The sequence below is a fragment of the Bradyrhizobium sp. MI1.11 genome (assembly GCF_055811255.1).
The window spans coordinates 1-47,578 of sequence record NZ_JBVVPM010000060.1; the positions used below are offsets into that span (position 1 = coordinate 1).

At 64.3% G+C, this 47,578-nt stretch carries 48 protein-coding genes and 1 pseudogene; 26 read left to right on the plus strand and 23 right to left on the minus strand.

Annotated features, from left to right (window positions below):
• Positions 1-108: 108 nt before the first annotated feature.
• Together AC0L30_RS35610 and AC0L30_RS35615 are read right to left on the minus strand one after the other, a co-directional pair.
• Complete coding sequence (locus AC0L30_RS35610; protein WP_007602437.1) at positions 109-519, minus strand: DUF2000 family protein; 411 nt, start codon at positions 517-519, stop codon at positions 109-111.
• 63 nt (positions 520-582) lie between these two features.
• Positions 583-972 carry a DUF4189 domain-containing protein gene (locus AC0L30_RS35615; protein ID WP_473406293.1) on the minus strand — a complete coding sequence of 130 codons (390 nt, stop codon included), beginning with the start codon at positions 970-972 and terminating at the stop codon, positions 583-585.
• Positions 973-1,149: 177 nt separating this feature from the next.
• On the opposite strand from AC0L30_RS35615, the gene AC0L30_RS35620 reads away from it, so the two are divergent.
• On the plus strand, positions 1,150-1,641 hold the full coding sequence (locus AC0L30_RS35620) for an avidin/streptavidin family protein (protein ID WP_007602433.1): 492 nt from the start codon (positions 1,150-1,152) through the stop codon (positions 1,639-1,641).
• Between the two features lie 51 nt (positions 1,642-1,692).
• Here the strand turns inward: AC0L30_RS35620 and AC0L30_RS35625 are convergent, their stop codons facing one another.
• The 8 genes from AC0L30_RS35625 to AC0L30_RS35660 form a co-directional block, all read right to left on the minus strand.
• Complete coding sequence (locus tag AC0L30_RS35625; protein WP_354128098.1) at positions 1,693-3,297, minus strand: molybdopterin-binding/glycosyltransferase family 2 protein; 1,605 nt, start codon at positions 3,295-3,297, stop codon at positions 1,693-1,695.
• Positions 3,294-3,995 (minus strand): XdhC family protein, encoded by a 702-nt coding sequence (locus tag AC0L30_RS35630; RefSeq protein ID WP_219684945.1) that lies wholly within the window; start codon positions 3,993-3,995, stop codon positions 3,294-3,296. The genes AC0L30_RS35625 and AC0L30_RS35630 overlap by 4 nt, the downstream gene beginning before the upstream one ends.
• Positions 3,996-3,997: 2 nt before the next feature.
• Positions 3,998-4,321 carry an XdhC family protein gene (locus AC0L30_RS35635; RefSeq protein WP_007602422.1) on the minus strand — a complete coding sequence of 108 codons (324 nt, stop codon included), beginning with the start codon at positions 4,319-4,321 and terminating at the stop codon, positions 3,998-4,000.
• 9 nt (positions 4,322-4,330) lie between these two features.
• Positions 4,331-5,533 carry a vWA domain-containing protein gene (locus tag AC0L30_RS35640; protein ID WP_007602421.1) on the minus strand — a complete coding sequence of 401 codons (1,203 nt, stop codon included), beginning with the start codon at positions 5,531-5,533 and terminating at the stop codon, positions 4,331-4,333.
• Between the two features lie 122 nt (positions 5,534-5,655).
• Entirely contained in the window at positions 5,656-6,576 is a 921-nt protein-coding gene (locus AC0L30_RS35645; RefSeq protein WP_219684944.1) for an AAA family ATPase, read from the minus strand.
• Between the two features lie 61 nt (positions 6,577-6,637).
• On the minus strand, positions 6,638-7,444 hold the full coding sequence (locus AC0L30_RS35650) for an FAD binding domain-containing protein (protein ID WP_007602419.1): 807 nt from the start codon (positions 7,442-7,444) through the stop codon (positions 6,638-6,640).
• A gap of 33 nt (positions 7,445-7,477) precedes the next feature.
• Positions 7,478-7,963, minus strand: coding sequence for a (2Fe-2S)-binding protein (locus AC0L30_RS35655; protein WP_007602418.1), 486 nt, complete (start codon positions 7,961-7,963; stop codon positions 7,478-7,480).
• Between the two features lie 164 nt (positions 7,964-8,127).
• Positions 8,128-8,574 carry an SRPBCC family protein gene (locus tag AC0L30_RS35660; protein WP_007602417.1) on the minus strand — a complete coding sequence of 149 codons (447 nt, stop codon included), beginning with the start codon at positions 8,572-8,574 and terminating at the stop codon, positions 8,128-8,130.
• Positions 8,575-8,753: 179 nt separating this feature from the next.
• Here AC0L30_RS35660 and AC0L30_RS35665 point away from each other — a divergent pair, with 179 nt between their 5' ends.
• The 3 genes from AC0L30_RS35665 to AC0L30_RS35675 all read left to right on the plus strand — a co-directional run bounded on the left by AC0L30_RS35665 (position 8,754) and on the right by AC0L30_RS35675 (position 11,423).
• Positions 8,754-10,109 carry a 3-carboxy-cis,cis-muconate cycloisomerase gene (locus tag AC0L30_RS35665; RefSeq protein WP_007602416.1) on the plus strand — a complete coding sequence of 452 codons (1,356 nt, stop codon included), beginning with the start codon at positions 8,754-8,756 and terminating at the stop codon, positions 10,107-10,109.
• A gap of 35 nt (positions 10,110-10,144) precedes the next feature.
• Positions 10,145-10,927, plus strand: a complete 783-nt coding sequence (pcaD, locus tag AC0L30_RS35670; RefSeq protein ID WP_473406294.1) for a 3-oxoadipate enol-lactonase — start codon at positions 10,145-10,147, stop codon at positions 10,925-10,927.
• Between the two features lie 103 nt (positions 10,928-11,030).
• Positions 11,031-11,423: a carboxymuconolactone decarboxylase family protein gene (locus AC0L30_RS35675; RefSeq protein WP_007602414.1), complete on the plus strand. Its 393-nt coding sequence runs from the start codon at positions 11,031-11,033 to the stop codon at positions 11,421-11,423.
• On the opposite strand, the gene AC0L30_RS35680 is transcribed toward AC0L30_RS35675, so the two are convergent.
• The gene (locus AC0L30_RS35680; RefSeq protein WP_007602413.1) at positions 11,385-11,921 is read right to left on the minus strand and encodes a hypothetical protein; all 537 of its coding nucleotides are present in this window, start codon (positions 11,919-11,921) and stop codon (positions 11,385-11,387) included. The two genes, AC0L30_RS35675 and AC0L30_RS35680, sit on opposite strands and share 39 nt — an antisense overlap.
• Positions 11,922-12,265: 344 nt before the next feature.
• Between AC0L30_RS35680 and AC0L30_RS35685 the strand changes: the two genes are divergently transcribed.
• The 5 genes from AC0L30_RS35685 (at position 12,266) to AC0L30_RS35705 (ending at position 17,359) form a co-directional block, all read left to right on the plus strand.
• Positions 12,266-13,183 (plus strand): ABC transporter permease subunit, encoded by a 918-nt coding sequence (locus AC0L30_RS35685; RefSeq protein WP_007602412.1) that lies wholly within the window; start codon positions 12,266-12,268, stop codon positions 13,181-13,183.
• A gap of 11 nt (positions 13,184-13,194) precedes the next feature.
• Positions 13,195-14,514: a high-affinity branched-chain amino acid ABC transporter permease LivM gene (gene livM / locus AC0L30_RS35690; protein WP_219684958.1), complete on the plus strand. Its 1,320-nt coding sequence runs from the start codon at positions 13,195-13,197 to the stop codon at positions 14,512-14,514.
• Entirely contained in the window at positions 14,511-15,344 is an 834-nt protein-coding gene (locus AC0L30_RS35695; protein WP_007602409.1) for an ABC transporter ATP-binding protein, read from the plus strand. Before livM ends, AC0L30_RS35695 begins: the two co-directional genes overlap by 4 nt.
• Positions 15,341-16,081 (plus strand): ABC transporter ATP-binding protein, encoded by a 741-nt coding sequence (locus AC0L30_RS35700; protein WP_007602407.1) that lies wholly within the window; start codon positions 15,341-15,343, stop codon positions 16,079-16,081. Before AC0L30_RS35695 ends, AC0L30_RS35700 begins: the two co-directional genes overlap by 4 nt.
• Positions 16,082-16,240: 159 nt before the next feature.
• A complete protein-coding gene (locus AC0L30_RS35705) occupies positions 16,241-17,359 on the plus strand; it encodes a branched-chain amino acid ABC transporter substrate-binding protein (RefSeq protein ID WP_007602405.1) in 1,119 nt (372 codons plus the stop codon).
• 76 nt (positions 17,360-17,435) lie between these two features.
• Here AC0L30_RS35705 and AC0L30_RS35710 read toward each other — a convergent pair whose 3' ends face one another.
• Positions 17,436-17,828 (minus strand): response regulator, encoded by a 393-nt coding sequence (locus tag AC0L30_RS35710; protein WP_473406295.1) that lies wholly within the window; start codon positions 17,826-17,828, stop codon positions 17,436-17,438.
• 239 nt (positions 17,829-18,067) lie between these two features.
• On the opposite strand from AC0L30_RS35710, the gene AC0L30_RS35715 reads away from it, so the two are divergent.
• Genes AC0L30_RS35715 through AC0L30_RS35725 form a run of 3 tightly spaced genes read left to right on the plus strand, consistent with a single transcriptional unit; the run spans position 18,068 to position 22,194 of the window.
• Entirely contained in the window at positions 18,068-20,878 is a 2,811-nt protein-coding gene (locus AC0L30_RS35715) for a PAS domain S-box protein (protein WP_007602391.1), read from the plus strand.
• Between the two features lie 58 nt (positions 20,879-20,936).
• A complete protein-coding gene (locus AC0L30_RS35720; RefSeq protein WP_354128095.1) occupies positions 20,937-21,932 on the plus strand; it encodes a P1 family peptidase in 996 nt (331 codons plus the stop codon).
• Positions 21,933-21,981: 49 nt separating this feature from the next.
• On the plus strand, positions 21,982-22,194 hold the full coding sequence (locus AC0L30_RS35725) for a KTSC domain-containing protein (RefSeq protein WP_354128094.1): 213 nt from the start codon (positions 21,982-21,984) through the stop codon (positions 22,192-22,194).
• A gap of 12 nt (positions 22,195-22,206) precedes the next feature.
• Here the strand turns inward: AC0L30_RS35725 and AC0L30_RS35730 are convergent, their stop codons facing one another.
• On the minus strand, positions 22,207-23,001 hold the full coding sequence (locus AC0L30_RS35730) for an EF-hand domain-containing protein (protein ID WP_354128093.1): 795 nt from the start codon (positions 22,999-23,001) through the stop codon (positions 22,207-22,209).
• A gap of 254 nt (positions 23,002-23,255) precedes the next feature.
• On the opposite strand from AC0L30_RS35730, the gene rpe reads away from it, so the two are divergent.
• The 4 genes from rpe to AC0L30_RS35750 all read left to right on the plus strand — a co-directional run bounded on the left by rpe (position 23,256) and on the right by AC0L30_RS35750 (position 24,642).
• Complete coding sequence (gene rpe / locus AC0L30_RS35735; protein WP_354128092.1) at positions 23,256-23,957, plus strand: ribulose-phosphate 3-epimerase; 702 nt, start codon at positions 23,256-23,258, stop codon at positions 23,955-23,957.
• A 150-nt stretch (positions 23,958-24,107) separates the two neighbouring features.
• Positions 24,108-24,248, plus strand: a complete 141-nt coding sequence (locus AC0L30_RS35740; RefSeq protein WP_354128091.1) for a hypothetical protein — start codon at positions 24,108-24,110, stop codon at positions 24,246-24,248.
• A 4-nt stretch (positions 24,249-24,252) separates the two neighbouring features.
• Positions 24,253-24,429, plus strand: coding sequence for a hypothetical protein (locus AC0L30_RS35745; RefSeq protein ID WP_219684962.1), 177 nt, complete (start codon positions 24,253-24,255; stop codon positions 24,427-24,429).
• Between the two features lie 21 nt (positions 24,430-24,450).
• Entirely contained in the window at positions 24,451-24,642 is a 192-nt protein-coding gene (locus AC0L30_RS35750) for a hypothetical protein (protein ID WP_007602380.1), read from the plus strand.
• A 24-nt stretch (positions 24,643-24,666) separates the two neighbouring features.
• On the opposite strand, the gene AC0L30_RS35755 is transcribed toward AC0L30_RS35750, so the two are convergent.
• The 5 genes from AC0L30_RS35755 to AC0L30_RS35775 all read right to left on the minus strand — a co-directional run bounded on the left by AC0L30_RS35755 (position 24,667) and on the right by AC0L30_RS35775 (position 29,024).
• Entirely contained in the window at positions 24,667-26,091 is a 1,425-nt protein-coding gene (locus tag AC0L30_RS35755) for a bifunctional serine/threonine-protein kinase/universal stress protein (RefSeq protein ID WP_219684963.1), read from the minus strand.
• 6 nt (positions 26,092-26,097) lie between these two features.
• Positions 26,098-26,838, minus strand: a complete 741-nt coding sequence (locus tag AC0L30_RS35760; RefSeq protein WP_354128090.1) for a metallophosphoesterase family protein — start codon at positions 26,836-26,838, stop codon at positions 26,098-26,100.
• A gap of 116 nt (positions 26,839-26,954) precedes the next feature.
• Complete coding sequence (locus AC0L30_RS35765; RefSeq protein ID WP_354128089.1) at positions 26,955-27,560, minus strand: hypothetical protein; 606 nt, start codon at positions 27,558-27,560, stop codon at positions 26,955-26,957.
• Positions 27,553-28,239, minus strand: coding sequence for a hypothetical protein (locus tag AC0L30_RS35770; RefSeq protein ID WP_354128088.1), 687 nt, complete (start codon positions 28,237-28,239; stop codon positions 27,553-27,555). The genes AC0L30_RS35765 and AC0L30_RS35770 overlap by 8 nt, the downstream gene beginning before the upstream one ends.
• On the minus strand, positions 28,236-29,024 hold the full coding sequence (locus AC0L30_RS35775) for a MotA/TolQ/ExbB proton channel family protein (RefSeq protein ID WP_007602359.1): 789 nt from the start codon (positions 29,022-29,024) through the stop codon (positions 28,236-28,238). Before AC0L30_RS35775 ends, AC0L30_RS35770 begins: the two co-directional genes overlap by 4 nt.
• A gap of 179 nt (positions 29,025-29,203) precedes the next feature.
• Between AC0L30_RS35775 and AC0L30_RS35780 the strand changes: the two genes are divergently transcribed.
• The 6 genes and pseudogenes from AC0L30_RS35780 (at position 29,204) to AC0L30_RS35805 (ending at position 34,489) form a co-directional block, all read left to right on the plus strand.
• Positions 29,204-30,574, plus strand: coding sequence for a sensor histidine kinase (locus tag AC0L30_RS35780; protein WP_354128087.1), 1,371 nt, complete (start codon positions 29,204-29,206; stop codon positions 30,572-30,574).
• Between the two features lie 7 nt (positions 30,575-30,581).
• On the plus strand, positions 30,582-31,232 hold the full coding sequence (locus AC0L30_RS35785; protein WP_007602355.1) for a response regulator: 651 nt from the start codon (positions 30,582-30,584) through the stop codon (positions 31,230-31,232).
• Between the two features lie 239 nt (positions 31,233-31,471).
• Positions 31,472-32,509, plus strand: coding sequence for an MBL fold metallo-hydrolase (locus AC0L30_RS35790; RefSeq protein WP_007602353.1), 1,038 nt, complete (start codon positions 31,472-31,474; stop codon positions 32,507-32,509).
• Positions 32,510-32,611: 102 nt separating this feature from the next.
• Positions 32,612-32,908 carry a hypothetical protein gene (locus tag AC0L30_RS35795; protein WP_007602351.1) on the plus strand — a complete coding sequence of 99 codons (297 nt, stop codon included), beginning with the start codon at positions 32,612-32,614 and terminating at the stop codon, positions 32,906-32,908.
• A gap of 86 nt (positions 32,909-32,994) precedes the next feature.
• Positions 32,995-33,111, plus strand: a pseudogene (locus AC0L30_RS35800) (DNA-binding response regulator); the annotation flags it as partial.
• Positions 33,112-33,292: 181 nt separating this feature from the next.
• Entirely contained in the window at positions 33,293-34,489 is a 1,197-nt protein-coding gene (locus AC0L30_RS35805) for a calcium-binding protein (protein ID WP_219684968.1), read from the plus strand.
• A gap of 132 nt (positions 34,490-34,621) precedes the next feature.
• Here AC0L30_RS35805 and AC0L30_RS35810 read toward each other — a convergent pair whose 3' ends face one another.
• On the minus strand, positions 34,622-35,209 hold the full coding sequence (locus tag AC0L30_RS35810; RefSeq protein WP_007602348.1) for a TetR/AcrR family transcriptional regulator: 588 nt from the start codon (positions 35,207-35,209) through the stop codon (positions 34,622-34,624).
• 578 nt (positions 35,210-35,787) lie between these two features.
• Between AC0L30_RS35810 and purB the strand changes: the two genes are divergently transcribed.
• The gene (purB, locus tag AC0L30_RS35815; protein ID WP_007602341.1) at positions 35,788-37,095 is read left to right on the plus strand and encodes an adenylosuccinate lyase; all 1,308 of its coding nucleotides are present in this window, start codon (positions 35,788-35,790) and stop codon (positions 37,093-37,095) included.
• Between the two features lie 107 nt (positions 37,096-37,202).
• Positions 37,203-38,375 (plus strand): M20 aminoacylase family protein, encoded by a 1,173-nt coding sequence (locus tag AC0L30_RS35820; protein WP_354128086.1) that lies wholly within the window; start codon positions 37,203-37,205, stop codon positions 38,373-38,375.
• A gap of 154 nt (positions 38,376-38,529) precedes the next feature.
• Here the strand turns inward: AC0L30_RS35820 and AC0L30_RS35825 are convergent, their stop codons facing one another.
• The 3 genes from AC0L30_RS35825 to AC0L30_RS35835 form a co-directional block, all read right to left on the minus strand.
• Positions 38,530-40,365, minus strand: coding sequence for a caspase family protein (locus tag AC0L30_RS35825; protein ID WP_354128117.1), 1,836 nt, complete (start codon positions 40,363-40,365; stop codon positions 38,530-38,532).
• A gap of 25 nt (positions 40,366-40,390) precedes the next feature.
• Positions 40,391-42,214 carry a caspase family protein gene (locus AC0L30_RS35830; protein ID WP_376707535.1) on the minus strand — a complete coding sequence of 608 codons (1,824 nt, stop codon included), beginning with the start codon at positions 42,212-42,214 and terminating at the stop codon, positions 40,391-40,393.
• A 193-nt stretch (positions 42,215-42,407) separates the two neighbouring features.
• Positions 42,408-44,312 carry an acyl-CoA synthetase gene (locus AC0L30_RS35835; RefSeq protein WP_354128085.1) on the minus strand — a complete coding sequence of 635 codons (1,905 nt, stop codon included), beginning with the start codon at positions 44,310-44,312 and terminating at the stop codon, positions 42,408-42,410.
• A 271-nt stretch (positions 44,313-44,583) separates the two neighbouring features.
• On the opposite strand from AC0L30_RS35835, the gene AC0L30_RS35840 reads away from it, so the two are divergent.
• Both AC0L30_RS35840 and AC0L30_RS35845 read left to right on the plus strand, forming a co-directional pair.
• The gene (locus tag AC0L30_RS35840; protein WP_354128084.1) at positions 44,584-45,678 is read left to right on the plus strand and encodes a SecDF P1 head subdomain-containing protein; all 1,095 of its coding nucleotides are present in this window, start codon (positions 44,584-44,586) and stop codon (positions 45,676-45,678) included.
• A gap of 274 nt (positions 45,679-45,952) precedes the next feature.
• Positions 45,953-46,759, plus strand: coding sequence for a Crp/Fnr family transcriptional regulator (locus AC0L30_RS35845; RefSeq protein ID WP_219684973.1), 807 nt, complete (start codon positions 45,953-45,955; stop codon positions 46,757-46,759).
• A gap of 16 nt (positions 46,760-46,775) precedes the next feature.
• Here the strand turns inward: AC0L30_RS35845 and AC0L30_RS35850 are convergent, their stop codons facing one another.
• The gene (locus AC0L30_RS35850; protein WP_473255776.1) at positions 46,776-47,417 is read right to left on the minus strand and encodes a glutathione S-transferase family protein; all 642 of its coding nucleotides are present in this window, start codon (positions 47,415-47,417) and stop codon (positions 46,776-46,778) included.
• Positions 47,418-47,578 lie beyond the last annotated feature (161 nt).

The window sequence follows — 47,578 nt, forward strand, 5'->3', positions numbered from 1 at the left end:
CCGATATGCCATCCCCAGATCCTCTTCAGATGTCTCTTAGAGAATCGCAGATTCGCGATTTACGCAAAGCCCTCGCAAGCGGGAGAGGTGAAACAACAAGCACCCGCCTCAACTATGAAACCTCAGCCCATCGACGATCTTGTCGATCACCTTGCGCTCGGCGCGCACGGCGAGACCGACGAGGTTGAGATCGGTCCGCGCCACCGCCCTCACCGCTTCGCGGTTGGCAGCATCGTGCGTGGTCTTAAACATGTCCTCGGTATAGACCGCCGGCTTGACGCTGCGCGTCAGCGCCCGATCGAGCGCACGCGTCAATGCGGGACCGTCGGCGCCATAGATCAGGATCGGCTGACCGATCAGCGCGTGATATTTCGTACCCGACGCGTCCTCATAGGGCTCGCCGATGCATTCCGGAAAGGCCGCGGCAATGCCGCTGGTAAGGAAGGCCGCGACGTTGAGCTTCTGCCAGGCCTGAAGATCGGTGCGGATCACGACGGCGATCTTGGTATCGAACTGCATGCAACTCCTCGACTGTCATTCCGGATTCGACGCTACGCACCATCGGAATGACGGCAACAGGAATCAACCCTTCGCGTCGCAGGCCCAGGCGCGGATCACGCATTCCTTGCCGCCGTATTTGTAGCATTCGCGCGTGGCGGCATTGAGCGTGGCCGAGATCTTCGGCTTGACGGCATAGCCATAGGCGCCGCAGGGATTGGAAAGATCGACCGACATCGCGGCGCAGGCGCGCTTCATCGTCACGGTCGTGCAATCGCCCTTGCACTGCTTCTGCGCCGCCGCACGCGCATCGTGCTCGGCGCCATAATCAAAGGCCTGGCCATAGGCGCCGCACTTGCCGACCGCAAATGCTCCGGCGGCGTGCGCATCCGTGATATGGCGAGCGCCCGCGACGTAGACGGACAGCGCAAAGAAAAACATCGCGCAACGGCGCGCGACGACGTTCGAAGCCATGAAAAACCCCTCCCCCCAAGGCAGGCGAAGGCGACTCTAAGCGTCGGTCGTTTCCACTTGGTGAACGCGTGGTTGAAAAGCCGCGCCGGAATAGCGGCATGAATATGCACTTTATAGTTGTGTTTTTCAATCGCGTTATTTAAGGTCGTGAAGCTCAGAGAGCCGGAGGAAGCGACCATGCGCCACATCAATGCAATGCTGTTCGGAATGCTCGCGTCGGCCTGTCTCGTCGGACCCTTGCCCGCATATGCGCAGTCGGTGAACTGGACCTGGACCAACCAGTATGGCTCGACCCTGGCCATCACCAACGTCAACACGACGACAGGTGCCATCACGGGGACCTATACCAACAATGCTGCGAACAGCTGCGACGAAGGCAAGCCGCAAGGCGTGACGGGTTGGCTGGCCTACGGTAGCACTGGCACCGCGATCAGTTTCTCGGTGAACTTCCTTGGCTGCGGATCGACCACCGTGTGGACCGGACAATTGAACAATTCATCGGGATTCCAGGGATTGTGGTATCTGTCCATCGCAGAAGCCGTCGCGTGGAACGGCATCAGCGCGGGCGCCGACACGTTTACGTTCAACACCGGCGACAAGACCCTGTTGACGAAGAGCGGTGTCGAGCTGAAGGCCGGGGTCGAGAAGCTATCGAATACGAAGAAGTAGGCGAGCCGCGGACATCGGCGCTGTGCGCCTTTGCCCACTTCTACGGCAGCGTCAGCCCCGCCGTGCCGCTTCCAATGCCTGCGGCGTGTCGATGTCGAGAAAGGCGCTCTCGCCGTCGACCGGCACTTCGGCGACCGCCTCGGTGTGCTTCGCGATCAGGTGACGCGCGCCGACATCGCCGTCGAGCGTCATCAACTCCTTGAAGAAGCGGCGCGACCACAGCACGGGATTGCCGCGGCGGCCCTCGCTGACGGGCACGACGATGAGATTGCCGCGGTCGGGTGCGAACGCGTCGATGAGACGGTCGATCAGACCGGCATCGATCAGCGGCATGTCGCCGAGGCAGACCACAGCGCCGTCGCAAGCTTCGGGAACGGCCGCGATGCCCGCCTTGACCGAGCTTGCGATGCCGCCGGCGAAATCCGGATTCTTGACGATACGCACCTTCAGACCTTGCAAGGCTTGCTCGATCAGCTCGGTCTGATGGCCGGTGACGACGATGACCTCCGATGCTTTCGAGGCCAGCGCCTGCTCGGTCGCAATCCGCACCAGCTTCTTGCCGTCGAGCTCGGCCAGTAGCTTGTTCGGCCCACCCATCCGGGTCGAACGGCCCGCTGCGAGCACGATGACCGCGACGTGGTTGTTGCCCTCGATCTCCGGTTTTGCGCGCGGCTGCGGGCGCGTGACGATCTCCATGAGGAGGCCACCGACGCCCATGCCCATCAGCTCGGACCGCGTCACCTTGATGCCGGCCAGCAGCCGCATCAGTACCCAATCGAACCCGTTCTCGACCGGCGAGCGCGCGCAGCCGGGCGCGCCCAGCACCGGCACGGTGCCGGCCCGGGCAATCAGCAGCAGATTGCCGGGATCGACCGGCATGCCGAAATGCTCGATCTCGCCGCCGATTTCGGTCACGGCCGCAGGGATCACGTCGCGGCGGTCGGCGATCGCAGATGCCCCGAACACGATCACGAGCTCGGCGCCAAGTCCCAGTAATTCCTTGATCGCAGCCGAAAGCGCCTGCTCCTCATGCGGGACCCGCCGCTCGGCGATGATGCCGGCGCCGGCCGGCGCCAGCCGCTCGGCGGTGACGCGCAACGTCTTGTCGATCACCTTGGAGGACAGGCCGGGCAGCAGCGTCGAGACCACGCCGACACGCTTGATGACGTAAGGCGCGATCTTCAGAACGTCGCGACCCGCGGCCTTTACCGCGGCATCACGCAAGTTTCCTTCGACGCCGAACGGGATGATCTTGACGGTGCCGACCATCTCGCCCTCGACCACCGGCTTGAAGGCCGAGAGCGTGGCAAAGGTAATGGCCTCGTCGATATTGTTGATGCGATCCACCGCGGCGCGATCGATCACCAGCACGCCCGGGCGCGCGGCGAACAGATTGGCGCGACCGGTGAAGGCCCGCTCGACATGAATGCCATCACCACCGACGGCGAGCGCGATGCTGGCAGCCGCGATGTCCTCGGAGACATCGCCCTCCTCCATCCGCACCACCACGATTTCCTGGATGCCGGCGCGCTCCAGCGCCTCGACCTCGGTGGGCCCGATCGTCGTGCCCTTCTTCAGCACCAGCGGTCCCTGGCGCAGGGTGTGGACGGTCACCCCGCCGATCGCATCCCTGGGGCTCGCTGGGCCGAACTTCATGCGGCTTCTTCTTTTTCCTTGGGCGGCAGCCGAAGCACCGCCGTGATCTCGGCCATGATCGACACCGCGATCTCGGACGGCGAGACCGCGCCGATCGCAAGCCCGATCGGCGCGTGGATGCGCGCGATGTCGCTCTCCTTGGCGCCCTGCGCCCGCAGCCGGTCGCCGCGCTTGGCGTGCGTCTTTCGCGAGCCGAGTGCGCCGATATAGAAGCAGTTGCGCTCGAAGGCGTGCAGCAACGCGGGGTCGTCGATCTTGGGATCGTGCGTCACCGCGACGAATGCCGTGTAGGCATCCACATTGAGCGGCGGCAGCGCCGTGTCGGGCCATTCCGCGACCAGTGGAACGTCGGGGAAGCGCTCGGGGCTCGCAAAGGCCGTGCGCGGATCGACCACGGTGACGTCGTAGCCGAGCGAGCGCGCCAGCGGTGCCAGGGCCTGGCTGATATGGACGGCGCCGACGATGACGAGCTTCGCGGTCGGGGCATAGACGTTGAGGAAGAGCTTCTTGCCGCCGGCTTCGACGCTGGCGCTTTTGCCCATGCGAAGCTGCTTGTCGAGTTCGGCGCGCAGGGGATCCTTACTGAAGTCCTCGGCCTTCACCAGGCGCTGCTCGCCGCTTTCGGTGTCGGTCACCAGGATCACCGGGCGGCGGGCGGCGCGCTCGGCATTGAGTTCGTGCAGGATTGCGAGCTTCACGGCTAGCCGACTTTCTCGACGAAGACGCGGATGGTGCCGCCGCAGGACAGCCCGACATTCCAGGCAGTCTCGTCGGCAACGCCAAACTCCAGCATCCTGGGCTTGCCGCTCTGGATCACATCCATGGCCTCGGTGACCACGGCGCCCTCGACGCAGCCGCCGGAGACGGACCCCAGGAACGTGCCCTCGTCATTGATGACGAGGCTCGAGCCCGCCGGACGCGGTGCCGAGCCCCAGGTCTCCACCACGGTGGCGAGCGCGACGCCACGACCGGCCTTCTGCCAGTCCTCCGCCGCCTTCAGAATATCCTCGTCGCGATCGAGCATGGCTACCTCTCAGGCTGCGGAGCGGATCAGGCTGCGGTGATGCGGCGGCAGCGGCCCGGAGAGTGTGATGATCAGCTCCTGGATCGAGCTCAAATTATGTACCGGACGGAATTCGTCAACGTGCGGGAGCATCATTTTGATGCCCTGCGCCTTGGCCTCGAAGCCGCCGAACCGCAGCAGCGGGTTGAGCCAGATCAGCCGCCGGCAGGAGCGGTGCAGCCGGTCCATCTCGAAGGCCAGCTTGGAATCGGCCTCCCGCTCGAGCCCGTCGGAGATCAGCAGCACGATGGCGCCCTGGCTCAGCACGCGCCGGGCCCACAATTTGTTGAAATTGTGCAGGGACGCCGAGATCCGGGTGCCGCCGGCCCAGTCCTCGACGGAGGCCGAGCAGCTCGCCAGCGCCTCGTCGGGGTCGCGCTGGCGCAGCGCCCGGGTCACGTTGGTGAGGCGAGTGCCGAACAGGAACACCGAGACACGTTTTCGCGCGTCCCCTATGGCATGCAGGAAATGCAGGAACAGTCGGGTGTACTCGCTCATCGAGCCCGAGATGTCGAGCAGCGCCACGATCGGCGCCGGTTTCTCGATCCGCCCGAGGCGATGGATGTCGATGATGTCGCCGCCAGTGCGCAACGAGGCACGCAGCGTGCGGCGGAGATCGAGGCGCAGGCCGCGGGGATCGGGCCGGTGCCGACGCGTCAGAAGCTCGGCCTGCGGCAACCGCATCCGCTCGACGGCGCGGAGCGCTTCGGTGATCTCGGCCGCGCTCATCTGCGCAAAATCCTTTTTCTGAAGGATTTCCTTGTCCGAAACCGACAGGCGCAAATCCTGCTCCTGGTGCTGTGGCGTCTCCGTCATGCGCGGCTGCGACATCGCTTCCTGCACACGGCGCGAGCCTGCCTGGGGCTTCTTCTTGGCCTGCTCCGGCAACGGCACCGAATCCAGCATGTGCTTCCACTCTTCCGAGGCGCGGAAGAATAGGTTGAAGGCCTGCTTGAAAATCAGCGCATGCTCGTGGCGCTTGACGAAGATCGCCTCAAGCGTGGTGAAGACGTCGGCGCGGTTGCCGATGTCGATCACCTCAAGCGCGCTCATGGCATCGATGACCGCACCCGGCCCGACCGGCATGCCGGCCGAACGCAGCGCGCGGGCGAAGCCCACGATGTTGTCGGCGAACTGCTCGGTCTGCTCAGGCGCCAGGTGATTGATGGCCATAGTCTGCTGTCTCTGCCGTCATTCCGGGGCACGCGAAGCGTGAACCCGGAATCCATTTATCCATAATCCCCGCCGCACAATGGATTCCGGGCTCGCAACTTCGTCGCACCCGGAATGACAAGTTAGTCGCTCGTCGCTTCCTTCAGCACCTTCTGCAAGGTGTCGCCCTGCATCCGCGTGATGTCGTCCTGGTATTTGAGCAGCGCGCCCAGCGTGTCGCCGACCACTTGCGGGGTCAGCGAGCGGGCGTCGAGCTCCGACAGTGCGGTGGCCCAGTCGATGGTCTCGGCGACGCCCGGCGATTTGTAGAAATCCTGATTGCGTAGTGCCTGGACGAAGCGCACGACCTGCTGCGACAATTTTGCGGAGATGCCCGGCACGCGCGACTTGACGATCGCGAGCTCGCGATCGGCGTCGGGATAATCGACCCAGTGATAGAGACAGCGCCGCTTCAGCGCGTCGTGGATCTCGCGGGTGCGGTTGGAGGTGATGATGACAATCGGCGGGCTCGGCGCCTTCACGGTGCCGAATTCGGGAATCGTCACCTGGAAGTCGCTGAGGATTTCGAGCAGATACGCCTCGAACGCCTCGTCGGCGCGGTCGAGCTCGTCGATCAGAAGGACCGGCGGCCCGGCGACGTCAGGCTCAAGCGCCTGGAGCAGCGGTCGCTTGATCATGTAGCGATCGGCGAAGATGTCGGACGACAATTGATCGCGATCGGTGTCGCCGGCGGCCTCGGCCATCCGGATCGCGATCATCTGCGCGGCGCTATTCCACTCGTAGACCGCCGAGGAGACGTCGAGGCCTTCGTAACACTGCAGGCGGATCAGCTTCCGCCCCAGTGCCGCCGACAGCACTTTTGCGATCTCGGTCTTGCCGACGCCGGCCTCGCCTTCCAGAAACAGCGGCCGACCCATGCGCAGCGACAGATAGGTCACCGTGGCCAGCGATCGCTCGGCGAGATAGCCGCGCGACGTCAGGAGTTCGAGCATCGAATCGACCGATGCCGGCAAGGCACCGGACGTGTTGGCCACTGAGGTCATGAAAAAGCCAGTCTCGCTACGCCCTCACCGGGACAAGTTTGGGCCGAGGCGTGAGGATCACTCACTCCTTGGCGTTGGCGGCGTCGAGGGCACGCCGCGTCAGCACGCCGATGAGGTGCGCGCGGTATTCGGCGCTGCCATGGATGTCGCTGTTGAGGCCGTCCGCCGGCACCTCGATGCCGTCAAGCGCTTTCGCGGCGAAGCGCTTTTTCAGGGCTTCCTCGAACGCGGTGACACGGAACACGCCTTCGGAGCCGGCGCCGGTGACCGCGACGCGCACGTCGGAGGGACGCCGCGCCACGAACACGCCGACCAGCGCGTAACGCGAGGCCTGGTTGCGGAACTTGATATAGGCCGCCTTCTTCGGCAGCGGGAACATCACCTTGGTGATGATCTCGTCGGCTTCGAGCGCCGTCGTGAACAGGCCTTGGAAATACTCCTCTGCCTTGAGGCGGCGCTTGTTGGTGACGATGGTGGCGCCCAGCGCCAACACGGCAGCCGGATAGTCGGCAGTCGGATCGTTGTTGGCGAGCGAGCCGCCGATCGTGCCCTTGTGGCGCACGGCGGGATCGCCGATCTGGCCGGCAAGGTTCGCGAGCGCCGGGATCGCCTCGCCGACGATAGCCGAGGTTGCGACCTCGGCATGCCTGGCGGTGGCACCGATCACGAGCGCGCGGCCCTTCATCTCGATCGTGTTGAGCCCATCGATATGGGAGAGGTCGACCAGATGCGGCGGGCTGGCGAGGCGCTGCTTCATGACGGGAATCAGCGTGTGGCCGCCGGCGATCACCTTGGCGTCTTCGTTCTTCACCAGGAGGTTGGCGGCCTGCCGAACTGTCCCGGGGCGATGGTATTTGAAGTCGTACATCTGAATGTCCTGATCGCAGAGTGCGCGCGCGGTTTACGCGAGATCGGATTTCGCCATCGCCTTGGCGCCGGCGGAGATCGAGGTGACGATGTTCTGGTAGCCGGTGCAGCGGCAGAGATTGCCTTCCAGCTCCTCGCGGATGGTGTGGTCGTCGAGCTCGTTGCCCTTGCGATGGACGATGTCGATCGCGGTCATGATCATGCCGGGCGTGCAGAAGCCGCACTGCAGTCCATGGTGTTCGCGGAAGGCCTCCTGCATCGGATGCAGCGGCGCGCCGTCGGCGGCCAACCCCTCGATCGTCTTGACCTCGTGGCCATCGGCCATCACGGCGAGCGTGGTGCAGGACTTCACGGCCTTGCCGTCCAGATGCACGACGCAGGCGCCGCACTGCGAGGTGTCGCAGCCGACATGGGTGCCGGTGAGCCGCAGATTCTCGCGCAGGAACTGCACCAGCAGGGTGCGGGGATCGACGTTGGCCGTGACAGGATTGCCGTTCACGATGAGGGAGATTTTTGCCATAAGCACTCTCTATCAGCGCCCCGACGGGTCCCGTCGAAGCGGTTCTTATAATTATTCCGACCCATCATATGGGCCAATATGCCCCGGGGCAACATCACCGGGAATGCAAGGCGCCATGACAAAACGCGATATGCCGGAAGGCGCAATGCTTGAGGCATCGGCCCTCAGCCCTGTACCGCCTTGGCGAAGTTCGCGAAAAATTCGTCGGCCAGTTTCTTGGCGGCGCCGTTGATCAGGCGCTGGCCGAGCTGCGCCAACTTGCCGCCGATCTGCGCCTCGACCTCGTAGGACAAAAGCGTACCGCCGTCCTTCTCCGCAAGCTTGACCACGGCGCCTCCCTTGGCGAACCCAGCCACCCCGCCCTCGCCTTCGCCGGAGATCTTGTAGCCGTTCGGCGGATCGAGATCGGACAGCGTGACCTTGCCCTTGAAGCGCGCCGACACCGGGCCGACCTTCATTTTCGCCGTCGCACGAAAGCCGCCATCCTCGGTCTTCTCCAGCTCCTCGCAGCCGGGGATGCAGGCCTTTAGCACCTCGGCATCGTTGAGCTTGGCCCACACGGCCTCGCGCGGCGCCGCAAGCTGGACTTCGCCGTTCATCGTCATGGCCATTGGGTGCCTCCCGGGATGGATCGCGCAACTAAACTATAAGGCAGCTCAAGTACCGCACGGAGGCGGCAAAAGAAAGGGTGGCCTCGGTCACGTGCAATGCATATTCGCAACTGCAAAAAGCTTGCGCCGCCGGTTTGGGATTGGCACAGGCGGGCCATGGTGGTTAGGTCCCGCACAATATGAGCACATCCCTCTCCCCCCTGCTCGCGCCGATGCTGTCGAGCGTGGCCATGCGTACGGTCTGCGACGACCGGTCGACCCTCCAGAACATGCTCGATTTCGAGGCAGCACTGGCCCGAGCCGAGGCGGCTACGGGTGTGATTCCCACGTCCGCGGTGGGCCCGATCGAAACCGCGTGCAAGGCCGATGTCTTTGACATGGCCGCGCTGGCCGAGGCCGCCACTCGATCCGGCAATCTCGCGATCCCCCTGGTCAAGATTCTGACCGCCAATGTCGGCAGGGCCGACGCAGAGGCCGCCCGCTACGTGCATTGGGGCGCGACCAGCCAGGACGTCATCGACACCGCGACCATGCTCACGCTTCGCGCCGGCATCGATGCATTGGACGCCGATCTCAGCCGCGCCATCAAGGGCTTTGCCGCACTGGCGCGGGCCCACCGCAACACGGCAATGGTGGCGCGAACCTGGCTCCAGCACGCCCTGCCGATGCCGTTCGGCCTGAAGGCCGCCGAATATGCCGCAAGCCTCGCCCGCGCCCGCTGCCGCCTCAGGCGGCTCTCCCGCGAGGGCCTCGCACTGCAATTCGGCGGTGCGGCCGGCACGCTTGCAGCCCTTGGCGACAAGGGGCTTGTCGTTTCCGAACGGCTAGCGCAAGAGCTGAACCTGCCGCTGCCCGAAGCCCCCTGGCACACCCACCGCGACCGCATCGCGGAAGTCGCATCAGCCTTTGCGATTCTCGCCGGCAGCTGCGGCAAGATTGCGCGCGACGTCTCGCTGCTGATGCAGACCGACGTTGCCGAGGCGTTCGAGCCGGCAGGGGAAGGCCGCGGCGGCTCCTCGACCATGCCGCACAAGCGCAACCCGGTCGCGGCCGCAAGTGCGCTCGGCTGCGCAACCATGGCGCCGCAGCTCGCCGCGACGATTTTCGCGGCCCAGGTGCAGGACCATGAGCGCAGCGCTGGCCCGTGGCACGCGGAATGGCCGACGCTGCCGCAATTGATGCTGGTCACCTCCGGTGCCCTCGCAGCCATAGTCGACATCGCGGAAGGACTCGATGTCGATGCAGCGCGCATGCGCAGCAATCTCGATGCGACCCACGGCCTGATCATGGCGGAAGCGGTCACCTTCGCCCTGGCCGAGACGATCGGCAAGAGCGATGCGCATCATCTCGTCGAAGCCGCGAGCAAGCGCGCGGTCGTCGAGAAGAAGCATCTGCGCGAGGTGCTCGCAGCCGATTCGCAGGTCACTGCGCATCTTTCGCCGGAAAAAATTGCGGCGTTGTTCGAGCCGATGGCCTATCAAGGCGCTTCCCAAGCCCTGATCGACCGTCTGCTCGACAGCCTCGAACGCGAATAAAACAGTCCTGAGCGCAAATAAACGGAGACGCCCGCATGCCCATGATCGATGCCGACGGTTGCCTGATCAACGTCTCCGTCGAGGGCCGCGACGGCGGGCCGACGCTGATGCTGTCAAACTCGCTCGGCTGCATGCTGCAGATGTGGGAGCCGCAGATGAAGGCACTGACGCAGATATTCCGCGTCATCCGCTACGACCGCCGCGGCCACGGCAAGTCCAACGTTCCGCCTGGCCCCTATACGATGGAGCGCTTCGGCCGCGACGTGCTGGCCATCCTCGACGACCTCAATATCGAGAAAGTGCACTGGTGCGGCCTGTCGATGGGCGGCATGGTCGGGCAATGGCTGGGCGCGAACGCGCCGGAGCGCTTCGGCAAGCTCATCCTCGCCAACACCTCCTGCTACTATGCCGAGCCAACCAAATGGCTCGAGCGCATCGACGCCGTGAAGAAGGGCGGCATCGCTTCCGTCGCCGATGCCGTTATCGCCGGCTGGCTCACCCAGGATTTCCGCGAGCGCGCGCCCGACATCACCGCCAGGATGAAGGCGATGCTGCTGGCCTCGCCGGTCGAAGGCTATCTCGCCTGCTGCGAGGCGCTGTCGACGCTCGACCAGCGCGCGCTGCTGCCGAAGATCAAGAGCCCGACACTGGTGATCGCCGGCCGCCACGACATGGCGACGCCGATTTCGGCGGGTGAATTGATCCGCTCAAGCATTCCCGGCGCGAGCATGACCATCATCGACGCCGCCCACATTTCCAATGTCGAGCAGCCGCACGCGTTCACCGACGCGGTGGTGGGCTTTTTGACGCAACGTTAGTCACAACCGTGATTGCGAGCGCAGCGAAGCAATCCAGAAATCCCTCCGCGGTGACAGACTGGATTGCTTCGCTACCTCGCAATGACGGAGAGGAGGATAGAGAATGGACGACCAGAAACGCCGCGATGCCGGCATGAACGTGCGCCGAAAAGTGCTGGGCAATGCCTGGGTCGACAAGTCGATCGCGGGTCGCAATGCATTCAACACCGATTTCCAGGACATGATCACCCGCTACGCCTGGGGCGAGACCTGGACGCGGCCGCATTTCGACGAGCGCACGCGGCGGGTGCTGGTGATCGGCACCATGGTTGCGCTTGGCCAATGGGACGAATTCCGCCTGCATGTGCGCGCGGCCCTCGCCGAGGGCGGCTTCACGCCCGACGACATCAAGGAAATCCTGCTGCAGCAGGCGATCTATTGCGGCGTGCCGGCGGCGAACCACGCCGTCAAGGAAGCCTCAGCGATTGTGCAGGAGCTCGGCCTGCTCAAGACCTAGCGGCGGAGTGGCCTCTACGGTCTTCTGAACGATCTTGGGCGCCGCCTCGGGCCGTTCGATCACCACCACGATGGCGGCACCGAGCAAGAGCAGGAGCTCGGTGGCGTGCAGCCGCAGCGCGGCCATCTCGCCGACCTTCGAAGCCATGATCATGCTCGCAAACGAGATCAGGCTGCCGATCGCAAGCGCAATGCCGAGCGCTTCGTCGCTACCCCCGTTCTTGCGGATGCGGGGAATGCAGAGCAGCGCAAGGTAGATCGCAAAGAACGCCACCACCGTCAGTCGCCCCAGTGCCAGCAGCCAGGCGGCGCGCACCGTGTCCATCCCCGCCATCTGGAGATGGTCGCTGAGGAAAAGCGCCACTGCGACGCTCGGCCGCTCATAGAGGCCGTGCACCGGCGCCACCATGATGTTGAAGGCGACGAGGGTCCAGGCCGGGATGAAATAGGCCGCCAGAAGTGCGCCGTTGACCGAACCGATCCGCCAGTTTCCGAACATGCCGCTTCCCGCTTCGTTTGGTCCGCGCCTTCGATGGAAGGCTTTGCCGGGAGCTAACTCGCATCAGACTGTGGTGGCAATTTAAACCCTTTGTTTACCTTAACTGGCACCCACAGGCTTGCAATTGGGGCACCGGGGGAACCGGTTCCGCCCATTGCGGGGGGAACCAGAGCGCCAAATGATCTCTGTAAAAGCCTTGATGCAGAGGCGGGGCCGGTTGCAGCCGCCAGTTCCCTCCTGTTACAAAACGAGAATGCTTAAGGGCTGCCGGGGCCCGAGAAGAAACCAGCACTCTCTCTCGAAGAGCTCCCTTTGAGCCGCGTCAGATTTGGGTACGGCAGCCTATGGATTATTTCGCCCAGCAGCTCATCAACGGCCTCGTGCTCGGCTCGATCTACGGGCTGATCGCGATCGGCTACACGATGGTCTACGGCATCGTCGGCATGATCAACTTCGCCCATGGCGATGTCTTCATGATCGGCGGCTTCATCGCGCTGATCACCTTCCTGCTCCTGGTCTCGACCGGCCTGACTGCGGTCCCGGTGATCCTCTTGATCGTGATTCTGGTCTCGATGGCGGTCACCGCCCTGTATGGCTGGACCATCGAGCGCATCGCCTACCGTCCGCTGCGCCACTCCTTCCGCCTCGCGCCGATGCTGTCGGCGATCGGCATGTCGTTCGTGCTGACCAACTATTCGCAGGTGGCGCAAGGCGCGCGGGTAAAGCCAGTGCCGCCAGTGATCACCGGCGGCTATACGCTGCACGAGAGCGCCGATGGCTTCGTCATCCAGCTCTCCAACATCCAGATCGTGGTGGTCATCACCACCATCGTGCTGCTGGCGATCTTCACCTGGCTGGTGTCGCGCACCCGGCTCGGGCGCGACATGCGCGCCTGCGAGCAGGACCAGACCATGGCGGCGCTGCTCGGCGTCAACGTCGACCGAACCATCTCCATGACTTTCGTGATCGGCGCTGCGCTCGCCGCAGTGGCCGGCCTGATGTACCTGCTCTATTACGGCTTGGTCGATTTCTTCATGGGCTTCGTCGCCGGCATCAAGGCGTTCACCGCGGCCGTACTCGGCGGCATCGGCTCGCTGCCCGGCGCCATGCTCGGGGGGCTGGCGATCGGGCTGATCGAGACGTTCTGGTCGGCCTATTTCTCGGTCGAATACAAGGACGTCGCCGCGTTCTCGATCCTGATCGTCGTGCTGATCTTCATGCCGACCGGCCTGCTCGGCCGCCCCGAAGTCGAAAAAGTCTGACGGTCGCGCGCGTGAAAACTCCCTCGATCAATACGGCCAAAACTGCATCGGGCATCCCCGCTCTCCTGAAGACCGCCTGCGTCAACGCGCTGATCGCGCTGGTGCTGTTCTCGCTGATGGTCGGCGTCCGCACCGAAGCTGGTTCCGACGGCCAGCTCACCTATTGGACGCGCTTCGGCGATGTAGCCTCCCTCGTTGCCGCGGTATTCGGCGGTTCGATCGTGCTCGAGCTGCTCAAGCAATGGATCGGTCCAACGGGCGCCGAGAAGCTGGTGCCGCCGGCGGTGCAGAGCGGAATGTCGTTCCTCGGCCGCTATCTCGCACCGGCGCTCCTGATCTTCACGCTGCTGGTGCCCGTGATCTTCTATGACCAGCGCTACATCCTCGATCTCGCCATCCTCGTGCTCACCTATGTGATGCTTGGCTGGGGGCTGAACGTCGTGGTCGGGCTGGCCGGCCTGCTCGATCTCGGCTACGTCGCCTTCTATGCGGTCGGCGCCTATTCTTACGCGCTGCTCGCGACCAATTTCGGCTGGTCATTCTGGATCTGCCTGCCTCTAGCGGGCGTCCTCGCCGCATTCTGGGGCGTGCTGCTCGGCTTCCCCGTGCTGCGCCTGCGCGGCGACTATCTCGCCATCGTGACGCTCGCCTTCGGCGAGATCATCCGCCTCGTCATCATCAATTGGCAGGATCTGACAGGCGGGCCCAACGGCGTCTCCAGCATTCCCCGCCCCTCCTTCTTCGGTATCCCCCTCGACAACAGCGACAACGGGCTCGCCGCCAGGCTCGGCATCGAATATTCGCCGACCCACCGCATCGTCTTCCTGTTCTACCTGATCCTGGCGCTCGCGCTGCTCACCAACTGGGTGACGATCCGGCTGCGCCGCCTGCCGATCGGCCGCGCCTGGGAAGCCCTGCGCGAGGACGAGGTCGCCTGCCGTGCGCTCGGCATCAACACCACGACCACCAAGCTCACGGCATTCGCGACCGGTGCGATGTTCGGCGGCTTTGCCGGCGCGTTCTTCGCGACCCGCCAGGGCTTCATCAGCCCCGAATCCTTCACCTTCCAGGAATCGGCGCTGGTGCTCGCCATCGTCGTGCTCGGCGGCATGGGCTCGCAGCTTGGCGTGGCGCTCTCCGCACTCGCCATGATCGGCGGTTTCGAGCTGTTCCGCAGCCTCGAGAGCTACCGCATGCTGGTGTTCGGCATGGCCATGGTGCTGATCATGATCTGGCGGCCGCGCGGCCTGATCGGCCATCGCGCACCGACCGTGTACCTGACCAAGGCCCACGCGATCTCATCCGACCTCGTCAAGGAGGGGCACGGATGAGCCGCGACCAGATTCTCGAGGTCGACCGGCTCACCATGCGCTTCGGCGGCATCGTCGCAGTCCAGGACCTGTCGTTTGCTGCAGAGCGGAACAAGATCACCGCGCTGATCGGACCCAACGGTGCCGGTAAGACGACGGTCTTCAACTGCATCACCGGGTTCTACAAGCCGAGCGGCGGCGCCATCCGCCTCAGCCATGACGACGGCAAGGTGATCGCGCTGGAACGGCTGAACGATTTCCGCATCGCCAAGCAGGCCAAGGTCGCCCGCACCTTCCAGAATATCCGCCTGTTTCCCGGCATGACCGCGCTGGAAAACCTGATGGTGGCGCAGCACAACGCGCTGATGCGCGCCTCCGGCTTCACCTTGCTCGGGCTCATTGGCGCGCCCGTCTACCGCGGCGCCGAGAAACGCGCGATCGATCTCGCCACCGACTGGCTCAAGCGGGTCAATTTGCTCGATCGCGCCGACGATGCCGCCGGTAATTTTGCCTATGGCGACCAGCGACGGCTCGAGATCGCACGCGCGATGTGCACCGAACCCGCGCTCTTGTGCCTGGACGAACCCGCCGCCGGGCTCAATGCGCGCGAGAGTGCCGCCCTGAGCGAACTGCTGCTGTCGATCCGCAACGAGCTCGGCACCTCGATCCTGCTGATCGAGCACGACATGTCTGTGGTGATGGAGATCTCCGACCACATCGTGGTGATGGACCACGGTGTGAAGATCTCTGAAGGCTCCCCGCGCGAGGTTCGCGACGATCCAAAGGTGATCGCCGCTTATCTCGGCACCGATGAGGAAGAGGCGGTGGCCGTGATGGAGAGCGGGTCGTGACATCGCCCACTGCCCTGCTCGCGGTCCACGGCCTTCGCGCCTCCTACGGCAAGATCGAGGCGCTGAAAGGCGTCGACCTCGATATCAATGCCGGCGAGATCGTGGCGCTGATCGGCGCCAATGGTGCCGGCAAATCGACACTAATGATGACGATCTTCGGCAAGCCGCGCGCCCGCGCCGGCCAGATCCTGTACGAAGGCCGTGACATCACCGAAGTGCCCACCCACGAGATCGCGCATTTGCGCATCGCGCAATCGCCGGAAGGCCGCCGCATCTTCCCGCGCATGAGCGTGGCGGAAAATCTCCAGATGGGGGCGGACGCCACCGAATGCACCGACGCGGAACGCGAGACGACGCTACAACGCGTGTTCACGCTGTTTCCGCGGCTGAAGGAACGCTACGGCCAGCGTGGCGGAACCCTGTCCGGCGGCGAGCAGCAGATGCTGGCCATCGGCCGCGCCTTGATGAGCCGTCCTCGCCTGCTCCTGCTCGACGAGCCCTCGCTCGGTCTGGCGCCGCTGATCGCGCGCCAGATTTTCGATGCGATCCGCACCCTGAACCGGCAGGATGGCCTGACCGTGCTGATCGTCGAGCAGAACGCCAACCATGCGCTCAAGCTCGCCCATCGCGGCTATGTCATGGTCAATGGCCTGATCACGCTGGCCGGGACCGGCGCCGAGTTGTTGCAGCGCCCCGAGATTCGCGCCGCCTACCTGGAAGGCGGCCGGCACGGTTGAGGCCGCCCAAGGCGAACCCGTGCTGCCGAATGTGGCGAGATATCTCTGCCCATGCCCGTATTTTGCCGGTGACTTCTCCTCGAATTCATTCAAGAATGGCGCCGGTTTGAACCGGGTATGCCCGGTAACTTCCACAGGCGACCACCCTCGAGGTATCTCATGAAATCACTGAAGCTCATCGGTCTGGCATTCGGCGCATCGATCGCGCTGTCGAGCGCAGCATTCGCGCAGGATGTCACCGTCGCAGTCGCAGGTCCGATGACCGGCGGCGAGTCCGCTTTCGGCCGCCAGATGAAGAACGGCGCCGAGATGGCCGTAGCCGACATCAACGCCGCCGGCGGTCTCAATGGCAAGAAGCTCGCGCTGTCCGTCGAGGACGACGCCTGCGATCCGAAGCAGGCGCGCTCGATCGCCGAGAAGATCGCCGGCGCGAAGATCCCCTTCGTGGCCGGGCATTATTGCTCGTCGTCGTCGATCCCGGCGTCGGAAGCCTATGCCGACGGCAACGTGCTCCAGATTACTCCCGCCTCCACCAATCCGAAGTTCACCGATAGCGGACTGTGGAACGTGGCGCGCGTCTGCGGCCGCGACGACCAGCAGGGCCTGGTCGCCGCCCAGTACATCGCCAAGAACTACAAGGGCAAGAACATCGCCATCCTCAACGACAAGACCACCTACGGCAAGGGTCTTGCGGACGAGACCAAGAAGGCGCTCAACAAGGCGGGCGTCACCGAGAAGATGTACGAGTCCTACAATAAGGGCGACAAGGACTTCAACGCGATCGTCTCGCGACTGAAGCGCGACAACATCGATCTCGTCTATGTCGGGGGCTACCATCAGGAGAGCGGCCTGATCTTGCGCCAGATGCGCGACCAGGGCCTCAAGACCGTGCTGATGGCCGGCGACGCGCTCGCTGACAAGGAATACGCCTCCATCACCGGCCCGGCCGGCGAAGGCACGCTGTTCACCTTCGGCCCCGATCCGCGCAACAAGCCGACCGCGAAGAAGATCGTCGAGGCCTTCAAGGCCAAGAACATCGATCCCGAGGGCTACACGCTCTACACCTACGCGGCGATGCAGGTCTGGTCGCAGGCGGCCAAGAAGGCCGGCACCACAGATGCCAAGAAGGTCATGGCGGCCATCAAGGCCGGCAAGTGGGACACCGTGATCGGGCCGATCGAGTATGACGCCAAGGGCGACATCAAGCAGCTCGACTACGTCGTCTACAAATGGGACGCCAAGGGCGGCTACGCCGCGATCAGCGGCAACGGCACCTAAGCACGGTTGCCGGGGCCTGAAGGCCTCATCAAATCATCATCGCGCCCCGGCTTGCCCCGGGGCGTTTCTTCCTGCGTCAGGAACAGACGGCTGCGGGCAGCGCGCCGTCCGCCGCGACTTGGGCCTTCCTTAGCGCTTGAAGAAGATCGTTCGGCCGAAACGGCTTTTGCAGGCAGACCACGTTGGCAAGGTGAGGCGATTGTTCCATGAAATCCAGCGCCGTCATCCCCGACACGGCAACGACCGGGAGGGTCGATGCAAGCTCGCGCAGGGTCGCGATGACCTCGACGCCGCTGGTATCGCCGAGGAAAATGTCCACGATTGCCGCATCGAAGCGGGCGTCGGTGAAGGCTTTTACCCCGGCTGCGCCGCTATCGGCCTCAACGACGTCGTAACGGTTGACGCGCAGCACGATCGCGACCATCGCCCGGACGTCCTTCTGGTCGTCGATGATGAGAACGCGGGGCATAGGAACAACTCCCGGATCGTGAAATCAAAATGCCTGATTCAAACCTGGAACCCGTAGCAGCGGGAGAGCATTATAGCACCGTCCAGTAAAGCGCATCTTACCCGATCCCCCGTGCGCGTTCCCCCTAAAATTAAGTAAGCTGTAACCTTCGGTTGAGTCGCGGTGGGTTTTGTCATGATGCGTGCCCAGAACTAGCTACCATGGACAGAAACTGATTAAGCCAAATGAGATTGGCAAAAATGCTCAAGACCGATCTGCGAGAGCTGCACGTGTCCGCGCCGACCGATCGGAACACATTCCTTTCGACGCTGCCGGCGACCCCGAAAGACCGCACCGCAGCATTGACGATCGTGGGCGTCTCCTCGATCCTGTTCGCAATGGCCGTGCCCTTCGCAGGTATCCCGCTGCTGCCTGTGCCAGCCTTCGTCGCGAGCTATCAATCCGCTCTCGTCGTCGCGGACATCGTGACGGCGGTCCTGCTGTTGTCGCAGTTTGCGGTGCTCAGGACCCGCGCGCTGCTCGTGCTCGCGGCCGGCTATCTGTTCACCGCCGCCGCCGCCGTGGTCCACGCCCTCACCTTCCCCGGACTCTTTTCGCCGACCGGGTTGCTGGGGGCCAACCAGCAGACCACGGTCTGGCTCTACATGATCTGGCACGGCGGCTTCCCACTCTGTGTGCTGGCCTATGCCTGGCTGAAGGAGGCCGAGGGCGGCGCCAGGATCGCGGGCTCGGCAAGCAAGGCGATCTACGCCAGCGTGGTCGGCGTCGTCGCGGTCATGATCGTCTTGACCTGGGCCGTCATTGCCCAGCACGACCTGCTTCCGGTCCTGCTGCGCGATGGCCGTTACACGCAGATCATGATCGGCGTGGTGTCCTTTGTCTGGTCCTTGAGTTTCGCCGCGCTGGTCTCGCTGTGGTTCCGCCGTCCGCATTCGGTCATCGATGTCTGGCTCATGGTGGTGATGTGCGCATGGCTGTTCGACATCGCGCTGTCGGCGATCGTCAACGTCGCGCGCTTCGATCTCGGCTTCTACGCCGGTCGTGTCTACGGCCTTTGCGCGGCGACCTTCGTGCTTGCGGTGCTCCTGATCGAAAATGTCCGCCTCCAGGCGCACACGCTGGGCCTCGTCGGCAGGCTGCGCCAGCAGTCGGCATTGGATCGCGATTACTACGGCAAGCGCCTTGCCCTGTACGGCGCCGTCGTCGAATCCGCCAATGATGCCATCATCACGAAGACGCTCGACGGTGTCATCACGGGCTGGAACAAGGCCGCCGAACATCTGTTCGGCTATGCCGCCGCGGAGGCCATCGGGCAGCCCATCGACATCATCGTGCCGGAGGACCGCAAGGCCGAGGTCAGGGGTATCCTGAACCGGGTCGGCGGCAACGAAACGATCGCCCAGCACGAGACGGTCCGCATCCGCAAGGACGGCCGGCGCGTCGATGTCGTCCTCAATGTTTCTCCGCTCAAAACAGCCAGCGGAGAGATCATCGGCGCCTCCAAGATCGCCCACGACATCACGGAAGAGAAGCAGGCACGAGAAAAACTGCGCCGCGAGGTCGAGGAGCGGGAGCGGATCTTCGAGACCTCACAGGACCTGATCCTGGTCACCGACGGTTTTGGCAATTTCATCCAGGTCAGCCCGAGCGTGAAGACCATTCTCGGCTTGAATCCGGAAGACATGATCGGGCACAGCGCCACCGAGTTCATTCATCCCGATGACCTCCAGAAGACGCGCGACGAGATGCGCGCGGCGCGGCGTGGCGCGGTCAAGCGCAGCTTCGAGGCACGCTACTACCATTACGACGGTCACGAGGTCACGCTGAACTGGATGGGCACCTGGTCCGAGCCGGTCAAGCGCCATTTCTTCATCGGCCGCGACCTCACCGAGAAGCAGGCAGCCGAGGCGCAGTTCAGGCACGTCCAGAAGATGGATTCCATCGGTCAACTGACCGGCGGTGTCGCGCACGACTTCAACAATGTGCTGACCGTCATCACCGGCACCATCGGAATTTTGGCGGACGCGGTCGCTGACCGTCCCGAGCTCGCCGCCATCACCAAGCTGATCGACGACGCCGCCGAGCGCGGCGCGCAACTGACCAAGCATCTGCTCGCCTTCGCCCGCAAGCAGCCGCTCCAGCCGCGCGAAATCGACGTCAACGCATTGACGCTCGAGGCCGCAAAGCTCCTGCATCCCACGCTTGGCGAGCAGATCACCATCATGCCGCAGCTCACCGAAGATGCGTGGCCGGCACTTATCGACCCGGGTCAGCTTTCCACCGCGATCCTCAATCTCGCGCTGAACGCGCGCGATGCCATGCCCGACGGCGGCACGCTGGTGCTGGAGACCCGCAACATCTTCCTCGACGACGGCTATGCCAGCATGAATCCCGACGTGGTGGCCGGCAATTACGTCATGATCGCCGTCAGCGATACCGGCTCCGGAATCCCGCCGGAGTTGATGGACCGGGTGTTCGATCCCTTCTTCACCACGAAGGAGGTCGGCAAGGGCACCGGCCTCGGGCTCAGCATGGTGTTCGGCTTCGTCAAGCAGTCCGGCGGACACATCAAGATCTACAGCGAGGAAGGCCACGGCACGAGCGTGAAGATCTACCTGCCGCGCTCGAGCGGCGTGCAGGAGACCGAATTCGAGGCGCTCCAGAACGCACCCGTCACCGGCGGCCGCGAAAAGATCCTGATCGTCGAGGACGACGCGCTGGTACGGCAATATGTCGTGACTCAGATCAAGAGCCTCGGCTATACCGCCCTCGAAGCCGCCAACGCGGCCGAGGCCCTCGTCATCATCGACGCCGACAAGAACATCGACCTGCTGTTCACGGACGTCATCATGCCCGGCAACATGAACGGCCGCCAGCTCGCCGACGAGGCGGCTCGCCGCCGCCCCGACCTGAAGACGCTGTTCACCTCGGGCTACACCGAGAACGCTATCGTCCATCACGGGCGGCTCGATTCCGGCGTGCTGCTGCTGGCGAAGCCCTACCGCAAGTCCGAACTCGCCAAGATGCTGCGGACCGCGCTCGCGGGTTGAGCCTGCGGCATCCCTGCGATATCGCTGAAGCGAGCGCCTTTCAGCCTTCGGAGCCGCCTTGAAAAACCTTCTCACCGATATCGCCGGCGTCCGCGTCGGCCATGCCGAGGATGCGAAAATCGCCACTGGCACGACCGCAATCATCTTCGACGCCCCCGCGGTTGCGGCCATCGATGTTCGCGGCGGCGGACCCGGCACGCGCGAAGACGCGTTGCTCGACCTCGCCAGCACCGTCGATCGCGTTGACGCGATTGCGCTGTCCGGCGGCTCCGCCTTTGGAATCGACGCCGGCGGCGGCATCCAGGCCTGGCTCGCCGAACAAGGCCGCGGCCTTCGGATTCGCGAAGCGGTGATTCCGATCGTGCCGGGCGCGATCGTTTTCGACCTGCTCAACGGTGGCGACAAGGCCTGGGGACGCTTCGCGCCCTATCGCGATCTCGGCTACGCCGCAGCGTTGGCCGCCGGCGACGATTTCGCGCTGGGCAGCGTCGGCGCCGGCCTCGGTGCCACCACCGCGACCTTCAAGGGTGGACTAGGCTCGGCCTCCGCGGTCCTGGCCAATGGCATCAAGGTCGCCGCGATCGTGGTCGTCAACGCGGTCGGCAGCGCAACCATTGGCGAAGGGCCTTGGTTCTGGGCTGCGCCGTTCGAGGAGAACGGCGAGTTCGGCGGGCGCGGCCTGCCGTCCGCGTTCACGCCGGACATGCTGGCGATGCGCATCAAGGGCGGACCCGCCGCGAGCGCGCGTGAGAACACCACGATCGGCCTCGTCGTCACCGATGCCACGCTGACCAAGGCCCAAGCCAAGCGGCTTGCGATGATCGCGCATACCGGCTTCGCCCGTGCGATCTATCCGGTGCACGCCCCGACCGACGGCGACGTGCTGTTCGCCGCCGCAACGGGCGAGAAGCCGATCGAGCCGCTGGTCGGCCTTACTGAGCTCGGCACGGTCGCCGCCAACGTGGTCGCACGCGCGATCGCCCGCGGCATCTACAACGCAACGGCCCTGCCGTTCGCCGGCGCGATGCCGGCCTGGAAGGATCGGTTCGGATAGAAACGAAACGGCTGACACGGCGTTACCTTGGCGCACAAGGTGCACAGCCATGCCGTCTTCCGTGATCCGCTTTTTCCGCTATGCCCCCGATAGGCGTGAGCTGACCGTGACTTTCGTCAGCGGACGCCTCTATGTCTACGCGGACGTTCCGCCCGAGGTCGCCGCCGCGTTCAAGGATGTGCGTTCGAAGGGTACGTTCTTCAATCAAGAGATCCGCGATCGGTATGTCTACCGTGACATCACTCACGAATATGCGGGCTAGCCGTGAGCAGGGTTACACGCTCATCGACATCGATGAACCTGCAGTCGCTGAGGCGCCTTGTCCCTGCCCGCCCTGCCGCTGCATCAACTGCGCGAACAGATCGTACGCCGAATTACGAGAGCTGGAGGCGCCCGGGACCGTCGTCGACATCTTGAAGCCGTCGGCGTAGGTGACGGTGGTGGTGGTCGATCCGTCGGCGCCGGTCGTCGAGGTCGAGGTCGAGCCGCCCTTGGCCTGCGAGGAGGAATCCGAGCCGCTGCCGGACGCATCGCCCGCACCTTGCGCGTGATGGTGGCCGCGATGGCCGCTCTTCAGCGCCTTCGACATCTCATCGAGGCTGACGCTGCCGTCCGTGTTCGAATCCAGCTTCGAGAAAACGTCGTCGGCCTGCGCGAGGTTGGTGCCGCCGGCACCGAGCGCATTCTCGAATTCCGATTTGGTGATCTTGCCGTCGCCGTCCCCATCGATCTGCGAGAACAGATCCTTCAGGGCGGCGTCGCGGCGCGTCGAGGACGAGGACGTCGAACTCGACGAGGTCGAGCTGGCGGCGCTGCCGGTGCTGTCCGAGGATTGGCTCTGCGCGGCGAACAGCGCGTTCATCGTCTCCGGCGAGATCTGCGGGGTTTTGCCCGCATTGACCGATGAGGTCGCGCCGGTCGTGCTGTTGCTGCCGCTGTCGATCGCGAACGGATTGGTCGCAGGCTTTTGCGAGGACCCCGTCTTCTGCGTCGACGTGGACGATTTCGAATTTGTCAGCGACTGGATCGCGTCGAGCGCGCTCGATACGGCCCCAAGAGCGAACAACATTGCACAACTCCAACCGATGCGGCATGCCGCGGCCAATGTTCTGTTCAGGTGAAGTCAGCAAGCGCCGTGCCAGCGCAAAAAGCTCAATGAAATCCGCTTTCACCGCACTTTGCACGGCCGGGAACACCGGCAATTCATGCCGGGCGCGGCAGAAATTTCCGCCCACAGGAAGCACGCCGCCCCTGCATTGCCCGGCTGAGAGGCCCATGTTAGGCGAGTCCATCTTTCTTTCACGGCCGCCACGGGAAACCGCCATGACCCAAGCCTTCGCTCCCCGCCCCCTGGCAATCGCGCCCTCGATCCTGGCTTCGGATTTCTCCAGGCTCGGCGAGGAGGTGCGCGCCGTGGACGCCGCCGGAGCCGACTGGATCCATCTCGACGTCATGGACGGGCACTTCGTTCCCAACATCTCGTATGGCCCCGACGTCATCAAGGCGATGCGTCCGCACACCAAGAAGATCTTCGACGCGCATCTGATGATCTCGCCCTGCGACCCCTATCTCGAGGCCTTCGCGAAAGCCGGCTGCGACCACATCACCGTGCATGCCGAGGCCGGTCCTCATCTGCACCGCTCGCTTCAGGCGATCCGCGCACTCGGCAAGAAGGCCGGCGTTTCGCTCAATCCGGGCACGCCGATCAGCGCGCTCGAATACGTCCTGGACCTGGTCGACCTCGTGCTGGTGATGTCGGTCAATCCCGGCTTCGGCGGCCAGGCCTTCATCCCCTCCGCGATCGGCAAGATCCGCGACATCCGCGCAATGACAGCGGGCCGCCCGATCGACATCGAGGTCGATGGCGGCGTCGGCGCCGACGTCGCAGGTCCCCTGGCCGCGGCCGGGGCCAACGCCTTCGTCGCCGGCACGTCCGTGTTCAGGGGCGGCACGCAGGACGCCTACAAGACCAACATCGCCGCAATCCGCAACGCCGCCGCGGGTGCACGCGGCGAGGCGATCTGAGGGCCCGCTCAGCTCCGCAGACGTGCGGCTTCTACGGGTGCTGCGGCGCGCAATGCCTAAATTTGCAACCTTGATCCGTACTCCTCCGGGCTTCCCTGATTCGCGCAAATCACCGCTAGTGATTCTTGCCTGTTTTCGCGGGAGCACATCATGACGACGACCCTGGTTTGGACTGGCGTGGCGTTGTGGCTTGGTTTTTGTGCGTTTGTTGTGTTTGGTCCATCGGCCGGACCGGTGAAGGTCTCGGTACGCTCGACCCGCATCGCCCGTCGCGACTGGTATCGGGCCTGACCCCATGCAGATCGCGCTCGTGAAGCGTCAGCCGAAGCGTCGGTGCCGCATCCCGCGGCGCCCACATCCCGACCTCGATTTCTTCTTCGGTCGGCTCGAACGCACCGAAGGCGAGATGCGCGACGACACCGGGCCCGAGACGGGCCTGGATCACCCGCTCCGGTCACCGCGCCGGCAATGAATTCTTTTCTGGACCAAGCTCATGAAGCCGCATTGCCCGAACTGCCTGAAGGAAATGACCAAGGCATCCGCGTCGCGTAATCTGTTCAACTGCGAGCCCTGCCGCGAGATCATCCAGTTCTTCGGCGGCAGCGCGGATCACGGCGAGCCCGGCCCGCAATTCTCCTGGCCGATCCGTCGTAAGCGCTCCGTCCACACCGCTCACGCGGCCTGAACCTCCACGATCCAGAGCGCTGCCCTATCCGACCTCCTCGCCCGCATCCGCAGCCATTCGCGGCGGCCGGACCACGGTGACGGTGCAGGCCGCTTCCGAGGCCACCTTGGCCGAGACGCTGCCGAGCAGCGTGCGCCGGAACGAGCCCTGCCGCGCGCCGATGATGACGTGGTCGACGTGGTTGACCTCGCAAAACTCCAGGATGGCCGCCGCGGGATCGACGGCTTCCAGCACGTGAGCCGACAGCCGGCTCTCATCGAGCTTGAGCGGAGTGGCCCAGTGCCTGAGCGCCACCAACCGGTCGATATGCTTGTTGGAGCCCTGCTCATCCAGCGTCCTGTCAATCGCGATGCGGTTGAGCTTCAGCACGTTGAGACATGCGAGCCGCGCCGACGGCAGCGTGGCGAGAATGCGTTCCGTCGTCATGCGCAGAGCCTCGTTCAACTCCGGCTCGCCTTCCGCCGTATCGAGCGCGACCGCAACGATCGGGCTCGATGCGATTTGGGCTGCGACATCCGATTTCGCGCGGGGCGCCATGACACCCTGGTTGAACCGGCGGCGCCATGCGACGCTGAGCGGATCGCGCTTCATTCGCTCCGAGCGCATCGTGAGCCTGATTTGGTCCGGATGGGTCAGATCGAAGGCGAGTTGCGACGCCGTCGGATAGCGCCGCACCGGCTCGATCTCGAGGCATCGCAGCGCCACCTCCTGGAGCCAGGGCGGATAGTCGGCGCGCAAGCCGCGCGGCGGGTGCGGATCGCGCCACAGCCGGCGCCGCATCGCACGCAGCGTCTCGCCCTCGCCGAACGGCCGCTCGCCGGTCGTGAAGAAATAGAGCAGCACGCCAAGCGAGAACAGATCGCTGCGCGGATCGTCGCGCACCCCCGACAGCCGTTCCGGCGCCATATAGGGCGCGGTGCCGTAAGGAAGGCGGAATTCCTCCTGCAACAGGTCCGGCAGATGGTTGTGATGCGACAGGCCATAGTCGATCAGCACCGCCTCGCCGCTCTCGCGGAACATGATGCTGCTCGGCTTGATGTCGTGATGGATCACGTTCTGCCGGTGCAAATCCGCGAGCCCCGTCGCGATCCTGGCGACGAGCTGCCGCGCCTCGTCATACGGCAGCGGCAGGTCGGGCAACCGCTTGTAAAGCGTGGTCCCGGAGATGCGCTCGATCACGACATAGGCCTGGTGGGCGAAATCGCCGGTGCCGAAACATGAGGGCACGTGCGGCCCGGCCAGCCGCGGCAGGATCATCATCTCCATCTCGAAGGAGACGATCGCGGCAGGGTCCTCGCCCTCCGACACCCGCGGAATTTTCATCAGCAGCGGCACGTCGAGGCCGGGACGGGTGACGGTCCACAGCGTCGCCATTCCGCCGGCATGGACGCATTCGCCGATCGTGTAGCCGTCGATCGCTGCGCCTGATTTGACGAGGGGTTTCGGCATCGGCCTCTAGCGCCCCTGCGACAGCCGGTCGGCGAGCCAATGCGGCAGGCCGTTCTCACGGATCCGGTTCGCGGCCGTCTCGACGTCGTAGGGCGCGCGGCAATAGGTGATCTGGCACGAGACCGTGTCGAACAGCGCGAAAGCCGCGGATGGATCGCTATCGCGCGGCTGGCCGACCGAGCCGAGCACAGCAAGCCATTGCCGCCCGCGCAGCAGCGGTACGGAGACGTCGGTCTTGGGCACGAGTCCCGACATCTTCGCCGTCACCGACATCGAATAGATCGCCGGGCGGTGGATGTGGCCGCAGAACGTGACATGAGCTGGCGTCGCGATCAGGCTTTTGGCGGCGTCGGCGGTCGATCGGACATAGTGCCAGCTCCGGGGGCTGGAGGCTTCCGAATGCACGAACAGGCGATCGCCGTCCTCCACCAGCATCGGCAATTCCGCCAGGAACCGCCGCTGCGCGGTGTCGAGCCGGCCGCGGGTCCATTCGATCGCGATTTGCGCCTCAGCATTCATGGTCTCGGCCGAGGAATTCACCGCCTGGTCATGATTGCCGCGCACGGCGACGGCGCCCTGGGCGACCAGCTCCATCGCGGTATCCACCACCCATTCCGGATCGGCGCCATAGCCGACGAAGTCGCCAAGCAGGATGAAGCGCTCGGCGCCACGCGCCCGCGCGACTTTCAGGCACGCCTCGAACGCCTGCCGGTTGCCGTGGATATCCGAGAAGACAGCGAGAAGCACGCACCCTCCACCCTCGAACCTTATTGGGAGCCGATAAGGCCAAATTGAGGGAGGTCAAGAACATGCGCCAGCGGCGCGCGGTTTGCCAGCACTGCCCTGTTGCGATGGTGAAGAGCCTATTGCTCGTCCTTCGGCGGCATCCGGGGCGGCGGCAGCGGCGTGAACACGGCGCCCTGCGCGCCGGCGGGTGGGGCCAGGAATTCGCCGGTCGAGGAATCGCCTCCGCTCGTCTCCATGATGGTCTTGGGCGTCACATATTCCCTGACCATGTCGATGAGGCTGCCATCGCCGCCGCCGAAATCCGCGGCCCGGCCGCCTTGCGGATGTCCCAGCGCGATCTCGTTCTCCGCCGCGTGGGTCTTGTCGGCCAGCCTGTCATTGTAGGGCACACGAAAGGCGCGCGGGATGCCGCTCGGCCGATTGTCCTCGTCGAGCTGCTCGACCCAGAGATAGATCGAGCCGGGATCGCCCTCCAGCGAATGCGGCTCGACGATGCGGGCCTTCAGCAGCTTGAAGGAGGCCGGCAGCCGGTCGGCGCTGGCCCAGCCGAGCAGCCCGCGCATTTCCGTGAAGCTGACGACATAGAAGGCGCTGGTCACGACCACCGCGACGGCCTTGACCGACCAGTGCAGCCGCGCATAGACGAGCACGACCAGCAGCAGCGCGCCGATGACGGCGTAGGCTATCGATAGCGTGAGGATGACCGTCTGCAAGCTAGTCACGGCGCACTCTCACAGCGTTCTTGCTCACACCGGTGTTCGGGTCGAGATCGGCGCCGTTGCGCCAGCCGCTGCGGAACGTCTCCAGCAGCGATTTCGGCCGCTGGTCCACATTGACGACCTTGCCTTCGGCATCGAGCCGGAACCGCACCGCGGTCTTCTCGTCGCCGGTGTGATCGACCGTGAACTTGTTATCGAAGATCACCTGCGCCGTCGGATTGAGTTTTTGCACCTTCACATTGGCCGTCACGGGCTCGCCGGTGGTGGCCACGAAATGTGAGACATTGACGGTGTATTCGCCGGCGACGATGCCGCGCACCGTGACGATCTCCTCGCGGATCGGCGAAGCAATCTTCTTGCCGTTGACCATGATGAAGTCGTTGGCTCCGCCGCGGTCGTCGCGGTCGAGCGTGAGGAAGCCGGCCTCGCGGTGGCGATACCAGGCGATGTTGCCGGCGGGATCCTGCACGAACAGGTCGAGATCGTCGGGGTGGCTGTCCGGCCAGTCCAGCGTGATCATGAACTCGGCCTTGGAATCGATCTTGCCGTCCTTGGCGTCCGGCGAGACCGCGAGCAGCGCGAGGAAGAACAGGAAAGCGATCACCTGGAGCGCCTTGAACAGCATCACGCCCAAGGGATCGAACGGCTCCTCGCGCGGATAGAGACCGAAATCATCCATCATGTCGCGATTCCAGCACCCTTGATTCCAGAACCCTTGCGCTCCAGCACCGGCGTCACATAGGTCTCGGTCAGCACCACTGCATCCGAGAACACCTTCTGGGTCGCGGCATCCAGCATGTAATACTGGATGCGGACCAGGATCGAGCCGACGAGACCCGCCAGCGTCGTGTACATCGCGACCGCCATGCCGTCGCTCATCAACCCCATCGAGGATCGCATCGCGACCTTGTCAGCGGCATCCAGCCCCGCGATCGGCGCCAGCATGATGATGAAGCCGACGATGGTGCCGAGCAGGCCGAGCTTCATCAGCGTATCCGAGACGAAGGCGCCGAAGCCGTTGGAGCCGCGCAGCCGGTCGGCGAGCGTGCGCAGCAATAGCGTCTGGTCCACCGGGCGGTAATCCTGCGCCGCGGCCTTGGTCACGAGGCTCTCGATGTGGTCCCGCACCAGCCCGCGTGGCAGCGCGGCTGCGCCGCCGGCCTCGAGCGCCCTGCCGCCCTCGAGCGCCGCGAGCACCGCGCGGCAGCGCCGGGCTGCCGCGCCCTCACGGGCAATGGCCCGCGTACGCAGGAAGCAGTGACCGCAAGTGACGACATAGAGCAGCGCGATCAAGCTGGAAATGTAGGTCCGGTCCGAGGTCAGCATCAGGCGGATCAGGCCGAACCGCCACAGCAGCACGACGGCGAAGATCGAAAGCCCGGTGAAGATCATCCAGAACAGGAGCGCACTGCGCTCGGATGGGTCGGCAGCAGGCCCCGCGATCGGCCCAATTGTCATCGAACTCATGCTGCACCGCTCCTGGCCGTGAATACCGCCCATTAGATCAAAGCCGCCGCGCCCGGTCCAAAGAGCCATGCCCAATCCGGCTTGGGAAATTTGCCCGAGCTGCCATCCTGCCGATCCCCGCAATTGGCAAGGCGCGGCGGCGTTGTTAGGCTGACCTTAGCAAACTTTGGGGTGATCGCATGCGCCTTGTGCTTCAGCTTGTCGCCCGTCTGTTTCTCATCGTCGTGCTCTGCCTTGGTGCGGCGACCATCTGGGCCACGTTCGACGCCTATCGCAGCGTCGACCGGGCGACCGCGGCCTCGGCGCAGCGGGTCGCCCAGGCGCTTCAGGCCCTGTATTGGCACGAATTCTTGTTGCGTAGCAGCAGAACACGCGAGCAGCTTCTGCCGGTTCCGGAGTGGCGCACACTGGAGACGATGAAGCTGATCTCCCCTGGCGTCTGCGTCGAATTCCAACCTGCCATCGCATTCGAAAAGCCGCTCTGCGGCCAGAGTGAGGGGCTCGGCAAGGCGCCGCCGCGCTGGTTCGCGTCGATTGTGCCGACCTTCCTTGGCAGCCATGCCGAAGTGATACGGCCGGTCAGTCCCCGCGCGGCGACCGCCGGAACGGTGGTCGCGACGCCGGATGAAGCGGCCGCCATCTCGCTCGCCTGGGAGTACATCCTCAACGTGATCGACGTGGCGCTTTTGATGGCGGCGGCGATCGCGCTCCTGGCTTCGCTCGCGATTGCGCATGCGCTGGCGCCGGCGCGCACGATCGTGACCGCCTTGCAGCGCATGGCCCGCGGTCAGTATCGGACGAAACTGCCGCGCTTCCGCTCGATGGAGCTGGCGATGATCGGCAGCGCCGTCGACGAGCTCGGCGGCCGGTTGGAGGAAGCGACCGAACAGCGCGCGGCGCTGACGCGGCGCCTGATCGAGATCCGCGACGACGAACGCCGCGCGCTCGCCCGCGAGTTGCACGACGAGTTCGGACAAAATCTCTCGGCCATCCTCGCCTTCGCCAACACCATCGAGACGGCGAGCACGAAGGCAGACAAGCGCAACGACATCGTGCAGGACGCGCGGATGATCTCGCAGGCCACGCATCATCTGATGGCCTCGCTGCGCGACGCGCTGAAGCGCCTGCGCAATCCCCTGCCCGCCGAGCTTGGACTGGAGGCGAGCCTCGTGAATTTGGTGGATAGCTGGCGCTCGCAGAGCTCGGTGCGGCCGACGATTCAGCTCGATCTCAGGGGCGACCTCACCGACATCAGCGGCCCGGCCGCGACCACCGCCTATCGCGTCGCGCAGGAATGCCTGACCAACGCGCTGCGCCACGGCACGGCACGCGAGATTTCTCTGCACGTCGAGCGGCGCACGGGCGACGACGATGCATTGCTGATCCGTGTCGATGACGATGGCGGCGGCGACGCGGCACGCGTTGCGCAGTCGGTGGGCTTCGGCCTCACCGGCATCCGCGAGCGCGTCGCAGGAGCCGGCGGATCATTCTCGATCCTGCCCGCCCGAGGCGGACTCAGCATCGCCGCCACCATCCCGCTCGCCGCGTGAGGCCGGGATGAACGAGATTATGGCAACAGGCATCTCCGTGCTGTTGGTCGACGACCATCCGATCGTGCGGCAGGGCTATCGGCGCGTGCTGGAGAGCCAGGGCGATCTGCATGTCGTGGCGGAAGCCGACAACGCCGCGGATGCCTACAGCGCCTTCAAGGCGCGCGATCCCGATGTGGTCTTGCTGGATATCTCCATGCCCGGCGCGAGCGGGCTGGAAGCCATCCGCAACATCCGCGCGCGCAGCCCGCGGGCGCGGATCCTCGTTTTCACCATGCACAACGAGGCCGTGCTGGTGAAGGCAGCCTTCAGTGCCGGCGCCAGCGGCTTCGTCACCAAAAGTAGCGAGCCGTCCGCGGTCGTGTCCGCGATCCGCAGCGTGGCGCGCGGCGAACGCGCCATGAGCGACGACATCGCGCACATCCTGGCCGAGGACAGCCTGTCGGCGGGCTCTGCGCTGGATCAACTGGGAGAACGCGAGATCGAGATTCTGCGCCAATTCGCCGGCGGCGCCACGACCGAACAGATCGCAACGCATCTCAATCTCAGCGTCAAGACGGTGCAGAACTATCACTATCTGATCAAGACCAAGACCGGCGCGCGCACGGATGCGCAGCTCGTACGATTGGCGGCGAATTGCGGACTGACGAAGATCTAGAGGGTGACGGCGTGCCGTTCGCTGCGACCAGAATATCTGGTCCCGACTGGCCACCCCCAACGAAGGTCTCCAAGTCTCTCTTAGATTGTGCTACGCTCCACCACAGGCACGGCATCCAGCATCAAGCGGCCAGTGGATGTGTGTCCGGCTCCGATCTTTCGACTGGAGCCAATTTGGACGGCTCTCGAAGCCGCCCTCGTTCCCGTTGTATGTCTTGCACGACAACAGGAGACGCTTTCATGAACATCAGGGACAGTCTTCTTGCAGCACTGATCGCCTCCAGCGTTTTCGCGACCGGGCTTACGGAAAGCGCGGCAGCTGAGGCGAAAGACCAGATCACCATTCTCTATGACGCCTTCGGCACCAATGACGCGATGACAAAGGACTGGGGTTTCTCCGCCCTTGTCGAAATCGCGGGAAAACGCATCCTGTTCGATACGGGTAACGATCCCGAAATATTCGCGGCGAACGTGAAGGCCAAGGGAGTTGATCTCTCGGACCTCGACTTTGTCGTTCTTTCGCACCGCCACTCCGATCACATGGCGGGCTTGTCCTACCTCCTGAGCATCAATCCAACCGTCAAGATCTACGCGCCAAAGGAGGGATTTGGCATCTACGGCTCGTCCTTGCCGTCCAGCTTCTACCGCAAAGACGAGGCCTTGCCGCCAGAGATGCGGTACTATGCCGGCAAACCTCCCGCGACGATGAAGTTCGGCACGGCATGGGCCCACGCGAACTTCGAACTGATCGATCAGACCACCGAGATCGCTCCCGGTATCACACTTATCTCGCTGATTTCCGACGCACCGGGGACGAGAGAACTCAAGGAGCTGTCCTTGGCCGTCAACACGACCGACGGCTTGGTCCTTCTGGTCGGTTGCTCGCACCCCGGGATCGAGCGCATCGTCGAAGCGGCGACGGGTATCAATCCCAGGATTCATCTCATCGCGGGAGGATTTCATCTGGTCGTCGCACCTGACGAAGCTATCGCGAAAGTCGTTACCGCCCTGAAGGACAGATTCAAGGTCGACAGCGTAGCCCCGGGACATTGCACCGGTGAGCCGACTTTTGCCGCGCTCAAGACGGCGTTCGGCGACAACTATCTCTACGCAGGCCTCGGCACGTCGATTCCGGTTGCAACGGTTGCGGGCGTGAATGTCAGACGCGGGGAAGGTCCGACGCTTGACGACCTTGCGACCTATCGCAAACTCGCGGGGCGTGAAGACCCGTTCGGCATATTGCGGTTGCGCAGCTCGCGGTTGGCACCCGCGCTTTAGGGCGCTGGCGCGCGGCTCGCACCTTTAGATCACGTGTGGCCGGATAGAATTGGAACTGACGCCGTCGCGCCGTGGTTAGTAGCGGAGTGAGGGAGTTGCGCCATGAGTAAGGCTATCCGCGAAGCCATCCATCATCCCCCGATCATCACTGTCGGCGAGCTCATCGATGAACTCTGCCGTCTGCCAGACACAGCGACGATCCAATTCCACTGCCCCATTCTCGAACAGGAACTTGCGTTCTACCGCCTTCGAAAGCGGTCAAAGGACGTGGTCGAAATCGAAGTCAATACCTATCCGGAAAGCCCGTCGGTCGTGCCATCGGCCAACGCCGCCCTACGCGCGCGAAAAAAGACCCATCATCCGCGCTCGCTCGGCAATGGCGTTGCCCATAAGGTCTGAGATAGAACCGCGACAGGTCACGTCAGGTGTGACGGCTTCGGAACGCGTGAAGGAAGTTGGCCTACGCCTTCAGCCCGCGCAATACCAGCGTGAGCGTCAAGACGGTGCAGAACTATCACTATCTGATCAAGACGAAGACCGGCGCGCGTACGGATGCGCAGCTCGTGCGGCTCGCAGCGGCTTGCGGGCTGACGAATTTCTAGCGTCGGCCGAGTTCCGCCACCCCGCGCCGAAGTTCCTTTGGTCGCAATGAAATCCAACCCAAAGCAAATCTCCGCCATCAACTCCGAGCAGATTCGACGTCAAGCGCGGCCACAGCGCGTCTCGCAAAGAGCTCCGCTGCTTTCAGGCCCCGCGACTGAAATGAAATCGGAGTGAAGCGACATGCACCAACTGCCAAACGACACAATCGCAGTCACACTGCCGGACTTCGGGCAGTCCATGACCGTGCTCGGAGATCCCGGGTTGGCAACCGATGACTGGGGCGGAAACGATGCGCTGACGGCAGCCATATCGAGTCTCAACTCGAACGTGACGCTCGTTGGGGAAGACCTGGTGGCCATGCATGGCAATTCTCACGGAGGAAACGACAGTCTCCTGGTGAGCGTGGATGGCGGCTGGGATAGTGCCGTTGCCGTTGGCGATGCCCAATCCATGGCGGACAACAGCCAGGGCGGTAACGACACCCTCAATGTCGATGCCCACAACTCGCTCTACACCAATGTTTATCTCTATGGCGATGTCCAAGGCGACATGTCGGGCAACGCGGGAGGCGGAAATGACACACTGACGGCGTCGACCGGTTGGAGATCGTTCGGGTCGCTCAGCGGGGACGCTGGTGGTGCCATGAGCGGCAATGCGCACGGCGGAAATGATACGCTGAGCGCGACGGATTATGGGATAAATGGCGGCGGCGACGCACTCAGCGGCGATGCCATTGGCGCCATGACCGACAATGCGGTTGGCGGAAACGACATCCTGACCTTTGCGGCGAGCAGCGACGCCCAGCTCGGGGGAGGAAGCCTGTCGGGGGATTCGGGAACGTCCATGTCCGACAATGCCCAGGGCGGGAACGATATCCTCACCGCCGTCGTCGATGGCGAGCGAGCTGCTTTCAGCACGACATTGTACGGTGACGCTCCCACGATGTCGGGCAATGCTCACGGCGGGAACGACATCCTCACCGGCGGATCGAGCCCCGATCGCCTGGCGGGCGATGCGATGAGCTACGCTCCTTCCTCACCCGGCTCGATCACCGGAGGCACGGATACCCTCAACGGTGGCGCCGGCAATGATCTCCTGTGGGGCGGGCCCAACAACGACACGTTCGTCTTCAACACGGGCTCTGGCCAGGACATCATCAACGACTTCAATCAAGGCAACCAGGCTGTCGGCAGCACCACCACCGAACATGACCTGATCAACCTGCATGACTACGGCTTCGCAGACTGGGCAGCCGTCTCCAGCCTCATCGGCGACAATAGCGCCGGCGATGCCGTGATCCACCTCACCGCCAACGATACGATCACGTTGGACGGCGTGCACACGGCGGCCCTGCATCCAACGGACTTCGTCATCTGACGGCTCACAGCCAAGCAGGATGATGGGATGGTGGTCACGAGAGAATCGTCGAGGCCAAGCCCGTCATCCTGCCAAAGGCATGAGCAGGAGCGGATCAAGCGCCAAGCTGCGATACGCGTTGGCTCCGCAACCTCACGCCGCCTTCAGCCCGCGCAATACCAGCGCCAGCGTCGCATCGACACGCGCCGAAAGATCGGCGTCCTTCCACTCGTCGGCGTGGGCCGGATGGTGGAAGCGGACGGTCGCATCGAAGATGGCGCGTGCGGTGGCCTTGACGTCGCCCACCTCGAACACGCCCTGCTTCACGCCGTCGGTCAGGATCGCCGCGATCTGGTCGATCATGGTGTCCTTGTGACACTTGACGGCTGCACAGGCCTCGCGCGCCAGAGTCAGATAGGTCTCGAACATCTCGGGGTCGTCGAGCACGCGCGAACGCTTGGCGGCGAACAGGGTGCGCAGCCAGCGGTCGAGCCGCGCCGGCGCCGGGCCCTGCTCTTCGGCGAGTTGGCGTAAGGGGGCGTCGATGCGGTCCAGCCAGCGTTTGGCGACAGCCTCGCGCAGCGAGGCCTTGCTCGGGAAATGGCGGTAGACGCTGCCGTGGCTCACATCAAGCGCGCGGGCGACGTCGACCACGGTGGCCTTGGCGAGTCCGTAACGCCGCAGCACGTCCTCGGTGACTTCGAGGATCCGCTCCGGCGTCAAGATAACGGCTTCGTTCATGCCAGCACCATGTTCCCGTTGAGGGCTCAGTTACCCGGCGACGGAGCTGCTTCCGAAGCGCCCGTGCCGGTCGTTTCGGAAAGCTCTCGCCCTAATGAGGCAGTTTTGCAGCCTGCGCCGCGATTTGGCGCGCCACCAGTAAATTGAGCCAGTGCCCAATCGTCCCGGTCAAATTGATGATTTCGGTCGTCATTGTCGTAAGTCTCCAATCAATTGGCGGTCCCCGTTGTTCAATTGCGGCCCTCAATCCCCCATTTGCTTGGGACGTCGGGCTCCCGGGATGCCGCCAGACGCCCAATTGGAGCGTCCGAGAACGGATATACACGTCTCGCTGACAGATTTCAATATCTGTCAGTCAATGGTTCGTGATTGACAGTTAATTTCTGCAGCTCCGGGGCGCCGGGCTGGCCCGTCGCCCGCCACGTCCGGGGCGATGAACCTCGCCCAGCCCAATCATCCCCCGCTACCTTGCCGGCGCCGTTTGTTTCGCCCTCCCCGCTCTGCTAGATCACGGCGTAAAAAACATTCTGGCCGGTGTCGCCCTTTGGGTCGCCCGCCCACCTTCCTGGAGCAGTCCAATGATCCCCCGCTATACCCGCCCGGAAATGGCCTCGATCTGGGAGCCGCAGACCCGGTTCAAGATCTGGTTCGAGATCGAGGCGCATGCGGCGGACGCCCTTGCCGAGCTCGGCACGATTCCCAAGGAGGCCGCCAAGACGGTCTGGGCCAAGGCCAAGGACGCCACTTTCGACGTCGCCCGCATCGACGAGATCGAGCGCGAGACCAAGCACGACGTCATCGCCTTCCTCACCCACCTCGCCGAGATCGTCGGCCCCGAAGCGCGCTTCGTGCATCAGGGCATGACCTCTTCCGACGTGCTCGACACCTGCCTCAACGTCCAGCTCACCCGCGCCGCCGACCTGCTGCTCGCCGACCTCGACAAGGTGCTGGCGGCGCTGAAGAAGCGCGCCCTCGAGCACAAGATGACGCCAACCATCGGCCGCAGCCACGGCATCCACGCCGAACCCGTGACCTTCGGCCTCAAGCTCGCCTATGCCTATGCGGAATTCTCGCGCGCCAGGGAGCGCCTGATCGCGGCGCGGAAGGAAGTCGCGACCTGCGCCATCTCCGGCGCGGTCGGCACTTTTGCCCAGATCGACCCGCGGGTCGAACAGCATGTTGCCAAGGCCATGGGCCTCGTACCCGAGCCGATCTCGACGCAGGTGATCCCCCGCGACCGCCACGCGATGTATTTCTCGACGCTCGGCGTGATCGCGTCCTCGGTCGAGCGTTTCGCGGTGGAGATCCGCCACATGCAACGCACCGAAGTGCTCGAAGCCGAGGAGTTCTTCTCCGAAGGGCAGAAGGGTTCGTCCGCGATGCCGCACAAGCGCAATCCGGTGCTCTCGGAAAACCTCACCGGGCTGTCGCGCATGGTGCGCGCCTATGTGACGCCGGCGCTGGAGAACGTCGTGCTCTGGCACGAGCGCGACATCTCTCACTCCTCTGCCGAGCGCATGATGGGCCCCGACGCGACCGTGACGCTCGACTTCGCGCTGGTGCGCCTCGCCGGCCTGATCGACAAGCTGCTGGTGTACCCCGCCAACATGCAGAAGAACCTCGACCGCCTCGGCGGCCTCGTGCATTCGCAGCGCGTTCTGCTGGCGCTGACGCAGAAGGGCGCAAGCCGCGAGGACGCCTACAAGCTCGTGCAGCGCAACGCCATGCCGGTCTGGCGCGGCGAAGGCGACTTCCTCCAGCTCCTGAAGAAGGACGCTGACGTGAAGAAGTATCTCACCGACGCCGAGATCGAGGAGCAGTTCGACCTCGGCTATCACTTCAAGCACGTCGACACGATCTTCAAGCGCGTGTTCGGCGAGAGCTGAGCGTCATTGGTGGCCCGGGTGAGCGCAGCGACACCCGGGACTTCTCCCACAAAGATCCCGGATTTCGCTTCGCTCATCCGGGCTACAAATCAAGGCGGACCTTCCTCATGCCCATCGTCAACCGCGTTGCCGCCCTCTCCGACGAAATGGCCGCCTGGCGCCATGACTTCCACGAGAACCCGGAACTGCAATACGACGTCCACCGCACTGCCGGCATCGTCGCCGATCGCTTGCGCGAGTTCGGTTGCGACGAGGTGGTGACGGGCATCGGGCGCACCGGCGTCGTCGGTGTGATCCGCGGCCGCAAATCCGCCTCCGGCAAGACCATTGGCCTGCGCGCCGACATGGACGCGCTGCCGATCATGGAGACGTCGGGCGTCGCCTATGCCTCCAAGGTCCCCGGCAAGATGCACGCCTGCGGTCATGACGGCCACACCGCCATGCTGCTCGGCGCCGCCAAATATCTCGCCGAGACGCGCAACTTCGACGGCACGGCCGTGGTGATCTTCCAGCCCGCGGAAGAAGGCGGCGGCGGTGGCAAGGCGATGGTCGAGGACGGGCTGATGACGCGCTGGAACATCCAGGAGGTCTATGGCATGCACAACATGCCGGGCCTGCCCGAAGGCCATTTCGCCACCACGCCCGGCGCGATGCTCGCCTCCTCCGACAACATCCAGATCACGGTCCACGGCAAGGGCGGCCACGCCGGCGCGGGTCCGCACAAGTCGATCGACAGCGTGCTGATCGGCGCGCAGATCGTCAACGCGCTGCAATCGATCGTCGCGCGCAACGTCGATCCGCTGAAATCCGCCGTCATCTCGATCACGCAATTTCACTCCGGCACGGCCTTCAACATTATTCCGGAGATCGCCGAGCTCGGCGGCACCGTGCGCACGCTCGACCCTGAGGTGCGCGATCTGGTCGAGCGCCGCATCGGCGAAGTCGCCGACAGCGTCGCCCGCGCCTATGGCGGCTCGGCCGAGACGAAGTACACGCGCATGTATCCGGTGACGATGAACCATGCGCGCGAGGCCGGCCTTGCCGCCGACGTCGCCCGCGACATCGTCGGTGCCGAGCGCGTCAACGACAAGTTCATTCCCATGATGGGCGCCGAGGATTTCTCCTTCATGCTGGAGGCGCGTCCCGGCGCGATGGTCCTGGTCGGCATGGGCGACGGCAACGAATGCCACCACCCGTCCTATGTCTTCAACGACAACATCCTCGGCCACGGCGCCTCGTTCTGGGTGCGCCTGATCGAAACAAGGATGCCGGCGGGTTAGCGCCGCATTCGCGATCCGTAGGGTAGGCAAAGCGACTTGTCCGCCGTAGCTCGAAGAGCGAAGGCGAAAGCGTGCCCACCACCCGCGACCCGCTCCGGAAATGGTGGGCACGGCGCTTCCCGTCTTTGCTACCCTCCGATTAACTTGGCAGGAATCAATTGCACGTCTCGTAGTTGCCGCCGCCGCCATTTGGGGAGCCGTTGCCCCTTCCAAAAGTAACCCCGCTCGCAAGTTTGCATCCGGGCCGCACCGGCCGACAACCGGCAGAGTTGCAGATGATCTGTCCCGACGCCTGCGGTTTTGATGGCGCAGCCTCGGTCTGCTTGCGCTCGGCATCCTGCTTCCGGGAATCCTCGCGCGTCGCGACGGGCTTCTTCTCCGGCACCTTCTCGCACTCGTTCTCGTCACCGACGTGATAGCCGGCGCGGCAGGTGATCTTCGCGCATTGATCGCCATCGGCCTTGAAGCCGAAATTGCATACCAGCGGGCAGACGCGTCCCGGCTTCGCCTTCAGCGCATCGAGCGCGTCGACGCTCGCGAACTTCGCGTCGAATTGAGTGCCGGCATATTTGTTGAACAGCGTCAGCGAGCGCTGCGTTGCGGCGTTCCAGTCGCCGTCCGGGGCGGCCGAAAGACAGCCGACGCGGCGCAGTTCACTCTGAACCGATTTCGCGAGATCGCCGGGCGGCGGGGAGCTTGGCGGCGGCGACAGCGCGGCGACCTTCTTGCTTTCGGCATCAGCCGCCTGCTTGTCCGCGGCCTGCTTCGCGGCGGCCTCGGCCGCCGCCTTGTCGAGCGCCCGCTTCTCAGCCAGCGACTTGGCCGCGGCAGCTTCCGCTGCCTTGCGATCTCGTTCGGCCGCTTCCGCCTTGGCCTGCTCGATCTGCTTGGCCTTCTCGGCCGCGATCCTCGCCTCCTCCGCGGCTTTGGCAGCAGCGGCGGCTTTCTCCAGCTCGGCCTTCTGGGCGCGTTCGGTCGCGAGCCTCGCCTTCTCCTGTTCGGCCAGACGCGCCTTCTCGGTCGCGGCCGTGCGATCCTCCTCGGCGGCAATCTTCTTCAACTGCACGCGGGCGAGGTTGGCGTAAAAGCCGTCCGGATAGGTCTGGAGGAATGCTTCCCAGGCTTCACGCAGGCCGGCCTGAAGGGCGAGCTCGTAGTCCTTGCGCACACTGTCCTGCGGATTTGCCTGCGGACCGGCTGCGGCGGCCGGCCTTGCCGGCACCAGCGGCACATCGCTGCCGCCCAGGGAGCCATAGACATACGGCTCCTGCTTGTTGCCGGTCTTCCTCAAGACATCGTCTCGGACAAACCCGAACGCCTTGCGCAGGTCGAGCCCGGGCTTCGGCAGATGATCGGTCAGCGCGACCGCGAACGGGCTGTTGCGGGAGTCGCCATCAGACGCGGTCGACCCTGCCTTGGCCGCAAACGCGATCATCGTGTTCGGACTGGTCGGCTCGACCTTGGCAAGCCCGCCACCAATCGCGCGCGAGGCCAAAGTGCGCTTCATCGTCTTGGCGAAAGGATTGTCGCGGCAGGCATCGAGGATGACGAGACGGAGTTGTTTGGCCGGCTCGACCGCGTACAGCGCGCGATCGAGTGCGATCGTCTCGTCGAGGACGTCGCCGTCAGTTTCCAGCATGGCATCGGTCGGAACGAGATAGTTGCTGCCGTCCAGCTCGATGCCGTGGCCCGCATAATAGATCACCGCCATGTCGGCATCGCGCGTCCTGGCCGCGAACTCGCGTAGCGATCGCCGCATTTCGCTGGCATTGAGGTCCAGCTTGATCTCGACCGTATCGAAACCCGCATTCCTGAGCATGCCGCCGACGAGTCCGGCGTCGTTCACCGGGTTCGCGAGCCGCGGCGCGTTCTTGTAAGCGGAATTGCCGATCACGAGCGCGACGCGCTTGTCGGCCTGAGCCGGCTCGCAAGTGCAAAGAGCCGCAAATATGAACAGGAAGAGATATCGGGCGATGTTCACGCGATTCATCCGCGGTTTTGGATCGACTGCGCGATCAGTTGCAGACCTCATAATTGCCACTTCCTACGGTGGCGTTATATCTTGAGGGCGTAGCCCCGGCCACGAGTCTGCATCCTTTCTGCACCGGACGACAGCCGGATGAACTGCAAAAAATCTGCCCACTGGCTTCGGGCTTCGAGGGCGCCGATTCCGAGGCCTTCCGGTCCGCGTCCCGCTTCCTCGAATCGTCTCGCGTCGCGACCGGCTTCTTCTCGGGCACCTTCTCGCATTCGTTGTCGTCACCGACGCGGTAGGCGGCGCGGCAGGTGATCTTGACGCATTGATCGCTGTCGGCCTTGAAGCCGAAATTGCAAACCAGGGGGCAGACCCGTCCCGGCTTCGCCTTCAGCGCATCGAGCGCGTCGACGCTTGCAAGCTTGGCGTCGAATTGGGTGCCGGCATATTTGTTGAACAGTGTCAGCGAACGCTGCGATGCGGCGCTCCAGTCGCCGTCGGCCGTGGCGGACAGGCAGCCGACACGGCGCAATTCGCTCTGCAGTGATTTTGCCAGATCAGCCGCCGACAATGTGGGTGCCGGCGCCGGCGCAAGGGCTGCAACTTTTTGCTCGACCTCAGACGTCTGCCGATCGGCAGCCGGCTTTGCTGCCTGCTCCGCCTTCTCGGCCGCGTGCCTGGCGGCAAGCTCGGCTTTGGCCTTCTCCGCCGCCTGTTTCTCGGCCTGCGCCTTTGCTGCTGCCGCCTCGGCCGCCTTGCGCTGCTGCTCCGCCGCGTCCGCCCTTGCCTGCTCGATCTGTTTCTGCCTCTCCGCCACGATCCTTGCCTCTTCGGCCGCCTTGGCCGCCGCAGCCGCCTTGTCCTGCTCGGCCTTCTGGGCGCGTTCGGCAATAAGCCTTGCCTTCTGCTGCTCGGCCGCATTCGCTTTTTGCTCGGCCGACGCGCGCGTCTCTTCAGCGGCGATCTTGTTCATCTGGCCCTTGGCCAGATTGGCATAGAAACCTTCGGGATATTGCGCCAGGAAGGCTTCCCAACCGTCGCGCGTGGCAAGCTGCAGCGCGAGCTCGTAATCCCTGCGAATAGAATCCTGCGGGTTGGCCTGCGGCCCGGTCGCGGCCGGCTTGGTCGCGACCAGCGGCACATCGTCGCCGCCGAGCGAGCCGTAAACATAGGGCTCCTGCTTGTAGCCGGTATTCTTGAGCACGTCGTCGCGCACGAAGCCGAACGCCTTGCGCAAATCGAGCCCCGGCTTCGGAAGGTGCTCGACCAAAGCGAGGGCGAACGGGCTGTTCCTGGAGTCACCATCGGACGCGGTCGAACCTGCCTTCGCGGCGAAGGCGATCATTGTGTTCGGGCTGGTCGGCTCGACCTTGGCAAGTCCGCGTCCGATCGCGCGCGAGGCAAGCGTCCGCTTCATGGTCTTGGAAAACGGATTGTCGCGGCAGGCATCCAGGATGATCAGGCGCAGCTGCTTGGCCGGCTCAACCGCGAACAGCGCGCGCTCGACCGGGATGGTTTCGTCGAGCACGTCGCCATCGGTCTCCAGCGTCGCGTCGATCGGTATGAGATAGTTGGTGCCTTCCAGCTCGATGCCATGGCCGGCGTAATAGATCACCGCCATATCGGCATCGCGGGTCCTGCCGGCGAACTCACGCAACATGCGCCGCATCTCGCTCGCACTGAGATCCAGCCTGACGTCGACGGAATCAAATCCCGCCTTCTTGAACATGCCGCCGACCAGAGTGGCATCGTTGACGGGGTTGCCGAGCTTGGGCGCGCTCTTGTAGGCGGAATTGCCGATGACAAGCGCCACCCGCCGGTCCGCATGGGCCGGTCCGCAGGCGAGGCCAATGGCCAAAATCAGCAAAGCAAAAATCCGAAACGGAATCACTTGCGTCCCCCCGGATGCAATTCCACGAGACTATTCGGAGCATCGCTCAATTGCCAATTCTTCCTATGTGATATCTGTCACATAGGGGGCTCTGTCGGGGGTATGGATAATGCGGCGAAGCGTCGCCCTGCTTTCGAGCTGACGTCAAAGCCGTCTGTTGAATCCGTCACATTTGCACCACCTCGTGGCGCATCACGAACGGTGCAAGCAGTGCGTGCACCTCGCTCGCAACCGCCTCGCGCTGATCCGCCGGCAGCCCCGCCAGCGTCACGGTGGCGATCGAACCGTGGCTGCCGTGAGCGCCGACCCTGACCTTGCAGTCGATGCCGCGCTCAGTGAGCGGTGTCAGCACCTTCGTGAACACGCGCTGGGCTGCGTCCCAGCGCAGCTGCGGCTTGAACACTTTGCCGACGCCCGTCACCGGCATCGGATCGATCGCTATGACCTGCACCGGCACGGCGGCACGCTCCGGCGTGCGCTCGCGCACCCATGTCTCCAGCTCGCCCGGTTCGACGGTCGCGCCCGGCTTCAGCTGCACATACCCCACCGGCAGTTCGCCGGCATAGGCGTCGGGCTGGCCGACCACCGCGGCAAAGCCGACGGCAGGATGGCGGAACATGATCTCCTCGATCGGCGCCGGATCGATGTTGTGGCCGCCGCGGATCACGAGATCCTTGGCGCGGCCGGTGATCCAGAGATAGCCGTCGGCATCGAGCCGGCCAAGATCGCCGGAATTGACCCAGACCTCATCGACGAAGGCACCCTTGTTGTGCTCGTTGTTGAGATAGCCGCCGAACACGCCTGGACCGGCCATGATGACGACGCCGATCTCGTCCGGCGCGCAGTCGCGGATCAGCTTGCCCTCGGCATCGAGCTGGACGATGCGGACCCGCGCGTAAGGCATGGGAAGGCCGACCGAACCGAGCCGGATCGGCCGCGACCGATAGGCCAGCGTGTGCACGCTCGAGGTCTCGGTCATGCCGTAGACCTCGACGACCGGCAGCTTGAGCTTGTCCTGGATCGCAGACCCCACCGCGACCGGGATCGCCGAGCCGCCACCAGCTGCATATTTCAGGCTGGAGATGTCGGTATTGCCAGGCGGCACCGCGAGCGTTGCGGCGAGCACCGTCGGGACGCTCGACAGCGCCTCCGGCTTGAAGCGCTCGACCAGTTGCCAGATGTTCTTGACCGCATTCGGATTGCGCCATCCGCTCGGCGACAGCACGACCAGCGAGCCGCCGGCCGACAGCGTCGTCAGCACCTGCGTCAACGAGCCCCCGACGTGAAACAGCGGCATGCCGAACAGCATGTTGGCGCCCGGCTTCGAATTCAGCAGCAGATTGAGCGCCCAGGCCTGATAGACTTGGTTGACATGCGTGTGCCGCACCAGCTTTGGCGTGCCGGTGGTGCCGCCGGTGTGGAAATAGGCGGCGATGTCGCTGCCTAAAATCTTGCGTCCGCTGACAAGGCGGTCCGAAGGCTGCTGCTTGATCAGGTCGCTGAAGGCAAAGACTCCCTTCCCCGGGTCACCGCCACCGAACACCTGTACGATCGCCTTGAGATTGAGTTGCGGCCTGATCTGCTCGACTTTCTGCCAGATGTCTGTGCCCGGCATCGGCCCGAGCGCCACCAGGACTTTTGTGTTCGCCGCTTCCAGAATCTCCGCGATCTGGTGCGGCTCCAGCAGGGGGTTGACGGGATTGGCGATGCCGGCGGCCTCCGCGCCGAACAGAGTTACGAAGGCGTCCGGCAGCAGCGGCAGCATGAAGCTGACGACGTCGCCCTTCTCCACGCCCAGCGCGTGAAACATGTTGGCGGCCTGCGTGACGCGCGCGATGAAGTCGCGGTACGTGACCACGACCGGCGTGTCGGCGGGATCGGCATTTTGCAGGAACTGGATCGCCGGCCCGTCGGGATTACGGGCCGCCCCGAGCCTGATGGCGTCGTAAGTGCTCTCGGCCGCGACGCGATCGGCGTAAGGGACCTGCTCGAAGGCCCGAACTTCGGCGTCCGTCGCCAGGTCCGGATAGTCGCTGCCGATGAGCCGATCGAGCGCGTGGATGCCCGCCATGGAATTCCGTCCTCCCTCAGATGCATGTCCCCGCGCCCTGTCTTTTGACTTTTGGGGCTGGCGGGGCCTCGACCGATTGGCCGGCCGAGCATGGGCAGAATGATGGATGATTTGGCGTTCGTCCATGATCTGACGTCCGCGACAATGGGCTCTGGCACAGGCCTTTGAACCTGCGCGCCCGATCCGGGGACCAAGAACTGGCATCGGACTCACATTGCAGCATCCTTGCCAGCGCCCTTGCCAGCGCCCTGCCGCAAGACTCGAGGTTATCATGACTACGCCCCCGCGGGATTGCGCCACCCGGCTGTTCATCGCGTTCGCCGTCACAACGGGGATATTGACTTCGGTGATCGCCCTGCCCCGCGCGGCACTCGCCGAGGACGGTCAGCTCGACAAGATGCGAGCCAAGATCTCGGCCTTCATCGGCGACAAGATGGAGAAGCTCGGCGGGTCTCGCATCGTCTACAAGGTGGACACCGATGGCCTGCGCGAGAGCGTCGTCACGGATTTGCGCGACGACGTCTACAAGACCCTGCGCGAGGGCAAGATCGCCTTCTCCAGTCTCGCGATTCGCGACGGCGGCGTCGAGTTGAAGATTGCCGACGTCAAGGGCCGCGAGCAACTCGCACGCAAGCTCGCGTCGGCAGCGGAAGGATTGCCGTCGCATGCACTCGCCGTGACCGACGCCGGCGACGGACTGGTCAGGCTCGCGCCGACCAATGCGGCATCCGCCGCGCGGTTGCACGAACTCGTCGAAGATGCCATCGCCATGATCGAGCAGCGCCTGAAGGAGGCCGGCGTCCAGCTCGCCAGCGTCCAGCCCGATGGCACCGACCGCATCCGAATCTTCCTGCCCGGTGTGATGGAGCCCGAGCGCGTCACCGCGGTCTTCGCCCGAAGGGTCAAGGTCGGCTTCCGCCTGATCGACCTCTCGATGCCGGCGGAGCAGGCGCAATCCGGCACGCCGCCGACAGGCACGGAAGTCCTGCCCGGCTTCAAGGACAAGACCCTTTATCTGGTCGCCAAGGACAACGTGCTCGACGGCGACGACATCAGCTATGCGGGCCCGGGGTTTGCGAGCGCCACGAAAGAGCCGATCGCCTCGTTCCGCTTCAACGGCCGCGGCACGCGGCGCTTTGCCCACATCACCGAGGAGAATATCGCAAAGCCCTTCGCCATCGTGCTCGATGGCAAGGTGATCTCCGCCCCCGTGATCCGCGAGCCCATCACCGGCGGCTCAGGCCAGATCTCCGGCAATTTCACCCTGGAGGAAGCAAACAGCGTCGCCATGCTGCTGCGCGCTGGTTCGCTGCCCGGGCACCTCAGCCTGGTCGAGCAGCAGGTCGTGCCGCCCGCCAAGCCCTAAGGCGGGGATCGCCCCACGCCCACGCCTGGTCCCGCCCCGCCTGTCGGACGCCGAGGTCCACCACGCCGAGGCTCGGACCCGGTGGTACCCGAATCGCGGCGCGCCACGGCCATGCGCACCGCCAAACAGGCAATTGCCGAAACGCCCGATCAGGCTAAAATTTGCCTCTTGCGGCACGGCGGCCGAAAGCTTCATTCAAGCGGTCGTCGTTCGATTTCGGCTATAGGTGTCGAGAATACGACCGTGACTGAAGGCCTTACACGGGGATAGTACCATGCCGTCCGGCAGCGCAGACATTTCGTCGATCCTCGATCGCATTCTCGAGGCGGCAACGGATAATCTCAGGATCGCGAAGATCCTGGTCCAGATGGGCCTCGATCCGAACAACGTGACCTATGACTCGATCTTCAATCGGATGCTGGAGATCTTCGTCCAGAACATCACGCTGGCCAATATGTTCGCCGCGGTCGGCGCCGGCTTCTTCGTCGCCACCCTCCTGATGCGAACGATGGTGCCGCTGCGCGTCGCCAACATGGTCGGCTGCGCGCTCTTCGCCGTGTTCGGCGCGCTCTCCGCCAACGTCTCGACCTTCCTGCTCTATCTCCTGCTGCTACCGATCAATGCCTTGCGCCTGCGGCAGATGCTCAAGCTCGTCAAGAAGGCGCGCCATGCGGCCGAAGGCGACATGTCGATCGAATGGCTCAAGCCGTTCATGACCGAACGCAAATATCGCCGCGGCGACACGCTGTTCAAACTCGGCGATCCAGCCAAGGAGATGCTCCTCACAGTCACCGGCAAGTTCCTGGTCAAGGAGATCAATATCGAGATCATGCCGGGCGCGCTGATGGGCGAGCTCGGCTTCCTCACGCCGGGCAACCGGCGCACCGGAACGATCGAGTGCATTGAAGACGGGCAGGTGCTGACGATTACCTATGACCGGTTGCTCGAGATCTACTTCCAGGATCCACAGTTCGGCTATTACTTCCTGGTACTGACCAGCCAGCGCCTGCTGCAAAACATCGATCGGTTGCAGAATCAGCTGGCGACGGAGCGGGCGGCCACCACGAACAGGATCGCGTGATCGATTGGGCGGCCGCTCAGTTCAAGAGCAACGCCATGCCCGGATCGCCCTTCTCCATCGCACGCCGATAGCCCGCCCGCGCACTGATGCGGCCGAGATATTCGACCACGTTCGGACAGCGCTGGAGGTCATAGGGCTGGAAGTAGCGCATCGTGGTGAGCGAGAAAACTGTCATGATGTCGGCGGTCGTGAAGGCGCTGCCCGCAAGGTACTCGGCCTCGCGAAGCCTTGCGTCGAGAAGATCGTAGGCCCGATCGAGACGCCCCTTCATCGCGAGCAGGGTCGGATTGTCCTTGGCGAGATCCAGCCGGCTCAGGATCATCATCCGCCCCATGCCGGGTTGCAGGGTGCCGTTAGCGAAATGAAGCCAATACAGAAACTGCGCGAAGGCGGGATCAGTGGGACCGAGCACGAGTCGGCCATTGCCATATTTTGCAACGATGTAGTCGACGACGGCGCCGGATTCCGCGAGCACCAGCTCGCCGTCGGTGATCACAGGCGCCGTGCCAGCGGGATGCAGTGCCTTGTACTCGGCCGGAGCCAGCATGGTGACGGGATCGCGCGCATAGCGCTTCAACTCGTACGGAATCCCCAGCTCCTCGCACAGCCAGACGATTCGCTCGGACTGCGACTTGCCGAGATGATGGACGGTGAGCATGAGGCCTCCTGGACAGATGATTTCGGCGATTGCGCCGGCATGTGCTTGTCGTGATGCTGCATCATACTCCGTCATTGCGAGCGCAGCGAAGCAATCCAGAATTGATCTTCCCCCAAAAAAGTGGACATGGATCAAGCCGATTTTAGCTCCATCTCGACCGG

Bases quoted from the DNA above. Each gene is read 5' to 3' on its own strand.
- AC0L30_RS35610 (WP_007602437.1), bottom strand. From the start codon at position 519: ATGCAGTTCGATACCAAGATCGCCGTCGTGATCCGCACCGATCTTCAG.
- AC0L30_RS35615 (WP_473406293.1), bottom strand. From the start codon at position 972: ATGGCTTCGAACGTCGTCGCGCGCCGTTGCGCGATGTTTTTCTTTGCG.
- AC0L30_RS35620 (WP_007602433.1), top strand. From the start codon at position 1,150: ATGCGCCACATCAATGCAATGCTGTTCGGAATGCTCGCGTCGGCCTGT.
- AC0L30_RS35625 (WP_354128098.1), bottom strand. From the start codon at position 3,297: ATGAAGTTCGGCCCAGCGAGCCCCAGGGATGCGATCGGCGGGGTGACC.
- AC0L30_RS35635 (WP_007602422.1), bottom strand. From the start codon at position 4,321: ATGCTCGATCGCGACGAGGATATTCTGAAGGCGGCGGAGGACTGGCAG.
- AC0L30_RS35640 (WP_007602421.1), bottom strand. From the start codon at position 5,533: ATGGCCATCAATCACCTGGCGCCTGAGCAGACCGAGCAGTTCGCCGAC.
- AC0L30_RS35645 (WP_219684944.1), bottom strand. From the start codon at position 6,576: ATGACCTCAGTGGCCAACACGTCCGGTGCCTTGCCGGCATCGGTCGAT.
- AC0L30_RS35650 (WP_007602419.1), bottom strand. From the start codon at position 7,444: ATGTACGACTTCAAATACCATCGCCCCGGGACAGTTCGGCAGGCCGCC.
- AC0L30_RS35655 (WP_007602418.1), bottom strand. From the start codon at position 7,963: ATGGCAAAAATCTCCCTCATCGTGAACGGCAATCCTGTCACGGCCAAC.
- AC0L30_RS35660 (WP_007602417.1), bottom strand. From the start codon at position 8,574: ATGGCCATGACGATGAACGGCGAAGTCCAGCTTGCGGCGCCGCGCGAG.
- AC0L30_RS35665 (WP_007602416.1), top strand. From the start codon at position 8,754: ATGAGCACATCCCTCTCCCCCCTGCTCGCGCCGATGCTGTCGAGCGTG.
- pcaD (WP_473406294.1), top strand. From the start codon at position 10,145: ATGCCCATGATCGATGCCGACGGTTGCCTGATCAACGTCTCCGTCGAG.
- AC0L30_RS35675 (WP_007602414.1), top strand. From the start codon at position 11,031: ATGGACGACCAGAAACGCCGCGATGCCGGCATGAACGTGCGCCGAAAA.
- AC0L30_RS35680 (WP_007602413.1), bottom strand. From the start codon at position 11,921: ATGTTCGGAAACTGGCGGATCGGTTCGGTCAACGGCGCACTTCTGGCG.
- AC0L30_RS35685 (WP_007602412.1), top strand. From the start codon at position 12,266: ATGGATTATTTCGCCCAGCAGCTCATCAACGGCCTCGTGCTCGGCTCG.
- AC0L30_RS35695 (WP_007602409.1), top strand. From the start codon at position 14,511: ATGAGCCGCGACCAGATTCTCGAGGTCGACCGGCTCACCATGCGCTTC.
- AC0L30_RS35705 (WP_007602405.1), top strand. From the start codon at position 16,241: ATGAAATCACTGAAGCTCATCGGTCTGGCATTCGGCGCATCGATCGCG.
- AC0L30_RS35710 (WP_473406295.1), bottom strand. From the start codon at position 17,828: ATGCCCCGCGTTCTCATCATCGACGACCAGAAGGACGTCCGGGCGATG.
- AC0L30_RS35715 (WP_007602391.1), top strand. From the start codon at position 18,068: ATGCTCAAGACCGATCTGCGAGAGCTGCACGTGTCCGCGCCGACCGAT.
- AC0L30_RS35725 (WP_354128094.1), top strand. From the start codon at position 21,982: ATGCCGTCTTCCGTGATCCGCTTTTTCCGCTATGCCCCCGATAGGCGT.
- AC0L30_RS35730 (WP_354128093.1), bottom strand. From the start codon at position 23,001: ATGTTGTTCGCTCTTGGGGCCGTATCGAGCGCGCTCGACGCGATCCAG.
- rpe (WP_354128092.1), top strand. From the start codon at position 23,256: ATGACCCAAGCCTTCGCTCCCCGCCCCCTGGCAATCGCGCCCTCGATC.
- AC0L30_RS35740 (WP_354128091.1), top strand. From the start codon at position 24,108: ATGACGACGACCCTGGTTTGGACTGGCGTGGCGTTGTGGCTTGGTTTT.
- AC0L30_RS35745 (WP_219684962.1), top strand. From the start codon at position 24,253: ATGCAGATCGCGCTCGTGAAGCGTCAGCCGAAGCGTCGGTGCCGCATC.
- AC0L30_RS35750 (WP_007602380.1), top strand. From the start codon at position 24,451: ATGAAGCCGCATTGCCCGAACTGCCTGAAGGAAATGACCAAGGCATCC.
- AC0L30_RS35755 (WP_219684963.1), bottom strand. From the start codon at position 26,091: ATGCCGAAACCCCTCGTCAAATCAGGCGCAGCGATCGACGGCTACACG.
- AC0L30_RS35770 (WP_354128088.1), bottom strand. From the start codon at position 28,239: ATGATGGATGATTTCGGTCTCTATCCGCGCGAGGAGCCGTTCGATCCC.
- AC0L30_RS35775 (WP_007602359.1), bottom strand. From the start codon at position 29,024: ATGAGTTCGATGACAATTGGGCCGATCGCGGGGCCTGCTGCCGACCCA.
- AC0L30_RS35780 (WP_354128087.1), top strand. From the start codon at position 29,204: ATGCGCCTTGTGCTTCAGCTTGTCGCCCGTCTGTTTCTCATCGTCGTG.
- AC0L30_RS35785 (WP_007602355.1), top strand. From the start codon at position 30,582: ATGAACGAGATTATGGCAACAGGCATCTCCGTGCTGTTGGTCGACGAC.
- AC0L30_RS35790 (WP_007602353.1), top strand. From the start codon at position 31,472: ATGAACATCAGGGACAGTCTTCTTGCAGCACTGATCGCCTCCAGCGTT.
- AC0L30_RS35795 (WP_007602351.1), top strand. From the start codon at position 32,612: ATGAGTAAGGCTATCCGCGAAGCCATCCATCATCCCCCGATCATCACT.
- AC0L30_RS35805 (WP_219684968.1), top strand. From the start codon at position 33,293: ATGCACCAACTGCCAAACGACACAATCGCAGTCACACTGCCGGACTTC.
- AC0L30_RS35810 (WP_007602348.1), bottom strand. From the start codon at position 35,209: ATGAACGAAGCCGTTATCTTGACGCCGGAGCGGATCCTCGAAGTCACC.
- purB (WP_007602341.1), top strand. From the start codon at position 35,788: ATGATCCCCCGCTATACCCGCCCGGAAATGGCCTCGATCTGGGAGCCG.
- AC0L30_RS35820 (WP_354128086.1), top strand. From the start codon at position 37,203: ATGCCCATCGTCAACCGCGTTGCCGCCCTCTCCGACGAAATGGCCGCC.
- AC0L30_RS35825 (WP_354128117.1), bottom strand. From the start codon at position 40,365: ATGAATCGCGTGAACATCGCCCGATATCTCTTCCTGTTCATATTTGCG.
- AC0L30_RS35835 (WP_354128085.1), bottom strand. From the start codon at position 44,312: ATGGCGGGCATCCACGCGCTCGATCGGCTCATCGGCAGCGACTATCCG.
- AC0L30_RS35840 (WP_354128084.1), top strand. From the start codon at position 44,584: ATGACTACGCCCCCGCGGGATTGCGCCACCCGGCTGTTCATCGCGTTC.
- AC0L30_RS35845 (WP_219684973.1), top strand. From the start codon at position 45,953: ATGCCGTCCGGCAGCGCAGACATTTCGTCGATCCTCGATCGCATTCTC.
- AC0L30_RS35850 (WP_473255776.1), bottom strand. From the start codon at position 47,417: ATGCTCACCGTCCATCATCTCGGCAAGTCGCAGTCCGAGCGAATCGTC.